Source organism: Shumkonia mesophila, assembly GCF_026163695.1.
In the GTDB taxonomy this organism is placed as follows: domain Bacteria; phylum Pseudomonadota; class Alphaproteobacteria; order Rhodospirillales; family Shumkoniaceae; genus Shumkonia; species Shumkonia mesophila.
In genome coordinates, this window is the sequence record NZ_JAOTID010000021.1 from 1 (window position 1) to 48,098 (window position 48,098).

The following is a 48,098-nucleotide window of genomic DNA, read 5'->3' on the forward strand; positions in this document are numbered from 1 at the left end:
ATGGCCGCGGCCGAGCCGGTGACGACGTTGAAGACGCCCTTGGGGAATCCCGCCTCCTCGGCCAGGGCGGCCAGGGCCAGCGCCGAATACGGGGTGGCGCTGGCCGGCTTGATGACCACCGGGCAGCCGACCGCCAGGGCGGGGGCGCATTTGCGGGTGATCATGGCGTTGGGGAAGTTCCACGGCGTGATGGCGGCCACCACGCCGACCGGTTCCTTGATCACCACCAGGCGCTTGTCGCGCTGCGGCTGTGGGATGGTGTCGCCATAGACGCGCCGGCCCTCCTCGGCGAACCATTCGATGAAGGAGGCCCCATAGACCACCTCGCCCTTGGCTTCCGTCAGCGGCTTGCCCTGCTCGGTGGTCATCAAGAGCGCCAGGTCGTCCTGGTTCTTCAGCACCAGCTCGTACCAGCGGCGCAACAGGAGCGAGCGTTCCTTGGCGGTGCGGGCCCGCCAGTCCGGCCACGCGGCGTTGGCCGCCTCGATGGCCCGCCGGGTTTCGGCGGCGCCCATCTTCGGCACCGTGCCGACGACCTTGCCGTCGGCCGGATTGGTGACCTCGATGGTGGCGCCGGAATCGGCGTCGACCCAGGCGCCATCAATGTAACACTGCTGGCGGAACAGCGCGGAGTTCTTCACTTTCATGGGAATGGCCTCGTGGCTGGCAAGGGGACGCGGACGAGACGGATGTAGGCAGGCGGGGGCGCCGCGTCGAGGGGGGTCGTCCAGGAATGTACCACCTGGACGGGCAGGCCCGCCTTGGCGCGCGGCCGCGCCGTCCCCACATGAACCTCCGAAGGGCGCGGCGCGCGGAGCCGAGCCGACGATCGGGAGAACGCCCCTTGACGAAACGCGGCATCCTCCTCCTCGTGGCCGTCGGGGCCGGCCTTTCGGCGGTAGCCGGCTATTCGCTTTTGTTCGGGCCCGGCACGTCGGGCGCCGACGCCGCCAACCCCAAGATGGTGGCCCTCGGCCGCACGGTTTATGCCGAGCATTGCGCCGAGTGCCACGGCAAAAGCCTGGAGGGCGAACCCAACTGGCGGACGCCCAAGGCCGACGGCACGCTGCCGGCGCCGCCGCATGATGACAACGGCCACACCTGGCACCACGGCGACGAACTGCTCTTCCGCTACACCAAGGGGGGGCGGCGCCGCCATCGCTCCCGCCGAATTCAAGAGCGGCATGCCGGCCTTCGGCGAGGCGCTTTCCGACGAACAGATCTGGGCCGTTCTCGCCTTCATCAAAAGTACGTGGCCGGAACCCGTCCGCCAGCGGCAGGACCTGATGAACCGTTAGGGCGTCACGGCTTGCCGCCGACGCAGGCGAGCATCGGCCCCAGCTGGCCCATCCGCCGCTGCAGGACCGCCGCCCGTTCGCGGATGTAGTCGCTCGGCCGGGCCGGCGACCACGCCCGCGGGTTGGGCAGCACGGCGGCCAGGCGGGCCGCCTGCGGACGGCTGAGCCGGGCCGCCGGAACGCGGAAGTAGTGCTGCGCGGCGGCCTCGGCACCATAGAGGCCGGGGCCCCATTCGGCGATGTTGAGGTACACTTCCATGATCCGGTGCTTCGGCCACAGCACCTCCAGCCACGCCGTCACATAGGCCTCCAAGGCCTTGCGCAGCGCGCTGCGGCCGGGCCACAGGAACAGGTTCTTGCTGGTCTGCATGGAGATGGTCGAGGCGCCGCGGGCCCGCCCGCCGTCCGTCCATTCCTCGAAGGCGTCGCGGATCGAGGCGACGTCGAAGCCGTGGTGCTGGCAGAACAGGTTGTCCTCGGCGGCGATCACCGCGGCCCGCAGATAGGGCGAGATGGCCTCAAGCTCCGCCCAGTCGCGGCTCAGGCCCTCTCCCTCGAAAAGCCGGATGACCATCAGGGGCGTGATCGGCGGCGGCAGCAGGCGATAAAGGACAAGCCCGACCGGCGGCCCGGCCAGCACCACCAGGATCACCGCGATCACCGCCTTGCGTATCCAGCGCCCCATTGCCCCGTCCGCGCTCCGTTTCCGAAAGTCCCATTGCCGCCGATGCCCGACGCGGGCGCGTTCCGCCATGATCGGCGATTGGCGCCGGCCTTCGCAACCGCTAAGGTTCGCCCGGCTTCCCACCGCCCCGAGGCATGACCATGATCGTTCGCCTGGCCCGACCCGAAGATGAAGAGGCCATCTGGGACATCCTCCGCCCGACGCTGCGCGCCGCCGAGACCTACGCGGTGTCGCCGGATCTCACCCGCGAGGAGGCGCTGGCCTACTGGTTTTCGCCCGCCCACGAGGTGTTCGTGGCCGAAGAGGACGGCCGGGTCCTCGGCACCTACTACATGCGCCCCAACCAACAGGGCGGCGGCCGGCACGTCGCCAACTGCGGCTACATGACGGCCCCGGCCGCGCAGGGCCGTGGCGTGGCGCGACGGATGGGCGAGCACTCCCTGGAACACGCCAAGTGGCGCGGCTTCAGGGCGATCCAGTTCAACTTCGTGGTCAGCACGAACGAGCGCGCCGTCGCCCTCTGGCAACGGCTGGGGTTTGCCATCGCCGGCACCCTGCCCGGCGCCTTCGAGCACCCGCGCCTGGGCTTCGTCGACGCCTTCGTGATGTTCCGCGCACTCTAGGCGCGGGCGCCCGCCCTATTCCACCGTCACGCTTTTGGCGAGGTTGCGCGGCTGGTCGACGTCGGTGCCCTTGAGCACGGCGACGTGGTAGGCCAGCAGTTGCACCGGGATGGAATAGAGGATGGGGGCGACGAAGGGGTCGACCTCGGGCAGCGCGATGCAGGTGGCGTCGATGTCGCCCAGGCCGCCGATGCCCTTGGCGTCGCCGAAGAAGACGACGCGCCCGCCCCGGGCCACCACCTCCTGGATGTTGGAGGCCGTCTTCTCGAACAGTTCGTCCGAAGGCGCGATGACGATGACCGGCACCGTCTCGTCGATCAAGGCGATGGGGCCGTGCTTCATCTCGCCGGCGGCATAGCCCTCGGCGTGGATGTAGGAGATTTCCTTGAGCTTGAGCGCGCCCTCGAGCGCGATCGGATAGCTGGTGCCGCGCCCCAGGTAAAGGACGTCGGTGGCCTCGATCATGCCCTGGGCGAGGTCGCGCAGCCGCCCGTCGTGGTTGAGCACGTCGGCGGCCCTGGCCGGCACCTCGATCAGCGCCGAGACCAGGCGCCCCTCGTCGGCGGCCGAAAGGGCGCCGCGGGCGCGCGCCACCGCCAGCGTCAGGCAGGCCAACACCGTCAGCTGGGTGGTGAAGGCCTTGGTCGAGGCCACCCCGATCTCGGGGCCGGCCAGCGTTTGCAGCACGGTGTCGGATTCGCGCGCGATGGTGGATTCCGGGCTGTTGACGACGGCGATGATGTGCTGGCCCTGGGCGCGGGCATAGCGCAGCGCCGCCAGGGTGTCGGCCGTCTCCCCCGATTGCGAGACCACCAGGGTGACGCCGCCCTTCGGCATGTCGGCGGCGCGGTAGCGGAATTCCGAGGCGATGTCGACCTCGACCGGCAGGCGGGCGATGCGTTCCAGCCAGTACTTGGCGACCATGCAGGCGTAGAAGGCGGTGCCGCAGGCGACCAACGTCATGCGGGGCGCCGTCACCAGGGCCTCGGGCAGGCTGGGCAGCGTGATGTCGCGCGACGTCGGGTTGACGTAGGAGCGCAGCGTGTCGCCGATCACCTGCGGCTGCTCGTAGATCTCCTTCAGCATGAAGTGGCGGTAGCCGCCCTTGCCGATCAGCGCGCCGGAAAGGGCGGTGGCCCGGATCTCGCGCTTGACCACATGGCCCTCGGCGTCGTGGATGGTGGCGCCTTGCTGGGTGATGACCGCCCAGTCGCCCTCGTCGAGATAGGTGATGCGCTGGGTGAGCGGGGCCAGCGCCAGGGCGTCGGAGCCGATGAACATCTCGCCGTCGCCATAGCCGATGGCCAGCGGGCTGCCGCGCCGGGCCCCGATCATCAGGTCGTGCTCGCCGGCGAAGACGATGCCCAACGCGAAGGCGCCCTGCAGGCGCTTCAGCGCCGCGTGGGTGGCCTCGGCGGGTTTCATGCCGTCCTTCAGGTAAAGGGTGATCAGGTGGGCGACCACCTCGGTGTCGGTCTCGGATTCAAGGGTGCAGCCGCGGGCCTTGAGCTCGGCCCGAAGCTCGACGAAGTTCTCGATGATGCCGTTGTGCACCACCGCCACCCGGTCGGTGGCGTGCGGATGGGCGTTGGTTTCGTTGGGGATGCCGTGGGTGGCCCAGCGGGTGTGGCCGATGCCGATGCGCCCCGGCAGCGGCTGTTCCTTGAGGCGGGCCTCGAGGTTGACCAGCTTGCCCTCGGCGCGGCGCCGCTCGATGCGGCCATTGACCAGCGTGGCGACGCCGGCCGAATCGTAGCCCCGGTACTCCAGGCGCCGGAGCCCGGCCACCAGAAGATCGGCGACGTCGCCCTTGCCGATGATGCCGACGATGCCGCACATGGCGGATTACCCCTTCTTGCTTTTCTGCCTGGCCTGCTTCTCGGCGGCGCGCCGCGCGCGGAACCGCCTGGCCCAACCCTCGATCGTCGTCAGCTCGGCCCGCGTCACGGCCAGCGCGTCGGCCGGCACGTCCCGGGTGATCACGCTGCCGGCGCCGACGGTAGCGCCGTCGCCGACCTTCACGGGCGCGACCAGGGCGGTGTTCGACCCGATGAAGGCGCCAGCCCCGATGTCGGTATGGTCCTTGAAGAAGCCGTCGTAGTTGCAGGTGATGGTGCCGGCCCCGATGTTGGCCTTGGCGCCGATGCGGGCGTCGCCGATGTAGGTCAGGTGGTTGACCTTGGCGCCGGCCTCGACCGAGGCGTTCTTGATCTCGACGAAGTTGCCGATGTGGGCGTCTTCGGCAATCCGGGCCCCCGGCCGCAGGCGGGCGAAGGGACCGACGCGGGCGCCGGCCGCGATGGTCGCCCCCTCGATGTGCGAGAAGGCGTGGATCTCGACCCCGTCGCCGACGGCGACGCCGGGCCCGAACACCACGTTGGGGCCGACCGTGACATCGCGGCCCAAGCGGGTGTCGGCAGAAAAGAAGACGCTGGCGGGGTCGATCAGCGTGGCGCCTTCGGCCATGGCCCGCGCGCGCAGTCTTTCCTGGACCACCGCCTCGGCGGCGGCGAGATCGGCCCGGGAATTGATGCCCAGCAGTTCCTCGGGCGGCGCCTCGACGAAGGCGCAGGCGGCCCCGTCGGCGCGGGCGAGGGCCACGATGTCGGTCAGGTAGTACTCGCCCTTGGCGTTGGCGTTGCCGATGCGATCCAGCCAGCCGAAGAGCCGCGCCCCGTCGATGGCCATGACGCCGGAATTGCAAAGCCCGATGGCGCGCTCGGCTGCCGTCGCCTCCTTGGCCTCGACGATGGCCTGAAGCGCGCCGTCGGCGGAAACGATCAGCCGCCCGTAGTCGGTGGGATCGGGCGGCCGGAAGCCCAGCACGACGACGGCCGGCTGCGGATCCAGGTGGCGGGCCGCCAGCATGGCCTCCAGCGTCTCGGGCTTGATCAGCGGCGTGTCGCCGTAAAGGATCAGCACGTCGCCGGCGAAGCCTTCCATGGCGGCGCGGGCCGCCAGCACGGCGTGCGCGGTGCCCAGGCGCGGCTCCTGGATGGCGCAGGGATGGGGAGCGACCGCCTCGGCCACCGCCTCCATGCCCTGGCCGACGACGACGACCGTCCGCTCGGGGGCGAAGCGGGCCAGCGTGTCCATCAGGTGCAGCACCATCGGCCGGCCGGCCAGGCGGTGCAGCACTTTCGGGCGGGCGGACTTCATGCGCGTGCCGAGGCCCGCGGCAAGGACGATGGCGGCGGTTTTTTGCTTGGTCATGGGGCGGCGGTTGTTTAAAAGACCGGGTTCTCGTGGACCGGGCGACCTTGCCACACGGGGCCGGCCCCGCCAAGTCACAAGTTGTTTCGGATTTTTTCAGATGAACCACCTTCCCGGCCCCGGGCCGCAAGCCATCGTTTTCGACCTCGACGGCACCCTGATCGACAGCGCCCCCGACCTCCAGGCGGCGATCAACCGCACGCTGGCCGCGGACGGGCGCCCCCCGCTTTCGGTCGAGGCCGTCAAGGCCATGGTGGGCGACGGCGTGCCCAAGCTGGTGGAAAGGGCGTTTGCCGCCACCGGCGGCCTGCCCGGCGGCGGCGCCGACGCCCTGGCCGCCTGGGTGGCCCGCTTCGGCGAGGATTACGAGAACTGCGGCTTTCCCCTCACCCGCCCCTTCGCCGGGACGCTTCCGGTGCTGGCCGCGCTCGGCGACGCCGGGTTCAAGCTCGCGCTGTGCACCAACAAGCCGCAGGCCGCCACGGTGGAGATCCTGGACCGCCTGGATCTCGCCCGCTTCTTCGACGCGGTGGTGGGCGGCGACGCGGTGCCCGGCGTGCGCAAGCCCCACCCCGGCCACCTGCTGGCGGCCCTTGCGGCGCTGGGCGTCGAGCCCGCCCGCGCGGCGATGGTGGGAGACCACCTGAACGACCTTTCCTGCGCGCGCGGCGCCGGCATGCCGGTCGTCCTTTGCGCCTATGGCTATTCGCGCACCCCGGTCGGGGAAATGGGGGCGGACGCCGTGATCGAGCGCATCGAGGACCTGCCGGCGGCGCTGGCGGCACTGGCGCCGGCGCGCCGCCCCTGATAATGACGAGTTTCCGGTTTCGCCGATTTCAGCTAATGCATTGAAGCGAAAAGGTAATTTTCGGTTCGCCAAAAGAAAACATCGTCATTTCTCGTCATTTTGCCTTTTTCTTCTTTGTTTTCAGAAGGCTAACCCCTTCCGACGCCCCCACCTCTTCGTCACTCCCGCGCCCGCCTGCGCGGGAATGATGTTGAAAAAAGGGGAAACACAGGAAACACGGAGAGTCTTAGAGAATCACAGAGGGTTGCGCCGGCGTGGGCAGCGCCGGTGCGGGAATTTTATGGACCGTCTCAAAGAGCCATAAGAATTATGACTATATACCTTTTATAGGAAAAAGTCAACCGGCATCGCGCCCTCCATGGCATCCGCCACCCGCACAAGGCCATCGCCGCCACGCCCCGGCCCCTACGCCGCCTTTTTCGGCTCCCAGGCGCCGCCGGTTTCCTCGAAGACGAGGCGCGTTTCGGGCCGCGCATCAAGCTGGCCGATGCGCTCGATCAGCTCGCCGATGCGGGCGTTGCCTTCGGCGTGCTCGCGATAGAGGGCGCGCACGAACCGCTCGGCCATCCGGGGGATGCGCCCGCCCTTCTCCCAGCGGGCGATGGATTGGGCGTCGTTGCCGAGCACCGAGGCCAGGGCCGCCTGCGAAAGGCCCAGCTCCTTGCGGATGAAGCGGAATTCCCCGCCGCTCAAACGCGGCTTGTGGTTGGCCAGCGAAAGCGCGATCGCCCGGTGCAACTCGTCGGCCCTCTCGATGGCGACGGACTTGCCATAGGGCGTCTTGAACGCCTTGTAGCCGTTGGCCAGCCAGACCCTGCTCAGGCCGCACTCGGTATAGTGATACATGCTCCGTTTCCCTATATCGCGGTGACGACGATAAGCAGCTCGCGGCTGTTGAAGGCGACCACGGCCTTGATGCTGTCGCCGGCCGTCAGCGTCTCGAACGCGCACCGCCAGTACCCGTGAATGTCCACATAAGGCCCTTCCGCCAGAACGCCGGCCCGCAGGCACCGGTACACCTGCGTGGCGTTGATCCCGCGCTTGCGCATCTGGCTCCTGGCATGAGACGAAAACGCCACGCGGCCGGTGTCGGAGGCGATTTCCCGGGCGATCTTCGTAGCCATGGCGGCCGTCAGCCGCAGCGGCAGAACCTCGGCGCTCATGATGAACCTATCATAATGATAGGTAGGGCGGCCGTCAATGAGGGCCTATCAAAATAATAGGTCTGGGGCGCCGGCCTATCCACCGCAATTCGGTTTCAATACCCACCGGGAGTTGTTGCCAAGATGCGCCGTTTGGCGGTAATTCTTATGCAGCACTGCCCATAAAAGTTGCAATGAAACAGGCAGGCGAGGGGGAACAATGTGGGAGACCGTGGCAGCGATCGCCTCTGCTTTTATCGCGGGGCTCGCCCTGTATTTTGGCTGGCGCAAGGAACGGCGAGAGGAACAGGTACTTGAACGCCAGCAGCGGCAAGATGAATTGAGACGGCAAAGCGAGGAGAAACAGGCTGTACTGAGAATTAACGACGTCCTGGCGTGGGCCAACCAAGCCATTGAGGCACTGCAAACGTTACGGCTCCTCTGTGCCGTGAAGGACCCTCTCCTGGATGAGCAGATGGTAAAACAAAAGGTGGCGGATCTGGTCTTTCGGACTTCGATTTTGGTGGAGCAAGGGCGCTTGTTCTTCAAAAATGAACTCGTGGATGACTATGGCACCGAAAAGCCTCTGCCGTATCGCGGCTATCGGTCTGCAATACTCGATCCTCTTGTCGTTGCCCACCAGCTTGCATGCGCTTGGCCTGTTGCCGACGAAGACACGCGGTTAGCCATGCAGATTGTCTCAGGAGACTGGCTGCAAAGGTTTATCTACATCGCTCAAAAGGAGGTTGGGAGAGAACAGACTGCATCGGACGAGGCCAGAAAAGGCGGTGTTAGGGTGGACCTCGAACGGTTGCTCAATGAGGCAAGGGGGATTCGAAATTTAAGGCCCTGAAGGCGCCGCGTCGGCCCTATGGGGGAGTGCTCCGCTGTTAGAGCATTTTCTTTCTGAATGAAGCTGTTGTTGTCAATCATCAGCGAATGGGAGGTGAGCAAATGGCCGCCGCCGTACGCTATTTGGACAAGGAAGCTCTAATCCGTGCAGAATTGATGAAATGCGCCCGCGCGGGCGAGACGCCGTCCTACCGGGAATTTGGCGCTCGCGTGGGGATTCCCCCGCAGGGCCCCTGGAAACCTGTACTCGATAAGATCAGCCGCGAGCAGACCGGACAGGGATTGCCGGACATTACCTTCCTGCTCATCAACAAGACCACGGGTTACCCGGGCCAGATTGGATTCTTGCGGGCCAGGAAGCCGACGCCTGAGCAGAAAGAGCTTGCGCGGCTAAAACTGCAAGAGGTTTTCGAGGCATTTTGCCCCACGGCTCGGCTACCGTTTTAGGCTGGATATCGCCGAGGTGTTGCGGCGAAACTAAGGGGCAATCGGCAGAAGGGGTACCAAAAATGTCTGAAAAAGTCGAAAAGCGGGATGAATCAGACGATCTGTCGCGAGCATGGGCAGTGTACGCGGTTAAAGCGGTGGCGTCGGAGGAAAATGGTATCAAGAATAATGTGCCGTGGCCAGAACTTAGCTCAAGTGACGTAGCCGCCTATCACGCGAATCTCGCGAAGAATATAGAGTCACATATATTGTTATGGCCGACTCCAATCCTTGTATCTCAGGAAGGGGTAGATGACATTTTGGTCTTCCGCGAGAACGGCAAACTGGTACGCATCTATCCTCCTTTTCCTGTGAACGAACGTACCGAGACGTCTGGCGCTTTTGAGGATGTCGCAGTTCCTGAAGGTCTGACTAAAGTGGCGAGAACGGTCGCACTCCCCCCGAGTGCAGTACGCGGAGTTCGAATGGAACACGGTGTCGGCAAGGGACTTCAGTGGTCTCGGGCATTCCGCATCGATGTGGAAAATGGTGCAAACGGTTTGCCTACGCTGACATTGTTACTGGACCATATAGCCCAATTCACCCATCAGTGGTGGATCAGATCATCTCACAATCCGATGCTTGGGCCGTTTAGAATGGGCGGGACGATCACAAAGGATTACAGGATCATTCCTGAACTCAAGTACAGAGGCGCAGGAACTGTTGAGTCTACTTGGTATGGCGCTGTCGAACACCAACCTATCCTTGGATTTGGAAGCCCCTTGGATCGGGGGAAGTGGCTGATTTCAGCCCACCACACCCAGGAGGGGAGAGACGCAGATCAAGGATTAGTCGCCTTTTATGATGGTATGGCTGCTTTCATGTCGGGGCACGATCAGCAAGCTATTCTGAATCTTTGTATTGCCACTGAAATCCTGCTTAGTAAGCATTCGCTAGCCGTCCTCGATCGATCCCCGCCGAAGTTGGAGAAAGCTGTAAGAGACACCAGGCTTGTAGACGAAGCCACGAAGAAAACGCTGAGTGATCTCGTCCGGGATCGCAACTGTGTAGCGCATGGGCGCGAACCTAAATTGGTTCGTGACGGCAAGACAACGGTCAAAGGTTACGTCCAGGCGGTCCGACGCTTGATCGGCGGGTATTTGGCTGCCTTGCCGCAGGGCGGCTGGCCAGAGGTTATGACCCTTAAGTTGGACAACGGGAAGATTTTTAGAAAAGTATAGTTTGAGCAGTCGGCATGTCTGCTGTCGCTTCGCTGTCAGATGGCTGGAGGAGTTGCGACTCATCTCCATCCCCCCCCCAAAAAATTCCGTGACGCGTGACGCGCATCGCCTCCGGCCCCGTCTCCTCGCGATCTGCTTCGATGAATGTCATCTGCCAATCACATCATACGCGCGAGCGCTTGACGAGATTTGATTTGGGCGCCCCCTGGGGCGCGCCGGCAAGTGGAGGCCGTCCATCCCATCACCGTAATTTTGAACGCATGAATTTCCCGGCGGGTCCGGGCTCCTCGGGTTCGGAGCGTTCACGCTTTTGGGGAAAAACTTCCAGGGATTGGCGGTTCTTCCGGCCACGGTCGGCCGGTCCCCGCGCCGCCACCGGGGCGGCGCGGGGCCGACGGACGGTCAGGCCGCCCGCACGTTGGCCAGGAACTTCTCGACCTCGTTCCGGAGGGTTTCCGATTGGCGCGACAGCTCGGCCGACGCGCCCTGGATCTGGGTGGCCGCCGCCCCGGTGTCGTTGGCCGCCGCACTCACGCCGCCGATGTTCGAGGACACCTCCTGCGTGCCCGACGCCGCCTGTTCGACGTTACGGGCGATCTCCTGCGTCGCCGCCCCCTGTTCCTCGACCGCCGAGGCGATGGAGGACGAGATCGAATCGATCTCCGAGATGGTCTTGACGATGACCTCGATGGCGGTCACCGCTTCGCGGGTCGCCGTCTGGATGCCGGCAATCTGGGCCCCGATCTCGTCTGTCGCCTTGGCCGTCTGGTTGGCGAGATTCTTGACCTCGGAAGCGACCACGGCGAAGCCCTTGCCGGCGTCCCCGGCCCGGGCCGCCTCGATGGTGGCGTTCAAGGCCAGCAGGTTGGTCTGCTCGGCGATGTCGGTGATGAGGGCCACCACCTCGCCGATCTTGTTGGCCGCCTGGGCCAGGCCCTGAACCTTGACGTTGGTCTGCTCGCCCTGACGCACGGCGCCCGAGGCGATCTGCGAGGCCTGGGACACCTGGCGGCTGATCTCGGAAATCGAGCTCGCCAGTTCCTCGGAGGCCGAGGCGACGGTCTGCACGTTGGCCGACGCCTGCTCGGAAGCCGCGGCCACCGCCGCCGCCTGACGCGTCGTTTCCTCGGCCGTGGCGCTCATCGCCTCGGACGATCCCTCCAATTGGGTGGCGGCGGAGGCCACCGATTTGACCGCCTCGCTCGAGGCGGCATCGAACTCCTTGCACAGGGCCTCGACCCGCCGGGCCCGCTCCGCCTGCGCCTCTTGGGCCTTGTGCTGCTCTTCCTCCATCTGCTTGTTGCGGATCATGTTTTCCTTGAAGACAAGGGTCGTCTTGGCGATATCGCCGATCTCGTCCTTACGGTCCGTGCCGAAAACGTCGATTTCAAGCTTTCCCTCCGCCAGGTGCGCCAGGCACGCGACGATCTTGCGAATGGGCGTGACGATGCCCTTGGTCGAGATCACAAGACCAAGGAGGAGGCCCGCCAGAATGCCGGCGACGGCGCTGCCGATCATCCAGAAACTGGCGGTATGGTAAGTTTCGGTCGCCTCTGCCGACCGGCTGTTGGAGACCTCGACGACATAGTCGACGTAATGCTTGGCCGAGGCATCGAACGCTTTGGCGGCCGGCTGGCTTCGCGTGACCTCTTCAAAAAGCACCTTCTGCTGGTCGCTCAGATTGACCGAGCCCGATAATTTTCTGGCCGTCGCCACCGTACCGTCCAGTTCCTTCCGGTAGCTCGCGTACTTCTCCTTCAGATCCTCCAGGAGCTTTTTTCGTTGTGCCCCGGCGGTTGCCATGCTTTCGGCGATGACCTGGTCCAGTCGGGTGATTTCCTCGTCGAGGTTGTTCATGGCTTCGGCTATGTTTTCCGCCGAGGGATTGGAGGCAATCCGGTACTCTGCGCGGTTCATGGCGACGACGCCCTGGCGCACGCGGGCACCCAGCACGGCCTCATGAGCGGAGACCTCCATTCTGTCCGTGGCATCATTCAATTGGCTGAGGGCGTTGATCCCCAGCGTTGCGATTCCGGCTGCAACCACACCGAGAAACAGAATGACGGCGAGGATTTTCGTGGAAATTTTGTAAGTGGCTAGATTCATTGGTGTTCCCTCAAGAGCGATGGAGTTGGATTTATGTGGTGATGCCCGAGGGACGGCGATCAGTGAGCATTTGCCGTACTTGGGGCGACAGCAATATGCTCCCGACGTGTTGCGGTTTGATTTCAGTTTTTTCGAGTCGTTTCAAGAAGTTATGCGATCGTGTGACGACATGTGACGTCGTATGACAGCCGTTAACAAATGACTCTCCATGAGATGACGGCCCTCGCCGATTGTTCAACAGATGGTTGCATGGCGGGGAAAGTGAAGCAGGCTGCGCCATCGTTCTCAGCGAGCCATGTCCCGATTCGCATCCGCTCCAGGTACGCGAAACGGCAGCTTGGGCGGGTATGCGGAGCGCACGGTCATGCCGATGGAGACAATGTCCGAAGGTGGCGCATAGCCATCCCGGCTTGCCGGACGCAGCCGCTTCCCGCCTCTTGCGGAGCTTAACCTGGCCGGGCGCCGCGCTTGCTTGACAGAGGCACCCTCGCGGCCTTATATGGCCGCCTTTCCCGGGCGCGTAGCTCAGCGGGAGAGCGCTCGCCTCACACGCGAGAAGTCGCTGGTTCAATCCCAGCCGCGCCCACCATTTCCCCCCATCGTCCCTTCCCATCGCCATGCGTCCCGCGGCCCCTCGGGTATTTCGGGGACACCATACTTAATTCAAACGTTGCCGCCTGCGTGGCGCGCGGCGAAATCGAATTAAGTATGGTGTCCCCGAAATACTCGAACGCCGTTCCGCCGAATGCCGGGCGGATGACGGCGACGGCCGCCCCTCTCGTTTGCCCGATGCGCTCGTCCGCCATAGGGCTTACTCCATTGAGGGAGAGCCGCCTCTTCTGAGCCGGCCGGTCCTCCGACTGGGGAATGGGGAACGGGAACCGGGGTTCCCATGTTTCCCTGATCATGACAGTCGAGACGAAACTTTTTCCGACCATCGAAAAGGAAGCCCTCGGCCTGGCCGTCGAGGCGCGGGATTTTCTGTGCCGTTCGCGGGGCAGGGATCTCGGCGACATCCAATTGCGATTCCGGGTGTGCGAGCGGATCGAGTGGGTGCTCGCCTGGGTTCTCTATCAGAAGGCCATCCTGGCCGGCGAGACCACGTGGTCGGCCGTGCGGAAAGAGCTGGCCGGCATGGCCGGGCGACCGCTGGCCCCCGACGCCGGAACGGACGAGGCGACCGATCCGCAATTGCGGGCGCTCGCCGAAAGAAGCGCCGCGCTTTTCGGCCGCGTGCGACGCCTTCTCGACGCCGTTCCCGCGGCGGCGGGCGACGGGCCCGGGATCGGACGGCCCTCCCCGGCGACCGCTCCTTCCGGCCACGCCCGTTCCCTGTCTCTTCGCCACTTCCATTGACACCCCCCGGCGCCGGCCCCATGTGCGCGGGGTCGCCACGACTTCGCGGGGCTTGACCGCGGACAAGGAGGAGCGACGGGCCGTCGGCTATGAATGTCCGACCGCAACCGTCGGAGATCGTCATGAGCGCACCGTCCAGCCCCGCCCCCAGCCCCTCCCCGCCCGGCGACCGGCCGGCGGGCGGCGTCGTCTTCTTCGCCCACGGCTTCCGGCCGTTCTTCCTGGCCGCCGCGGCGTGGGCGTTGGCGGCGCTTGTGCTGTGGCTGGCCGTGCTGACGGGGGCGGTGGTCCTGCCCAGCGCGTTCGACGCCGTCACCTGGCACGCCCACGAGATGTTGTTCGGCTTCGTCTTCGCCGCCGTCGCCGGCTTTCTTTTGACGGCGGTGCCGAGCTGGACCGGCCGGCCGCCGCTCAACGGCCTGCCGCTCGCCCTCCTCGCCCTGCTGTGGGTTGGGGGAAGGGTCGGCGTCGCCGTTTCCGCCGTCATCGGGCCGCTGGCCGCGGCGTTGATCGACCTTGCGCTGCCGGCGGCGCTGGTCGTCGTCATCGCCACCGCCATCGTCGGCTCGCGCAACTGGCGCAACCTGCCGATGGCGGCGGGGCTTATCATCCTTGCCGCCGCCAACGGGCTTTTCCACGCCGAGGCGCTGGGCTGGGCCGACACCGCCGCCATCGGCTGGCGGCTGGCCATCGCCATGGTGACGCTGATGATCGGGCTGATCGGCGGGCGCATCGTCCCCAGCTTCACCCGCAACTGGCTGACGAAGCGCGGGGAGAGCGCCCTGCCCGCCCCCTTCTCGATGTTCGATGGCGCCACCCTGGCCGCGACGGTGCTGTGGGCGGCACTGTGGACCGCGCTGCCCGACCATGCCGCCAGCGCCGTCGCCGCGCTGATCGCCGGCGTCCTGCATGGCGTCCGCCTGGCCCGCTGGCGCGGCTGGCGCACCGGGCCCGAGCCGCTGGTGTGGGTGCTGCACCTGGGCTACCTGTGGGTGCCGGTCGGCCTGCTGCTGGTCGGCGCCGCCGGGATGTGGCCGGCGATTCCGGCTTCGGCGGCCATCCACGCGCTGACGGCAGGCGCCATGGCGACCATGATCCTGGCGGTGATGACGCGCGCCACCCTGGGCCACACCGGCCGCGCGCTGACCGCCGGCCCGGCCACCGCCGTCCTTTATGCGATGGTCATCGCCGTGGCCCCGCTGCGCATCGCGGCGCCGCTGGCGCCCGATCTTTACTGGCCGCTGCTCGTCCTCTCCGGCCTGCTGTGGACGGGGGCCTTCGCCATTTTCCTCGCCGTCTATGGGCCGATGGCGTTTCGGCCGCGCGTCGACGGCACGGCCGGCTGAGCGGGCGGCGGGAAAGGCCCCTAAAAATCCTTGGCGGGCGGGCGGGCCGACGCTTAGAGTGGCGGCCTTTCCTCCGAACAGTCCGCGACCTTCCGCCATGATCCCGATCGCCATCTCCCAGGAATTCGCCCAAGCCGGCGTGCGCGTGGCCCTGGGCTGCGTCGCCTGCGCCGTTGCCGTCACGGAAAGCCATCCCGCCCTGGCGGCGGCGCTCGACGCCGAGGTGGCGAGACGCACCGCCGAGCTGGCCGGCCGCCCGGTTTCCGAGGTGCCGCAGATCGCCGCCGCCAGGCGCGCCTATCGCGCCTTCGGCAAGGACCCGGCCCGTTACCGGGTATCGTCCGAAGCCCTGATGCGCCGCCTGGTCAAGGGCCAGGGCCTCTATCGCATCAACACGGCGGTCGACACCAACACCCTGATCTCGCTTAGGACCGGCCATTCGGTCGGCATGTTCGACGCCGCCACGCTGGCCCCGCCGCTGACCTTCCGCCGCGCCGGGCCGGGCGAAACCTACGAGGGCATCGGACGCGGGCCGATGAACCTCGAAGCCCTGCCGGTGCTGGCCGACGCCCACGGCCCCTTCGGCAGCCCGACCAGCGACAGCGAGCGGTCCAAGGTGACGCTGGCCACGACCCGGCTTTTCATGACCGTCATCGCCTTTGACGGCGACGCCGGGCTGGAGGCCGCGCTGGCCTGGGCGGCCGGGGCGCTTGAAAGCTACTGCGCGGCCTCGGACGTCGAGACCGCCGTCGTCGCCAATCATGCCCGCTGACGCCATGACCGCCCGCCGCCGGCCCTTCCTGTTCGTCCGCCACGGCCAGACCGAATACAACGTGCGGGGAATTCTCGCCGGCTCGACCGACGTGGCGCTGACCGAGACGGGAATGCGCGAGGCGGCGGCCGCCGCCGAGATCCTGGCCGGCGAGCCGCTGCGCGCCGTCTGTTCGAGCCCCTTGAAGCGGGCCCGCGACACCGCCCGCCTGATCGCGGCGCCGCACCGCCTTCCCGTCACCGTCATCGAGGACCTGCGCGAGCGCGACTGGGGGGAATGGGAAGGCCAGATGTTTCCGGCCGACCTCGGCCACCCGCAGCCGCCGGGCGGCGAGGCGATGGCGGCCTATCTGGCGCGGGTGGAACGCGCGCTCGCGGCCTTCTTCGCGCTGACCGGCGACGGCCCGGCGGCGATGGTGGCGCACGGCGGCATCTTCCATGCGCTGAGCCGCCTGCTGGCGGTGGCGGGGGGCGACGCCGGCGTCATCGGCAACGCCGTCCCCGTCCGCTTCCGGCCCCCGGCAACGGCCGGCGGCTGGACGGCGGCGCCGCTGACGGCGATGCCGGCGGCTAGCCCAGGGCCGGCGGCGGGCCAAAGCGGCTGATCGCGCGGGCCAGCCCGTTCGGCAGCCACGACAGGGCCACCAGCCCGACGAAGGCGAGAACGCCCATTCCGATGACGAAGACGGCGCAGGCAAGGAGACAGACGGCCGTTTCCGCGTGACCGCAGAAATAGCCGCCGATGGCCAGCGCACCCACGCCGAGTCCGGTCCAGGGAACGAGCCCCTTGAGGACACGGCTTTTCATGACTTGACCCTCCTTTGGGGTCGCCGACGATTGACCCTAAACAGTATACGCCTTTTCGCCCGACCCGGCGAGGAAAGCCGGGGATTTTGCCTCTCAGTCGCGGGCGCTTCCGTGCTAGGCTCCGCCCATGCATCCCGACCTCACCCTCGATCCCGAGGTGGCCGAGGCGCTGGCCGCCGGGCGGCCGGTGGTGGCGCTCGAATCCACCCTCATCGCCCACGGCCTGCCGAAGCCGCTCAACCTGGAAACCGCCCGGGCCGCCGAGGCGGCAGTGCGCGCCGCCGGCGCCCTGCCGGCCACCATCGCCGTCATCGACGGGCGCCTGCGCGTCGGCCTCGATGGCCCCGCCATCGAGCGCCTGGCCGCGGACCCTTCCGTCGAGAAGGCCAGCCTCGCCGACCTCGGGGCGCTGATCGCCCGCGGCGGCAGCGGCGCCACCACGGTGGCGGCGACGATGTTCTGCGCGAGCCTGGCCGGCATCCGCGTCTTTTCCACCGGCGGCATCGGCGGCGTCCATCGCGGCGCCGGGACCAGCTTCGACATTTCGGCCGACCTCGACGCCCTGGCCCGCTTCCCGGTCGCCGTGGTGTGTTCGGGGGCCAAGGCGATATTGGACATCGGCGCCACGCTGGAGGTGCTGGAAACCCGGGGCGTGCCGGTGATCGGGCTGGCCACCGACCGGTTCCCCGCCTTCTGGGCGGCGGACAGCGGATTTGCCGCGCCGCGCCGGGCGGCGACGCCGCAAGATGCCGCCCGCATCGCCGAGGCCCACTGGCGGCTGGGCTTCGCGAGCGGGCTGGTCATCGCCAACCCGCCGCCGGCCGCCGTCGCGCTGCCGGCCGAGGTCATGGAAAAGGCGGTGACGGTGGCGCTGGCCGAGGCGAAGGCCGCCGGCGTTTCCGGCAAGCGGCTGACGCCCTGGCTGCTTTCCCGCATCGCCGGCATCACCGAGGGGCGAAGCCTCGCCGCCAACACCGCGCTGATCGCCGCCAACGCCAGGGCCGGCGGCGCCATGGCGGCGGCCTATGCCGCACTGGCCGCCGGGGCGGGAGGAAGCCGATGACGGAAAAGGCGGGAAACCTGTTCGCCGGCCTGCCCGGCCGCCTGCCCGAGGAAGTATTCGAGCGGCTGGCCGGGGGAGACGGGGTCACCGTCGAGCGCATTGTTTCGACCGGCCAGGCGACGCCGGAAGGCCAATGGCTGACCCAGGATCGCCACGAATGGGTGGCCCTGCTCGCCGGCGCCGCCGGGCTGCTGTTCGAGGGCGAGGCGACGGCCCGACCGCTGGCCCCCGGCGACTGGCTGACGATCCCGGCCGGCACCCGCCACCGCGTCGAATGGACGGCGGCGGATGAGCCCACCGTCTGGCTGGCCGTGCACTACCGCTGAGGCCGGATCACTTCGCCGCCAGGGCCGCCGCGAACGCTGCGCGGTCGCCCACGAGACCGACGGTCTCCAGCGCGCGGGAGAAATCGTCGAATTTCACGTTGGGATCGCAATACCAGAAGTCTATGGCCGTATCGAGGTTGCCGAAATCGTTGTCATAAACGGTGCGGCCTTTCAGGCGATAACCAACCCTCGCGAAAATGCACTTGTCCCGCACCGGATTCTTGACGTCGGCGATGGTCACGAAGCCGGCCGATTTTTTACTGCCGTGTTTGACTTCGCGAACCTCGTCAAAACCGGCCAAATCCCCTTTAACAAAATCGGACACGAACGTTTTGAACTTCTCGACATCGTTAAGCGATTTCTCCGTCTCCTCGCCATAAAGGGACGCGACGACATACTGTGTATAGATGCCTCCCTTTCCACCGTCGAGCTGCAACCTGTGGTGATTCATGTTGTTATCGCGGCATTGGTATTCCGCCTTGGTCACCTTGGGCGCGATCAGCAGGGGAAGTGTCAGGTCGACCTCGGCCACGTCGACGATCTTCCATTCCGTCAGCTGCATGCCGCGTCCGCCACTGTCGACCGGCCCGGTCTGGCAGGCCGAGACCAGCAGAAGACCGGCCGCGGCGACGGCCGCAAGGATGACGCCCGGACAGGCCGGGTTCTTCCCGTTTTTCATGGATTCCTCCCCCCAATGAACTCCCCCGAACGCGCATCCGCCGCAATCGACGTTCGACGGTTTGCGCGGCGGTATACTACTTAAAATTGAGGATGGGGAAAAGGCCCGTTCTCGGAAAGCGGTGGGGGGGGGCCGCCGGCTCAGGGCCTTCCGCTGTACTGGCTGGCCTCGCCCGCTCGCTTCTCGGCCAGGGCGGCCGCGAAGGCGGCGCGGTCGGCGACGACGTCGACGTTTGCCAGGGCCCGCGAAAAATCGGGAATGTTGCCGTCGACGTCGCAATAACCGAGCGTCACCACCGTATCGACGTTGCCCGGGCCGTTGCCATAGCCGGTGCGTTCCTTCAACCGGTAGGCGGCGATGGCGAAGAAGCACTTGCCGCGGCCGGGGTCGGTGATGGTGACGTCGGCGGCGAAACCGATGGCCTTGCGGCGGCTGTGCGTGATTTCGCGGATCTCGCCGAAGTTGGCGAAACTCCGCTCGAAGCGCCGGGCCAGCGCCGCCTTGAACACGGCGATGTCGCCCATGCGGCCTTCGGTGGCGTCGCTGTACCAGGCGGTGGAGAAGTGCTCGGTCACCAGGGTGCCCTTGCCGCCGTCGAGTTCCATGCGGTGGTGGTTGATCTGGTTGTCGCGGTTCTGGTATTGCACCGCCGTGACCCTGGCGGGAACGAGAAGGGGAAGGTCGAGGTCGACGTCGGCGACGTCGATGGCCTTCCATTCCGACAACTGGACGCGGCGTCCGCCCTTGTCGACCGGCCCGGCCTGGCACGCCGCAGCCAGCGCAAGGACCGCCGCCACCGCAAGTCTGGCAGCGGACGAAACGGCCGCTTTCCGGCCGATCATGGCGCGTCCCCGCATGATGGCGCGTTGCGTCCTCAAGAGCCTGCGGGGCCTATAACCGCCACACGCACTTTAGGTTCCACGGAATTTTGGGGACACCTTTGGAATTTTGGGGACACCTTACTAAATTCGGACGCCTCCGCCTCTTCCGTGGTTTCTGCCCGAATTTAGTAAGGTGTCCCCAAAATTCCCGTCTCAGCAGAGCTTGCGGATGTCGAGTTCCAGGATGCCTTCGGCGCCGTTGGCCCGAAGCTTGGGGATGAGTTCGCGCACCTCGTCGCGGTCGACCACCGTTTCCACGGCCACCCATTTCTCGTCGGTCAGGGGGTTGACGGTCGGCGAATTGAGGGCGGGCAGCACGGCGACGATCGCATCGAGTTTGGCGACCGGCGCGTTCATCTTGAGCAGCACCTTATGGCGGGCCGCCAGCGCGGCGGTAAGCAGCAGCGCCACCTGCTCGATCTTGTTCTTCTTGAAGGGGTCCTTCAGCGCCTCTTTGTTGGCGATCAGCACGGTGTGGGTGTGCAAAAGGTCGCAGACGATGCGCAGCCCGTGCGCGCGGATGGTGCTGCCGGTCTCGGTGATCTCGATGGCGGCGTCGGCCAGTCCCTGCACCACCTTGCCCTCGGTGGCGCCCCACGAGAAGTCGACCTTGGCCTCGATGCCGCGCTCGGCGAGATAGCGCTTGGTGAAGCCGACCAGCTCGGTCACCACCTTCTTGCCCTGAAGGTCCTCGACGCCCTTGATCGGCGACTCGCGATCGACGATCAGCACCCAGCGGGCCGGCTTGTCCGACGCCCGCGAATAGACGAGGTCGCAGACCGTCTCGACATCGGCTTCGGTTTCCATCACCCAGTCGAGCCCGGTCAGCCCGCAATCGAGCGCGCCGCTGGCCACCGTCGGCCCCATTTCCTGCGAGCGCACCAGGGCGCAGGTCATCTCGTCGTCGTCGATGGCCGGGAAATAGTTGCGCGAACGCCCGCTGATCTTCCAGCCGGCCTGGCCGAACAGGTCGATGGTCGCCTCTTCGAGGCTGCCCTTGGGAATTCCGAAACGAAGCTGTTGCATGGCCGGAGCCCTTTTGACATCAGGGGGTGCGCGAAAACCGCCGCTCAATAGCAAGGGCGGCAGGCCGGCGCAACCCCCGTCTGCGAAACGCTCTCAGAACCACCGGGACGCGCGATGCCGGAGTTGACCGCCCCCCACGCGAAATGATTAGGTCCGTCGATCCCGCCGAAAGAGCCCGCGCATGACCGCTTCTTCCACCCCGCCAGCGACCGCCGCCCCCCGCGCCTCGGGCGCCGCCGCCGCCGCGGTGCTGGCCATCGCGCTGGCCGCCGTCTCGCACGGCTCGATCTTCGTGCGCCTGGCCGACGCCCATCCCTTCGTCGTCTCGGCCTTCCGGGTGGGCACGGCGGCCCTCGTCGTGGTGCCGGTAGCCATCGCCCTGCGCCGACGGGAACTGGCCGCGTTGGATCGCCGCACGGTGCTGGCCAGCCTCGGCGCCGGCCTGTTCCTGGCGCTTCACTTCATCACCTGGATCGCCTCGCTCGGCCAGACCTCGATCGCCAACAGCACCGTGCTGGTGACGCTCAACCCGGTGTGGATCGCCATTGCCACCGCCCTGATCACCCGCCGGCGGCCGGGCGGATTGGTGGCCGCCAGCGTGACCCTGTCGGTCGCCGGCTGCGCCGTCATCGCCTGGGGCAGCGCCGGCGACGGCTCGGGCTCGCTGGTGGGCGACGGGCTGGCCGTGCTGGGCGGCATGTGCGCCGCCGGCTATCTGATGATGGGCCGCCTGGCCCGCCAGCGGGGCATCTCGCTCATCTCCTACGTCGCGCTGTGCTATGGCGGCGCGGCGGTGCTGTTGTGGGCGCTGGTCCTGGCGCTCGGCCTGCCGGTCGCCGGCCTCACCCCGGTCACCTACGGCGCCATGATCGGCATGGGGCTGATCTCGCAGGTGATCGGCCACAGCGGCTACAACTGGGCGCTCAAGCTGTTCAATCCGGCCTTCATCGCCGTCTGCCTGCTGGGCGAGCCGATCCTGGCCTCGGCACTCGGGTTGATCTATTTCGGCGAGGCCATTCCGCTGGCCACCCTGGCCGGCGCCCCGATCATCATGGCCGGCATCTACCTGGGGGCGCGGGCCGAGTTGCGCTGAGGCGCTGATATCCTTCGACTTGCGCCGCTTAAGCGACGCGGCTCAGCGATGAGGTTATTTATAGGTTTCCTCATCCTGAGCAGGACCGAAGGCCCGTGTCGAAGGACCGGCTCAGGAGATGAGCTGGCCGGCCTCGACGGCATATTCCCATACCGGGTAGTCGGCGGCGTGGCGCAGGCCGGCGCGTTCCATGGCGGCGCGGGACGGGGCGTTGGTGGCGTCGACGTAGCCGACGATGGGCAGGCCCCAGCGCTCGGCAACCAATTGGGTGACGTGGCGGCACATCAGGTCGACCGAGCCGGTGCCCCAGTGGCGGCGCAGGCTGGCAATTTCGCCGACCAGCACCTCCCTGCTCATCGGCGTGTAGTGCAGATAGCCGGTGATGGCGCCGTCCCTGACCGCCAGCAGGGCGCCGCCGACGGGGGCGGTGAGGCGCTCGCGCATCTGGGCCTCGTCCCGGGGGACGGCGCCGGGATGGTGGGCGAAGGCGCGGTTGTAGAGGTCGGCCAGGGCGGCGAACAGCGGCGGCTCGGCGGCGGCCATGGCCGGCGTCAGCTCGTGGATGGCGTAGCCGGCGGCCAGCGCCTTCTCCGCCCCCGGGAACTCGCCTTGGCGCGGCGGTCCCGGATCGCGCACATACTTGCAGCGCCCCGGCTTTTTCACGAAGCCGAGCGCGCCCAGTTCGGCCTCGGGCAGCGCCAGGTCGGGCGGCCCGGCCAGCTGGTAGCGCCGGACGGCGGGGCCGGTTTTCTCCTCGCCGTCCAGGAATTCGCCCAGGCAGGCCAGCAGCGGCCCGGCCCGCCCGCCCCGGGGCGTGATGGAGACCGAAACGAGGAGGCTGCCGTCCGCCCGCGGCGTGCGGCCGACGGTGAGGGAGGCCGCCGGCGCCCCGCCTTCCAGATAGAAACGATCCCGGCCGCGCTTGAGCACGAAGCCGCGCACGTCGACGGTGGCCATGTACTCACGGCCGTCAGCGTCGGATTCCTCGAACAGGAAGGCGACATAGGCCTCGACGTTGCCGGGGGTGACGGGAACCAGAACCATGGCGCCGTCATACCCCGGGATGGGGCGGGGCTTCAAGGCGCGTGGCTTGCGCGGGCGGGGGGCGGGCGCGTATGATCGGGCAACGACGTACGGTTGAAGCACGTGTTCAGCCACAACATGGCAAGGGACAAGAACATGCACATGATGGATACCGGGAGAAACGGCGACATGATGGCGGCGTGGCGGGCCACCGGCGGCGCCATCGAGGCGATGGGGCGGAGCGGCGATCGGGCCGTGGGCGACGACGGGCTCCAGGCGATGACGCCGACCGACTTTAACGTCTGCTATGTCGACGACGGACTGACGGCGACGGCGTTCAGCGGCCGCCCGTTCGGCTGCGCCGACGACGGGCTTCAGGCGACGGCGCCGACCAACTTTGCCCCCGGGTACGGTTGCGCTGACGACGGGCTGGCCGCCACGATGAGGTCGAGCGTTGCCGCATGTTTTGCCGACGACGGGCTGACGGCGACGGCGTTCAGCGGCCGCCCGTTCGGCTGCGCCGACGACGGGCTGGCCGCCTCGGTCAGCACCTTCCAGCGGCCGTGGTGCATCGCCGATTGACCTTCCGCCAACAGCGGACCCCAGTGATTCCGGCCCCCTCCGCGGGGCCGGAATTGTTTTGGGGGGTCCTTCGACACGCCGGCTTTGCCGGTTGCTCAGCGGCTGTGTTGTCTGTCAAGCGCATGGCCATGGTTTTTGGCCCCGAGCGATGGCGTTGAGGACGCGACATGGAAGTTGAACCTCACGCCGAGCCGGATCGCAGGTCCGAGTCGAAGCACGCTTCCGTTCGGCAGTCCGCCCTTGTCAGTCGTGCCGCGGCCGGCGAAGCACCAACGTCCGCCAGCCGCCAACGTCGACGTGACGGGCGAGCGCGAGCCCGGCCTGGCGGTGGGCGTCGAGCACGGCGCCCGCATCGCCGACGATGAAGCCGGCCAGCACCGCGAAGCCGCCGGGCCTCAAGTTGCGGGCGAGGTCGGGCGCCATGTGCCGCAGCGGCTTGGCCAGGATGTTGGCGACGATCAGGTCGTAGGGGCGGCGGTGGCCGATCTCGCGCGCCGCGTAGCCGTCGCTCAACACCACCCGCACCCGCGAGGCGACGCCGTTGGCCTGCGCGTTGGCGGCGGCCACGCGCACCGCCGCCGGGTCGACGTCGCTGGCCAGCACGCGGGCCGGCCAGGTGTGCGCGGCGGCGATGGCCAGGATGCCCGAGCCGCAGCCCATGTCCAGCACCCGGCGGATGGGCCTGTGCGCCAGGCCGTCCAGCGCCTTGAGGCAGCCGGCGGTGCTTTCGTGGCGGCCCGAGCCGAAGGCCAGCCCGGCGTCGACCTTGAGCGGGATGCACCCGGCCGGCAACGGTCCGGCGAAATCCGAGCCGTGCACGAAATAGCGGCCGACGGTGAAGGGTTCGAAGGCGCGGCGGTTCTCGTCCAGCCAGTCGCGCGGCGGCAGCCACACGATGTCGGGACGGGGCGGCGCCACGGCGCAGGCGGCGGCCGCCCCCTCGATGGCGGCGCGCACGGCCGCTTGGTCGGGCTCGTCGGCCAGGAAGGCGTCGAGACGGATCTCGGCGGTGGCCGGGTCCTCGATCATCGGCCAGATCACCGCCCCCGACAGGCTTTCGAGAGCCTCGGCGAACGCTTCGGCGGCATGGCGCGGCACGATCAGCGACAGGCGCCAGACGGCGGGTTGGAAGGTCATCGATGCGTCCCCGGTTGCGGCGGCCCCCGGCGTTAAACGGCCTCGACGAAGCTGTCAATCACCTTCTTGTCGCCGGCCTTCTCGAAGGCGATTTCGAGCTTGTTGCCGTCGATGGCGACGATGCGGCCATAGCCGAACTTCTGGTGGAAGACGCGCTGGCCGACAGCGAAGCGGCTGGCCGCCGCCGTCGCCGGCTGGATGCTCCAGGCGACGTCATCGAGCAGCGGCGCGGCGGCGCGGCGGCGCGGCCAGCCGCCGCCCGACCCGAAACGCCCGGCCTCGCCAAAGCCGCCGCGCCCGCCGGCCTCGCCCCCCCGATAGAGGCCGGGGGCGGCCCTGGCGGCGACGTGCTCGGCCGGCAGCTCGTCGACGAAGCGCGACGGGATGGCGCTCTGCCACTGGCCATAGACCCGCCGGTTGGCGGCGAAGCTGACGATGGCGCGCCGGCGCGCCCGGGTCAGGCCGACATAGGCCAGGCGCCGCTCCTCCTCCAGCCCGCCGGTGCCGCTTTCGTCCAGCGCCCGCTGATGGGGAAACAGGCCCTCCTCCCAGCCGGGCAGGAAGACGGTTTCGAACTCCAGCCCCTTGGCGCCGTGCAGCGTCATCAGGTTGACCTTGTCGTCGGCCGTCGACTCGTCGTTTTCCATGACCAGGCTGACGTGCTCGAGGAAGCCGGCCAAGTTCTCGAATTCGCCGATGGCGGCGACCATTTCCTTCAGGTTCTCCAGCCGCCCCGGGGCGTCGGGGGCGCGGCTTTGCTTCCACATCGTCGTGTAGCCCGATTCGTCCAGCACCTGGGCGGTCAGGTCGGCGGCGTCCATGGTGGAAAGCAGGCCGCGCCAGCGATCGAAGTCGGCCAGCAGCGCCGCCAGCGTGGCCCGCGCCTTGGGCTTCAGCTCGTCGGTGGCGACGATGTCCTCGACGGCGCGCGTCAGCGGCACGCCCTGCGCGCGGGCCAGCACATGGACGGCCTGGAGCGTCGAGGCGCCGATGCCGCGCTTGGGCACGTTGACGATGCGCTCGAAGGCCAAGTCGTCGGCCGGCTGGGCGATGACGCGCAGATAGGCGATGGCGTCGCGGATTTCCTGGCGCTCGTAGAAGCGCTGGCCGCCGATGACGCGATAGGGGATGCCCAGCGTGATCAGCCGCTCCTCGAACTCGCGGGTCTGGAAACCGGCCCTGACCAGGATGGCCATCCCGTTCAGCGGGTGTTTCTTGGCCTGGAGCGATTCGATCTCGTCGCCGACGAAGCGGGCCTCCTCCTCGCCGTCCCAGACCCCGTTGACGAGCACCTTGTCGCCCGCCTCGCCCTCGGTCCACAGCGTCTTGCCCAGGCGCCCCTCGTTGTGGGCGATCAGCCCGGAGGCGGCGCCCAGGATGTGCGGCGTCGAGCGGTAGTTGCGCTCCAGCCGGACCACGTGGGCACCGGGAAAGTCCTTCTCGAAGCGCAGGATGTTGCCGACCTCGGCGCCGCGCCAGCTATAGATCGACTGATCGTCATCTCCGACGCAGCACAGGTTGCCGTCGTTGCCGGCCAGCAGGCGCAGCCACAGGTACTGGGCGACGTTGGTGTCCTGGTACTCGTCGACCAGGATGTAGCGGAACTGCCGGCGATAGTGGGCCAACGCTTCCGGGTCGGCCAGGAACAGCGTCAGGCAATGCAAAAGCAGGTCGCCGAAGTCGCAGGCGTTCAGCGCCTTCAGCCGGTCCTGGTATTCGCCATAGAGGTCGAGGCCATGGCCGTCGCAGGCGTCCGAGCCTTCCGCCGCCGTCACCTTGGCAGGCGTGAGCCCGCGGTCCTTCCAGCGCTGGATGGCGGAGAGCACCAGGCGCCCCGGCGTCTTCTTCTCGTCGATGCCGCGGGCTTCCAGCAGCTGACGGATCAGGCGCAGCTGGTCGTCCTCGTCGAGGATGGTGAAGGCGGGGGTGAGGCCGAGGACCTCGGCGTGGCGGCGCACGATGCGCGCGCCCAGGGCGTGGAAGGTGCCGACCCACCAGCCCTCGACCTCGCGCCCCAGCAGGTCGGCCACCCGTTCGCGCATCTCGCGCGCCGCCTTGTTGGTGAAGGTGACGGCCATGATCTCCCACGGCCGGGCCTTGCCCTGAAGCAGGATGTGGGCAAGGCGCGTGGTCAGCACGCGGGTCTTGCCGGTGCCCGCCCCGGCCAGCACCAGAAGCGCGCCCTCGGTGGTTTCCACGGCCTGGCGCTGGGTGTCGTTGAGCCCCGCCAGATAGGGCGACGGCGCGGCGACGGCGGGGCCGGGGGAATCGGTGAACTCGAAGGGATCGGACATGGACGGATATATAGCCACAGGCCGACGCGCTGTCTGCGGCGAAGTGTCGGCGGCCGGGGTCTTTTCACCACCCCCCGTCATCCCCACCTGATTCCCTGAGCCATCCCTTTGGAGGGACCGCCGATGCAGATTTCCGCCCCCATCCGCCGGGCGGCGCGGTTCTTGGGAATCCTCGTTGGAGGAACGATCGCCGGCCTCGCCTTTCCGGCCGCCGCCGACAGCCTCGCCCAGGAAGACGTCCAGCGCATCATCGAAGCCGTGGTCGGCATCGAGGCCCAGGTCCCGGCCGACGCCCGCAGCGTCGAATCGCTGGGCCGCCAGCGAACCGGCACCGGCATGGTCATCGACGGCAACGGCCTGGTGCTGACCGTCGGCTATCTGATCCTGGAAGCCGCCGAAGTGTCGGTCTACGGACCCGACGGCCGGCCGGTGCCGGCCGCCGTCGTCGGCTACGACCACGAGACCGGCTTCGGCCTGGTGCGCACGGCGCTGCCGCTCAAGGTCAAGCCGCTGGCGCTGGGCCGCTCGGCCGAACTCGAGGTCGGCGACAGCGTGCTGGCGATCGCCCGCCTGGGACCGGCCCCGGTGATGCCGCAGATGGTGGTCAACCGGCGCGATTTCGCCGGCAACTGGGAATACCTGCTGGAAAACGCGCTGTTCACCTCGCCGCCGCTTCCCGGCTTCGGCGGCGCCGCCCTGATCGGCGTCGACGGCACGCTGCTGGGCGTCGGCTCGCTGTTCGTCCAGGACGCCATCGCCGGTCACGACCCCCTACCCGGCAACATGTTCATCCCCATCGACCTCCTGAAGCCCATCCTGGCCGACCTTTTGACCGACGGCCGGCGATCCGGCCCGGCGCAACCGTGGCTCGGCCTTTACACCGGCGAAACGGGCGGCCGGGTGGTGATCGCGCGCGTCGTGGCCGGCGGCCCGGCGGAGGCGGCCGGGCTGAAACCCGGCGACATCATCATGGGCGTCGGCGGCAAGAGCGTGCAGGACATGGTCGATTTCATGCGCAAGGTGCGCACGCAGGGCAAGGCCGGCGACGACATTCCGATCGACGTCATGTCCGGGGCCACCGCCGACATGACGATCGGCCGGCGCGTCATCCATTCCCGCGACCGCCACGACTGGCTGCGCCTGAAGCGCGACCTGTAGGCCAATTTCGGGGACACCATCCTTCCAATTTCAGGGACACCATACTTAATTCACCTTGAATTAAGTATGGTGTCCCTGAAATTACCGAAATTACCCTACTCGTGCTCCTCGCGGCGGCTGTCGACCAGGGCGCGGTTGTAGGCGGCGATGACGTCGCGCTCGTGGACGCAGCCGCGCAGCACCCCGGTGTCCGTCGAATCGACCACCGCGATGTGTTCCTCGCCGGCATCGCGCATGGCCGTGAGTGCGCTCCCAAGATCGGCGTTGACGGGCAGCATCGGCGGATGCAGGCGGGCGACGTCGCTGGCGGTGAGCAGGTCGTCGCAATCGGCGTCGAAGGCCATCTCGCTCAGGTCCTGCAGCGTGATGGTGCCCAAGAGGGTGCCGTCGCCGCGCACGACGAACACCTCGCCGACCCGCGACTGCAGAAGCCGGGCGCGGATTTCCGGCAGGCGGACCCCCTCGGTCACGGTGACGCACACGTCATCCATGACGTCGCGCACCCGGATGCCACGCAGCAGCGCCGCCTCGAAGCCGGCCTTGAGGTCGATGCCGCGCCTGGCCAGCTGGAAGGTGAAGTGGGAATGGCCGGTGACCTGCTTGGTGATGACCGAGGACACCACCACCGCCACCATCACCGCCAGGGTCACGGCGTAATCGCCGGTCATCTCGAAAATGATCAGCGTGGTCGAGATGGGCGCGCCCAGCACGGCGGCGGCGACCGCGCCCATGCCGACGATGGTATAGGAATCGGCCCCCGACGACAGGCCGGGGACGAGCTGGGTGACCACGGTACCGTAAGCGCCGCCGAGCATGGCGCCGATGACCAGGGACGGGCTGAACACGCCTCCGGCAAAGCCGAAGCCGATGCTGAGGATGGTGGCCAGCAGCTTGCCGAGGAAGGCGGCGGCCAGCACGGCCAGCGGCAGCGCGCCCCGCATCGCGTCGTCGGTCACCCCGTAGCCGAGGCCCAGGACCTGGGGCACCGCCAGCGCGATGGCGCCGACCAGGAGGCCGCCGGCCATCGGGCGCAGCCACACCGGCCCCGGCAGGCGGCCCACCCCGTCCTGGAGCGCCGCGGTGCCGCGGATGAAGGCGATGGCGGCCACCGCCGAAAGGACGCCCAGCACCAGGAAGGCCGGGATCTCGCCCAGCGAGACGCCGGGGTGCTGGGCGATGATGAAGGCCGGGTAGTCGCCGAAATAGGCGCGCGACGCCATGGTCCCCACCACGCTGGCCAGCACGATGGGGGCGAACGAGCTGAGCCCGTAGGAACCGATGACCACTTCGTTGGCGAAGAGGGCCCCGGCGATTGGCGCGTTGAAGGAGGCCGCCACCGCCGCCGCCACCCCGCAGCCCATCACGGTACGGGCCAGCATGCGCGTCAGGCGCAGCGTCTTGGCCAGCCAGCCGCCGAGCGCCGCGCCCAGGTGGACGGCCGGCCCCTCGCGCCCGACCGAGGCCCCGACACCGATGGAAACGGCGTCGACGAGCGCCGTCTTGAGGCCGCGGCGCAGCGACATGCGGCCGCTGCGAAAGGCGTTGGCGGCGATGACGTCGGCCACGTTCGACGGCCGCCGGCGCCGGATCACGAAGCGGAACAGCAGGCCGACCAGCAGCCCGCCCGCCGTCGGCGCCGCCAGCACCCACCACCACGGAAGGGTCATCACGTGCTCGACCAGGCGCGGGCTGGTGGTGCCGTAGAAGACGCCCTGCACCAGGGCGATGGCCTCGCGGAACAGGATGATCGCCCCGGCCGACAGGGCGCCGACGGCGATCGCCAGGATGGCCAGGATCAACTGGTCGTTGCGGATCGTCCGCCGGGCCCGCATGAGGACCCGGCTGATGGTCAGTCGGCTGGTCGGCAGGCGCTTCTTCATGGATTCCCCGTTCGGCGCTCCGTCCCTGTCAATACGGGCTTTCTGGCCCTCTCGTCAAAGGATTGGCGCATGAGAAGGGCCATCCCCCCGCGGGGGCGCCCGGGCGAAGGGCGTTGCCGCGCCCGGCGGCCTATGCCATAAGCGGGACGCGAAAAGGCCGCCGCGGCAGCGACGGCAGGGTGGAAATGCGCGCGGACGATGAGCGGAACGAGCCTGAAAGAGCCGATGGACGGTGGCGACGCGCCAAGGATGGCGGGGCCGGAGCTTTCGGTCGTGGTGCCGGTCCACAATGAATCCGAGAACGTCGTTCCGCTGATCCTGGAAGTGCTGGCGGCGCTGGACGGGCAGTTCGACTTCGAGCTCATCTACGTCGACGATTGCAGCGACGACGCGACGCCGGACCTGTTGGCCGACGCCCTCGGCCGCTTCCCACGCCTGAGGGTGCTCCGCCACCGCGCGCGGACCGGCCAGAGCGCCGCGCTGGCCACCGGCATCGAGGCCGCCCGCGGGCGGACCATCGCCACGCTGGACGGCGACGGCCAGAACGACCCCGCCGACATCGCCGCCCTGGTGAAGCAGTTGCAGGAATCGCCCGATCCCGACCGCCTGCTGGTCGCCGGCCATCGCGCCCGCCGCCGCGACACCTGGGTCAAGCGCCTGTCCTCGCGCGTCGCCAACGGCGTGCGCCGCGCCCTGCTTGGCGACGGCACGCCGGACACCGGCTGCGGGCTCAAGGTGTTCACGCGAACGGCGTTCCTGGCGATGCCGCGCTTCGATCACATGCACCGCTTCCTGCCGGCCCTGATGCTCCGGGCCGGCGGCACGGTGGTGTCGGTGCCCGTCAACCACCGGCACCGTACCAAGGGGCGCACCAAGTACGGCGTCTTCGACCGCCTGTGGGTCGGGCTGTTCGATCTGATCGGCGTCATGTGGCTGCAGCGGCGGCGCATCGTCCCGACGGCGGACGAGATCGCGGCCAAGCGGGATTGAGGAAGCGGCCCGTGCCTCAAAAAGCCGTTCCGACACGCACAACCCTTTTGGTCCGCGGCTTTTTCATGATCGCCGCCTTCGTCGCCGCCGGCCTTTTCGTGCGCGCGCTGGAAGAGGGCCAATTCCTCAATGCCGAATGGGTCGACGCCGTCGTCCGCGACCACGGACTGACCGGGCAGGTCGTCTTCCTGGCCGTCGGCGCGCTGTTCACCGCTTTCGGGCTGCCCCGCCAGGTGGTGTGTTTCCTTGGCGGTTATGGCTTCGGATTCATGCTGGGCACGGCGCTGGCGCTGACCGCCACGGTGATGGGCTGCACCATCGCCTTCCTGTTCGCCCGGCTGGCCGCCCGCGACCTTTTGGCCCATCGCTTCTCCGGGCGCCTGCGCCGGGCTGACGCCGTTCTCGGCAAGACCCCGTTCTCGGTGATCCTGACCATCCGCCTGCTGCCGGTCGGCAGCAACCTCGCCACCAACCTGGTGGCCGGGGTGTCGAGCGCCGCGCTGTGGCCGTTCGTCGCCGCCTCGGCCCTCGGCCACCTGCCGCAGACGGTGGTGTTCGCCCTGGTCGGCAGCGGCATCAACGTCGACCCCGAGATCCGCCTGACCCTGGGCATCGTCCTCTTTGTCCTTTCCATGCTGCTGGGCACACACCTCTATTTCCGGCTGCGCAAGGATGCTACCCTTTGGGGCGTCATCGAAATGGCCGGCGGCGCCACCGGTGCCGAAGGCGCGCCCGCCGCCGCCAGCCCGCGCATTCCCGATTGAGGCTCCGGACCTTGGCTCGCCGCACGTCCGACGACATTCTCTCGCAACCGCTGCTGTGGACCGGCCTGTGGCTGGCGCTGGTCGCCGTCACCCTGTTCAGCCGGCCGCTGATGCCCGTCGACGAGACCCGCTACCTGTCGGTGGCCTGGGACATGTGGCAGCGTGGCGACTTCCTGGTCCCCCACATCAATGGCGAGCCCTACAGCCACAAGCCGCCGCTGCTGTTCTGGCTGATGCACGCCGGATGGGCGGTAACGGGCGTCAACGAGTGGTGGCCGCGGCTGGTGGCGCCGCTGTTCGGCCTGGGCTGCCTGTTCCTGACCCGCAGCCTGGCCCGGCGCCTGTGGCCGGATCGGCCCGAGGTCGCCCTCCTGGCGCCGGTGATCGTGCTGGGCAGCCTGTTCTGGACGCTGTTTTCCACCCTTACCTTCTTCGATCCGCTTCTCGCCTTCTTCGCGCTGCTCGGCATCGGCGGCCTAATCACCGCCCGGCAGCGGGCGGGTTGGCGGGGGTTCATCGTCACCGGCGTCGCCATCGGCCTGGGCGTGCTGGCCAAGGGGCCGGCCATCCTCGTCCACGTGCTGCCGGCCGCCCTGCTGGCGCCGCTGTGGGCGCCGCGCCTGATCGGGCCCTCGGGCGCCGCCGCGCCGGGGCCGGGCTGGCCGCGCTGGTATGCCGGCGTGCTGGTTTCGGTGCTCCTCGGCGCCGCCATCGGGCTGGCCTGGGCGGTGCCGGCCGCCATGTCCGGCGGTCCCGAATACGCCAACGCCATCTTCTGGGGCCAATCGGCCGGCCGCATGGTGGAATCCTTCGCCCACGGGCGGCCGTGGTGGTGGTTCGCGGCGCTCCTGCCGGTGATGCTTCTGCCCTGGCCGGCCTGGCCGGGGGCCTGGCGGGCCGTGGCCGGCGGAAGATTTGCCCTTTCCGAGGGCGGTGTCCGCCTCTGTTTGGCGTGGTTCGTGCCGGCCCTGCTGGTGTTTTCGGCGATCAGCGGCAAGCAGCCCCACTACCTGCTGCCCGAGTTCCCGGCACTGGCCTTGATCCTGGGCCGCCTGCTTGCCGATGCCGACCCGGCCCGGGCCACCGGCCGGCGCGCCCTGCTGTTGCCCGGGCTGATCTTCGCCGCCATCGGCATCGCGCTGGCCGCGGCGCCGGTCACCTTCGCCGGCCGCATCGTCGCCGTGCACCTGTTGCAGCCGGCCTGGGCCGTCCTTCTGTTCCTGGCCATCGCCGCCGCCGTCCGGCTGGTTCGCGGCGGCCGGCTGTCGGCCGCCGTCTTTGCCCTTACCCTGATGAGCGCCGCCGCCGTCGGCGCCGTCCACCTGGCGGCCCGCCCGCTGCTGGCCGAGGCCTTCGACCAGGCGCCGCTGGCCCGCCAGTTGGGCGACTGGCAGCGGGCCGGCAGCCCGCTGGCCCATTTCGGAAAGTATCACGCCCAGTTCAACTTCCTGGGCCGGCTGACCGCCCCCGTCGACATCATCGACAACATGGCGGAGGCGGCGGCGTGGACGACCAGAAACCCCACGGGCCGCATCATTTCCTACGAAAGCCGGCGCTCGGCCTCCGGGCCGGTGCTGGTCCTTCCCTTCCGCGGCAAATGGGTCGAGGTGTGGGAGGCCGCCGTGGTCGCCCGCGACCCCTCCGTCCTCCATCGCAACTAGCCTTTTTTGCACCGCCCGCCCTTGACACGGGGAACAAACCCTCATAGATCGTTGGCACTCACTCAGGGAGAGTGCTAACGACATCGTTTGTCGATTTATCGTCAGTGATTTCTACGGAGGACACATCATGAAATTCAGGCCGCTGCACGATCGCGTGCTGCTTCGCCGCGTCGAGCAGAATGAAAAGACGGCGGGTGGGATCATCATTCCCGACACCGCCAAGGAAAAGCCGATGGAAGGCGAGATTCTCGCCGTCGGAAGCGGAAGCCGTAACGAAGACGGCAAGATCGTTCCGCTCGACGTCAAGGCCGGCGACCGCGTGCTGTTCGGAAAGTGGTCCGGCACCGAGGTCAAGATCGACGGTGAGGACCTGTTGATCATGAAGGAATCCGACCTTCTCGGCATCATCGAGAAGACCAGCAAGAAGAAATAGGGGATAACTACAATGGCTGCGAAAGACGTAAGATTCGGCGGCGACGCCCGGGCTAAACTGCTGGCCGGCGTCGACGTGCTGGCCAATGCCGTCAAGGTGACTCTGGGCCCGAAGGGCCGCAACGTGGTGCTCGAGAAGTCGTTCGGCGCGCCGCGCATCACCAAGGACGGCGTGACGGTCGCCAAGGACATCGAACTGGCCGACAAGTTCGAGAACATGGGCGCCCAGATGGTGCGCGAAGTCGCCAACCGGACCTCGGACGAGGCCGGTGACGGCACCACCACGGCGACGGTTCTGGCCCAGGCCATCGTGCGCGAAGGCTCCAAGGCTGTGGCCGCCGGCATGAACCCGATGGACCTGAAGCGCGGCATCGACCTGGCGGTCGAGTCCGTCATGGCCGACCTCAAGAAGCGCTCCAGCAAGGTTTCGACCAGCGGCGAAGTCGCCCAGGTCGGCACCATCTCGGCCAACGGCGAAGTCGAAATCGGCAAGATGATCGCCGAAGCGATGGAAAAGGTCGGCAACGAGGGCGTGATCACCGTCGAGGAAGCCAAGAGCCTGCATTCCGAGCTCGAAGTCGTCGAGGGCATGCAGTTCGACCGTGGCTACACTTCGCCCTACTTCATCACGAACGCCGAAAAGATGACGTGCGAGATGGAGAGCCCCTACATCCTGATCCACGAGAAGAAGCTGTCCAGCCTGCAGCCGCTGCTGCCGGTCCTGGAAGCCGTGGTCCAGTCGAGCCGTCCGCTGCTGATCATCGCCGAGGACATCGAGGGCGAGGCCCTGGCCACCCTGGTGGTCAACAAGCTGCGCGGCGGGCTGAAGGTCGCCGCTGTCAAGGCCCCCGGCTTCGGCGACCGCCGCAAGGCCATGATGGAAGATCTCGCCATCCTGACCTCCGGCCAGGTCATCTCCGAAGACCTCGGCATCAAGCTCGAGAACGTCAACCTCACCATGCTGGGCCGCGCCAAGCGGATCATCATCACGAAGGATGACACCACCATCGTCGAAGGCGTTGGCGGCAAGAAGGACATCGAAGGGCGCTGCAACCAGATCCGCGCCCAGATCGAGGACAGCACCTCCGAATACGACAAGGAGAAGCTGATGGAGCGGCTGGCCAAGCTGGCCGGCGGCGTGGCGGTGATCCGCGTCGGCGGGGCCACCGAGACCGAGGTGAAGGAGCGCAAGGATCGCGTCGACGACGCCCTGCACGCCACCCGCGCCGCGGTCGAGGAAGGCATCGTCGCCGGTGGCGGCACGGCCCTGCTCTACTCCTCGCGCATCCTCGACAAGGTCAAGGGCGCCAATCCGGACCAGCAGGTCGGCATCGACATCGTGCGCCGCGCCCTGCAGGCCCCGTTGCGCCAGATTGCCGAGAACGCCGGCCATGACGGCGCGGTGGTCGCCGGCAAGCTGCTCGACCAGAAGGACACCACCTATGGCTTCGACGCCCAGTCCGGCACGTACCGGAACCTGGTGGAAGCCGGCATCGTCGACCCGACCAAGGTCGTCCGTACCGCTCTGCAGGGCGCCGCTTCGGTGGCCAGCCTGCTGATCACCACGGAAGCCATGGTCGCCGACCGGCCGGAGAAGAAGGAGCCCATGGGTGGCGCCCCCGACATGGGCGGCATGGGCGGCATGGGCGGCATGGGCGGCTTCTAAGCCTGCCTCGTCCCAGCCTTTAGAAAAGGGAGCCGCGCCTTCGGGCGCGGCTCTTTTTTATGGCCGGAACCGCCTTACCGGACTTCCAGATCGGCCGGTTGCAGGCGGGCAAAGCGGGCGCGGGCGCCGCGCTCGATGCCGGCGGCGATCAGGCGGTCGACCTCGAGATGGTGGCGGGCCATTTCGAGGAAACGCAGTTCCTCCTGATGGACTTCGCCGTCCGCCGCCACCACGTCGCAGGCAAGCGCATAGGCGGTTTCCCGCAGTTTTTTCGGCAGCAACGCCATGATTCGCTCGAAAGCCCTGTCCAGGCCGTCCTCGTCCTGAAGAAGATCGATGCAAGCTGCCGCCGTCTGGCCGAGATCGTCGATCTCGAAGCCGGCGAAGACCGGCAGGTTGGAAATCATGTGGCTGATTCGCCGCATTTCGGCATCGGTGATGTCGGTGTCGGCAGCCGATGCGAGAACCATGATGTAAATCAAAGCCGTGTGGTGGCCGATCATGAACCGATCCGTCCGGATGGACGCTCCCTGCCCGGTGTTCCGCGAATTCTACCCTCGCGGCGGCCCGCGTCGTCAAGATTTCGTGAGCCGGAGATCGGCCCGCCATTGCCACCCATAAGTGGTATGTCGGCGATGGAAATGCGATTTCATTGAAAAATATCGGACAACCCCATATTTTCGTTGCCACGGCCCTCCCGGGTCCGGACGGAGGGGCAAATAGGATCTCGGCAGCAGGGCACGGGTGCATGCGTACGGCGCACTCGAGGGGAGATCTGCACAATTGGGGTGTGCGATCCGCTGTTGGCAAACGGCGAATCGCCATGTATGGGATATCGGGGCGTCCGACTCGTTGAGACATCGGCGGCAAGCTTCGGCTCGCGGCGTCGGCGTTTTTCCGATCCGGACATAGGGGTACGGCCGGTGGCATGACCACAGCGTCAAACATCCATACGGCGAATCATCCCGAACTCTCGCGCGCTATCATCGAGGGTTCGCTCGACGCCATCCTCACCTTCGGCGAGGATGGGAACATTGCCACGTTCAATCCAGCGGCCGAACGGATGTTCGGTTATCCGGCCGCGGAGATTGTCGGACAGCCCATCGAGACGCTGCTGCAGGGTGAACGGCGAACGGGCGTGCGCGATCACGCCAAGATGGATTCCCTGTGGGACAAGCTGGCCGCCGACGGCAAGAACCACGAGTGCATGGGCCGCACCCGCGAGGAAGAGGCCCTTCACCTGGAAATCAGCGTCAGCCGGACGACGGTGGCCGACGTCGCCGTCTTCATCCTGATGGCGCGCGACGTTTCGCTGCGCAAGCGCGAGGACGCCCACACCCGCTTCCTGGCCCATTTCGACAGCCTGACCGGCCTTCCCAACCGCACGCTGTTCGAGGAACGGGCCAGCCAGGCCATCACCCAGGCGCGCCGCACCGGCGTGGTGCTGGCCTTGATGATGCTCGACCTCGACCGCTTCAAGGAGGTCAACGACTCGCTCGGCCATCAGGTCGGCGATCGCCTGCTGGTGGCGGCGGCCAAGCGGATTCGGGAAAGCGTGCGCGAAACCGACACGGTGACCCGGCTGGGCGGCGACGAGTTCGCCGTTCTCGTCACCAATCTCGCCGACCCCACCGGCGCCGCCACTGTCGGGGAAACCATCGTGTCGGCGCTGAACAGCCCCTTCGACCTGGACGGCGAACGCGTCATCACCAGCGCCAGCCTGGGCATCACCACCTTCCCGGCCGACGGCGCCGGGGTCGACGTCCTGCTGCGCAACGCCGACCGCGCGCTCTACCGGGCCAAGGCCAAGGGCCGCAACACCTATCAGTTCTACGTGCCGGAAATGGACGCCATGATCCAATCCCGCAAAGCCCTGGAAAGGGATTTGCGCCGCGCACTGGACGTCGGCGAACTGTGCCTCGAATACCAGCCCGCCGTCGACGCCGTCACCGGCGAGATCACCAGCGTCGAAGTCCTGGTCCGCTGGAACAATCCCGAACGCGGCCGCCTGCCGGCCCGCGAGTTCATCCCGGCGGTCGAGCGGACCGACCTGATCCTGCGTCTCGGCCGCTGGGTCATGCGCGAGGCCTGCGCGCAGGTCAAGGCCTGGCGGGACGTCGGCCTGCCGACGCCTCGGCTGTCGATCAACCTGTCGCCGGCCGAGCTGCACCACCGCGACCTGGTGGCCGAGATCGTCAAGATTCTGGACGAGATCGGCCTGGCCGCGTCGCTGCTGCAACTGGAGTTCTCGGAAGAGGCCTTCCTGCTGGCGGTCCAGAAAAACCCCCAGAGCCTGGCCCGGCTGCGCGAGATGGGGGTCGGCATTTCGCTCGACAATTTCGGCAGCGGCGTCTCTTCCATCGAGGCGCTCAAGCGCCACCCGGTGAGCCGGCTCAAGGTCGATCGCTCGTTCCTCGACCGCCTGGACGAGGCCGACGAGGGCGAAACCCTGCTCGGCCCGCTGGTCGAACTGGCGCGCGGCCTGGGCGCCCAGGTGACCGTCGAATCGGTCGAAACCCGCGACCAGATGAAGGAGGCCCAACGGCGCGGCGCCACCGAGCTTCAGGGCTATTTCCTGTGCCGGCCGGTCGACCCGGAGGTCCTCTCCGGCCTGCTCAGGGCCGGCAACCTCTATCTCGACGACGCCGTCACCGGCTTCGTCGGCTGCAACACCCCCGGCACCTGAATTTCGAATTTCGGCGACAGGGGTATTTTGGGGACACCATACTTAATTCGCGAAAAGACGTTGCACCTTGAGCGCAACGAGCGGTGAAATCGAATTAAGTATGGTGTCCCCGAAATACGGCGCTTAGGCGCCGGCGGCGCCTTCTTCCGATCCCAGGAACGTGCGCGTCAGCGCGATGGCCTCGGCGAGGCCCAGGCGCTGGAGGACGACGCCGGCCGGAAAGGCGGAGGCGAAGCGCGATGGCATGGCCCGATCCAGCAGCACGAAGACGCCGCGGTCGGTGGCCCGCCTTATCAGCCGCCCATAGGCTTGCTTGAGGCGCAGGCGGGCCAGCATACCGTCGTAGTCGGCGCCGCCGAAGGCCTCCTTGCGGGCGCGGTGCAGAAGGGTCGGCCGCGGCCACGGCATGCGGTCGAAGACGATCAGCCGGAGCGAGCGCCCCGGCACGTCGACGCCGTCGCGAACCGCGTCCGTGCCCAAGAGGCAGCTGTTCTCCTCGGCGCGGAAGATGTCGATCAGGGTGCCGGTATCCATGGCGTCGACGTGCTGGGCGAGCAGGCCGAGCCCGGCGGCGTCCAGCGCCGGGCCGATCCGGCGATGCACCTCGCGCAGCCGGCTGATGGCGGTGAACAGGCCAAGCCCGCCGCCCCCCGCCGCCAGGAACAGTTCGCGATAGGCCGCCGCCACCTGCTCGGCGCTGTTGCGCTCGACGTCGGTGACGACCAGCACGCGGGTCTGGGCCGGATAGTCGAAGGGCGACTCGATGGCGGCGCGGTGCTCGCGGGCGGCCACGTGGCGGATGCCGACCCGAAGATCGGCCGCCGCCCAGTCGAGCGCGGCATCGCCGCTGCCGTCCCGGAGCGACGCCGAGGTGACGAGCAGGCCATGGGCCGGTTCGGCGACGGCGGCGGCAAACGGGCGCATGGGGTCGATCCAGTGACGGTGCATGCCGACGTCGATCTCGCGGCCGCCCTCGCGGTCGAGGGCCAGCCAGTCGACGAAATCGGGGGGCGTCTCGCCGCTCAGCGCCGCCAGCATGTCGCGCCAGCCGTCGAGGGCCATGACGCCGCGGCGCTCCAGGCTGCGGCAGACCGACTCGATGCGCGATCGCGAGGCCGTTTCCAGGGTATCGGATTCGTCGTCGAGCAGGCCGGCCAGGGCGGCGATCAAGGCTGCCGTCGGGCCGCGTATGGCGGCCAGCGCGGCATCCAGCGCCCGGGCGGCCTCGATGAGGCCGGGAACCGGCGGCCGGGGATGGGCCTCCAGGCCGTAGGGCGAGCGGCTGTCGGGATCGCGCGCCAGCACCTGCTGGCGGACGCGGGCCAGGAAGGCCTCGGTCGGCCCCACCGGGTTGCCCCCCGCCATGCGTTCCCGCCAGCCCGGGGCCGGCAGGGCGCGTGCGGCGTTGAGCAGGGCGTCCAGCGCCTCGGCCGCCTTGTCGGCGCCGTCGGTCAGCAGGTCCTCGACGCGGGCCCTGAGGCCGCGGCTGCGCGAGCGGCCGCGCGCCTCGGCGCCCAGCAGCCAGCGCCGAAGTTCGGCGGTCTCGAAACCCGACAGGTGGGCCGAGAAGGCGGCGTCCGCGGCGTCGAACAGGTGGTGGCCCTCGTCGAACACGTAGCGCACCGGCATCGCCGTTTCCTCGCCGCCGCCCAGCGCCGCCTGGATCATCACCAGGGCGTGGTTGGCGACCACGATTTCGGCCCGCCGGGCGCGGCGGATCGAGCGCTCGACGAAGCACTTGCGGTAGTGCGGGCAGGCCGAATAGATGCATTCGCCCCGCGTGTCGGTCAGATCGAGCGTCAGGTTGCGCCCGACCAGGCCGGCCAGCCAGGCCGGGAAATCGCCGCCCACCATGTCGCCGTCGCGGGAAGCCAGCGCCCAGCGCGCCATCAGGCCCAGCGGCACCGCCCCCGGGGCGCCGTGGACCGGCAGCCGGGCCACCGCCTCGTCCATGTTCAAGAGGCAGAAATAGTTCTCGCGGCCCTTGCGGATGACCACCTTCTCGGCCTTGCGGTCGGGATCGGGATAGACGCGATCCAGTTCGGCGTCGAGCTGGCGCTGCAGGTTGCGCGTGAAGGTGCTGATCCACACGCCGGAGCCGTTCTTCTCGGCCCACACACTGGCCGGGGCCAGGTAGCCCAAGGTCTTGCCGACGCCGGTGCCGGCCTCGGCGATGACGAAGTGCGGCTCGCCGGCGACATCGCGCGGCTGGAAGGCCGCCGACACCTGCGAGGCGTATTCGGCCTGCTGCGGACGCTCCTCGGCCGCCTCGCCCAGCAGCCGGACCAGGCGGGCCCGCGCCTCGATGGGCTCGACCGGCCAGTCGCCGGTGGGCGGTTCGAGCGGCCGCTCGGTCCATTCCTTGAGGCGCAGCCAGACGCGCAGGCCGTTGGCCAGCCCGCGCGAATGCGGCGTCTCGCCGGCCCCCAGGGCGGCCAGCACGGCGCCGCCCCACGGCCAGCCGCCGCTGGCCATCGCCCAGGCGATGGGCGCCGCCGTCGGATCGGCGCCGGCCAGTTCGGCCAGCAAGGCCCGCGTCGCCGCCAGCAGCGTCGCCGCCGCCTGCTCCAGCGTCGAGGGCAGCGGCAGGTCGAGGGCCTCGGCGAGGCCGCGCGGCGTCGGCAGGCAGAAGCGGGCCGGCCGCACGAAGGCGAACAACTCCAGCAGGTCCAGCGCCTCGAAGCGGGCGGTGCCCAGCCGCTGGGCGGTTTCGGGGGCGTGGCAGACCAGGGGCGCCACACCCTCTCCCAAGCGGCGCGCTGCCTCGGGAAGCGCCAAGGTCTCCACCTCGCCGTCGGGGGTTACCCAGGCGGCGGCGCGAAGCCCGGCGACGACGGCGGGGGCTTGCGGCACAAGCACGCGGGCGGAGGGGGGAACGCTGGGCTTCATGGTGCGGAGTATAGTGGGCGGCGCCCTCTCCGCCACCTGCGAAACCGCCCGGAGGGGTTCCTATTTCCCGCACATGCGGCGGACCGACCGCCACTGCTCGGGGTCGATCGGGCGGATCTCGGCCGGCGGGACATCGAAGGCCGCCGCCCGCTCGTCCGACGGGGGATGGGTGGAAAAGAAGGCGAGCAGGCGCTCCTGGTCCTTGTACTGGGCGCTCAACCGCTCGAAGAAACGGGCCAGAGCACGGGGGTCGAGGCCGTTGCGGCCGAGGATGTCGGCGCCGAGTTCGTCGGCCGCCCGTTCCATGTCCCGCGAATAGGCATTGCCCAGCAGCAGCGTGCCGACCCCGCCCAGCACCGTGCCCCCGGCGACATCGCCGAAGAAGAGGCCGAAGAAGGCGGAAACCGTGGCCCTTTCGATGGCCATGCGGGTGGGATGGCGCAGCATGACGTGGCCGATCTCGTGGGCCAGCACGCCGGCCAGCTCGTCGCCCGACTCGGCGAACCCGAGCAGGCCGGAGAACACCACGATGTGACCGCCCGGCAGCGCCACGGCGTTGACGAGGGGCGAACGCACGACCCACACGCGCAGGGGAACGATGTCGTCCGCCGGCGGCCGCACCCGGTCGACCAGCGCCGTCAGCCGGGCGTCGCCGTCGGAATCGCCGCAGACGGCCGTCCCCTCGCCGGTCCGGCGGCCGACGGCGTCGGCGATGCCGGGGACCAGACGGGCCCCGAAGCGGCGTTCGAGATCGCTGGGAATGGCCTCGGCGATGAAACCGGCCAGGGCCGGCAGCACCAGCCAGAAGAACAGCCCGACGACGGCGACGGCGGCGCCGCCCCACAGCAGGACGGGCCGCCACACCGCGCGGCCGCCGCCCTCGCCCTTCGCCAGGTCGGGGCACGCCGCGCGGATCGCCGCCGCGGCCTCGGCATCGTCGACGCTGAGCCGCTCGTCGCTGCCCAGCCGGCGCAGGCGCAGGGTGGGCCGCACCGCCTCGGGCGGGTCGGCGTCGCGCACCTCGGCGGCCGGCCAGCGCATCGGACGGCCGCCCTCCACCTCGATGACGAGAAACGCCCCGTCGGCGACCACGAAGGCCGGCCGGCCCTCGGCCGATACGCCGTCGCGGTAGGTGGCGGCGAAACGCATGGCCTAGATGGCCCCGACGTCCAGCGCGTCGGCCAGCCCCTCGCCGAAGCGCGGTTCTCCGGCGGGCGCCTGAACGACACGGTCGAGGGCGCCGATGTCGTGGATGGAAAGGGTGGTCCAGACGTGGCGCACGGTTTGGAAGACGGCGATGGGGTAGGTAACGAGGGGAGAGAGCACCAGCATCAGGCCGGCGACGGCGATACCTGTCACCATGCCGACAACCGGCACCTCGGGGGAAGCCATTCCTGTCTTCATGAAAACGGCAAAAATGCCAATGAAAATAACACCAAAGATGATGGCGAAAAAAAGTGCCAGCACAATCGCCCAGGCCAACACGAAGGCCGGCAGAATCGAGCGGGCCCGCAACTGGCTTTCCAGACGGACGGTACCCACGGCCGTGCAGTCAATGAAATAGCGGGCCTCGAAGATCCGGTAAAATGCGAACGCCAGGATCGCCGAAAGTAAAGCGACGCCAATCGACACCACGCCGACGCCCTTTAGAAGTGGATCATCTTCGAAGAAACTCGTTGGTGGTGAAAGTCCGAAGGCGCCAAATTCCATCGCTACCCACGTAACGACAAGGATAAGACTCCAGGCGGCAAAAGGGGTTGCCCACACACCCAGCCAGCCCAGAACCAACGGCCGCGCCGGGCCGTTCAGGGCAAATGCCTGGTCGCCCAGGCGCATGCGGTCGACGCGGTATTTGGCGAGGTCGAGACGCATCCATGGCGTGATCAAGCCGAGGCTGAGGACCTGGCCTATCCGCCACAGGAAGGCGCGGCCGGCGTACTTGAGCGCGCCGTTTTCCATGCCGAAGCGGATGCCCCGCCAGCGGGTGCGGGTCAGCCGGTAGCGCCACATGCGGTAGGTGGCGAAATCGATGAGGAAAACGAGCACGAAGGCGTAAGTGAAGTTCAGGACGAGGCCAATCCACGCGGGACCGCCCTCGGCCATGACGCGCAGTACCGAGGAGGCCACCGACAGCGGCACCAGCACGGCGACGACGATGAGGAAACCGACCAGCAGCTCGCTCGCCTTGCCAGTGTATTCCAGCGGCTCGCCGGCGATCACCACGTTGCCCCAGAAATAGCGGCGCAGGCGGGTCTTGGCCCAGAAGCGGTAGATGCCCAGCGTCAGCAGGGTGAGCCCCATGGTCTTCAAGACCAGCGCGAACAGGGCACCGCGCCGTCCCAGGAATTGCGGCACCACCGGGCCTGCCGGCGGCGGCGCCGCGGCGGTCGGCGCTTCCCGATGATCGTCCATCGCACATCCCCCCAAAGCCGGTCGAACGACGGCTTGCCACCACTTTTGCGGGCATCTTGGCACAACTGCCGGTATGGGAAAAGTCTCAGTCGCGGATGAGGCTCCCTGCATCAAAAGAGGAATAATTCTAAACAATCATGCAATATACCGTCGTTTATTAATAAAACTAAAAAGTGAAAAAACGGCAATCCCCTTGAACAGATGCAAACAACGGGATTACAGTTTTGCACCGCGTCGGTCTTAACGTCGTCTTCAACAAGAAACGGCATGTCCGATGACATTGGGGAATCTGAACGCGAAGCCTGAAACATCGGCCGTATTTCCAATGCGCTGGCGGAAAATCCGTCGGCGCCCGTGTTTTTGATCGCATGACAAGGGGTAGACGCCCCGTGTCCGCTGGATACGGGGCATCGTCGTTAACAAGCGAGGTGGGAGGAAGCAAACCATGTGGAAGAGTTGGTCGAGTATCAAACTGTGGAAGCGGATCGCCGCGGGACTGGTCCTCGGCATCATCGTCGGCATCCTGCTGAGCGGAGCGCCCAACGTCGTCGAAACCTGGATCAGGCCGTTCGGCACGCTGTTCCTCAACTTCATCAAGATGCTCATCGTGCCTTTGGTGTTCCTGTCGCTGGTCGTCGGCGTGACCTCGCTCAAGGACCCGGCCCGGATGGGACGGATCGGCATCAAGACGATCGCCTGGTACCTGGTGACCACGGCCGTCGCCGTCGTCATCGGCCTCGTCTTCGGCCTGGTGTTCCAGCCGGGCGCCGGCGTCGAGAAGGTCGCCGCCGCCGCGACCAAGGCCGCCGCCCTGCCGTCGGTGGTCGACACCTTCCTCAACCTGATCCCGGCCAATCCGGTGGGCGCGCTGGCCAGCGGGAACATCCTGCAGATCATCGTCTTCGCCATCGTCGTCGGCATCGCCATCAACTTCGTCGGCCAGAAGGCCGAGCCGCTGGAGCGCGTCATCGCGGCCGGCGCCGAGGTCATGTACAAGATGACCGCCGGCGTCATGGAACTGGCCCCGCTCGGCGTCTTCGCCCTGATGGCCTGGGTGGCCGCCAAATACGGCCTCAGCATCCTGCTGCCGTTGGCCAAGATCATCTTCTGCGTCTATGTGGCCTGCATCCTGCACGCCGTGATCACCTATGGCTTCATTCTCAAGATGCATGGGCTCAGCCCCATGCAGTTCTTCAGGGGCATCGTCGACGCCCAGATGGTGGCCTTCACCACCACCAGCAGCGCCGGCACGCTGCCGGTGACCATGCGCTGCACGCAGGACAACCTGGGCGTTTCCGTCGGCGTCTCCAGCTTCGTGCTGCCGCTGGGCGCCACCATCAACATGGACGGCACGGCCATCTATGAGGCCATCGCCGCCCTGTTCGTCGCCCAGGTCTTCGGCGTCACCCTGGGGGGCGGCGACTACCTCATGATCGTCATCGTCGCCACGCTGGCCTCGATCGGCGCCGCCGGCGTTCCCGGCGCCGGGCTGATCATGCTGACCATGGTGCTGACCACCATCGGCCTGCCGCTCGAGGGACTGGCCATCGTCGCCGGCATCGACCGCGTTCTCGACATGGCGCGCACCACCATCAACGTCACCGGCGATGCGTTCGTTTCCTGCCTCGTCGCCAAGAGCGAGCGCGAACTGAACCAAACGGTCTACGACGCCGCACCGGTCGCCTGAACCGGCGCCGAAACTTCGGCCTGCACATCTCGGGGCTGCCGGCGCCATGCCGGCGGCCCCTTCCTTTTCAAAGGTCCGTGACCCTCCTTCCCGCCCGTTGCATGGCGCGGCGCCGTTCTTACATAGAAGGCGTCCAAACCGAGGGAATCCCATGACCACGCAACAAGCGACCTTCGCGGCCGGATGCTTCTGGGGCGTCGAGGCCGCCTTTCGCGAGGTGAAGGGCGTCGTCGACGTCGAGTCGGGCTACACCGGCGGCACCACCCGCGATCCCACCTACCAAGACGTCTGCGGCGGCCGCACCGGCCACGCCGAGGCGGTGCGCGTGACCTACGACCCCGCCGTGACGAGCTTCGAGGACCTGCTCGACGTCTTCTGGCAGATCCACGATCCGACGACGCCGAACCGCCAGGGCCCCGACGTCGGCACCCAGTACCGCTCGGCGGTGTTCTTCCACGACGCCGGCCAGGAACAGGCGGCCCGCGCCGCCAAGGAGCGCCTCGGCCGATCAGGGCGCCTGCCCCGCCCCGTCGTCACCGAGATCGCGCCGGCCGGCCCGTTCTGGCGGGCCGAGGAATACCACCAGCGCTATCACGAGAAGCACGGCGGCGGCTGCGCGATCTAGGCGCCGTCGGTTTTGGGGACACCATAGTTTTGGGGACACCATACTTCATAGTTTTGGGGACACCATACTTAATTCGAAATGAATTAAGTATGGTGTCCCCAAAACTAATCTGGTGTCCCCAAAACTAATCCGCGATGGCGGCGAACCGGGGGCTGGCGAGGCGCACGTAGTCGTCGACGTCCATGAAGATGGAGCGGTCCAGCCGGCCGGCGTTGAAGCACACCTCGCGGTTGTCGCGAATGGCCGGATCGGCGATCAGGGGCAGTTCCGCCCAGAAGGTGAAGGGCGGCACGGCGCCCATCACGCAGCCGGTGATGGCACTCGCCACCTCGGGCGGCGCGAAGCCCCCTTTCTGGGCCCCTGCCGCCTGGCAAAGGGCCTTCATGTCGAGCCGCCGGCTGCCCGGCACCACCGCCATGACCGTGCGCTTGCCGGCGCCGCCGCCCTTCAGGGTGACGACGATGGCCTTCAGGGACTGCGACGGGTCGTTGCCGCGGATCTTGGCGATCTCCTCGGTGCGCCCCTCGGCCGGATGCTCGACGATGCGATAGCGGGCGCCGCCGCCGTCGAGCAGCCGGACGACGCGCTCGTGGGTGGTGGGGAGGTTTTCCTGGAGTTCGCTCACCTGATCGTCTCCTAGCCGTTTCGCCGCCGGAACGCCGCGTCTTTTGAATTGCGCGGCGCCCGCGCGGCTTCTAAAGTGGCTGGGCCACTTTGCCCATGTCAAAACATTTATCCTTTTCAGGCGGTCCCGCGATGTCCATGTGGACGCGCGCCGGCTGTGTGCCGCCGTCCGGCAGGAGCAGGTTTTCGGCCTCGCCGTGCGGCAACAACCATAAGACGGGAACGCAACGATGATCCACCCCACTCCGGCCGTCATCGGCCTTCGGAAATCCTTTGGTTTCGGCGACCGTCTCGGCCTCGCCACCCCCGGCCACGTCGCCGCCTGCCGCAAGACCGACTTCATCCCCATCTTCGCCCAGCAGTCCATCCGCGAGATGGTGCGCACCAAGCGCAGCCCCGAGGACGTCATGGCCGACGCCCAGCGGGCGGTCATGCGCACCGCCTACAAGGCCGACTGGGGCGCCGACGCCGACCACCTGAAGACCGAAGACGACGTCAGGGCCACGGCGGCCGCCGGCTTCACCTTCTTCACCTTCGATCCCTCCGATCACGTGGTGAACGAGGCCGACACCATGGGGCCCGAGGAACTGGCCCGCGGCGAGACGGCGCTGATCGCCGAGGGGGTGTTCGAGGGATCGAGCCTGCGCGACCTTTATCTCGGCAAGCGCTTCGAGATCGACAACGGTTTCGCGCTGACCTTCGACGAGCCCGCGCTGCTGCGCGCCGCCGTGAAATACGGCCGCGCCGTGCGCCACTGCGCCAGGCTGGCCGCCGCGCTCAAGGAAGCCGCCGGCGGCAGGCCCTACGAGATCGAGATGTCGGTCGACGAATCCGAGGTGCCGACGACGCCCTTGGAACACCTGTTCGTCGCCCGCGAGCTCAAGCGCCGGGGCGTCGAGTTCATCAGCCTGGCGCCGCGCTTCATCGGCGACTTCGAGAAGGCGGTGGACTATCGCGGCGACCTCGCGGCCTTCGAGGCCTCGATCGGCCAGCACGTCGCCATCGCCAAGTTCTGCGGCCCCTACAAGTTGAGCCTGCATTCGGGGTCGGACAAGTTCTCGGTCTATCCCATCTTCGGGCGGCTGTGCGGCGAGATGCTGCACGTCAAGACCGCCGGCACCAGCTATCTCGAGGCGCTGCGCGTCGTGGTGCGCGTCGACAGGCCGTTCTTCCGCGAACTGGTCGAGTACTGTCGGGGCCGCTTCGCCACCGACCGCGCCAGCTATCACCTCTCCACCACCGAGGCCGACGTCGAGCGGCTGGGCGGCGTCGCCGACGGCGACCTGGAGCGGATGTTCCTGGACCTCAACGAGGGCCGACAGCTCATGCACGTCACCTACGGCTCGGTGCTGACCCTGGGCCAGGACGCCAGGGGCCGGCCGTTCCGCGAGCGGTTGATGGCGATTTTGGAAAAGCACGCCGAGATGCACCTCGATTTCGTCGAGCGGCACTTCGACAAGCACCTGGGCCTGCTGCTGGCGGAGTAAGGCGGGCCGGGCCCGACGAGGGGGAACCGGGGCGACCCGCGCTTTAAGCACGGCCCGCGGCATGAGGGGCGTCGGGCGCGCCCCGTTCCGCGCGGCGCCGCGATGGGCCCGCCATAGGCTTGTCATCCTTTGTCGTCCCCCGTCGTCATGTGTCGTCATTTCCGGCCGCGGGCGACGGCCCCGTTCATCGGCCCGCCGGCATCGGCCGCCGCGCCGGGCATCGCGACGGGCGCGCGGTAGGTTTGTCATCCTTTGTCGTCTTCTGTCGTCATGCGTCACCATTTCTTGGCGCCGGTCAGCCACGGCGCGATGTCGGAGATGTCCTCCTCGGGCAGGGAAGCCGGCGGCGGGACGGGCGG

The 48,098-nt window shown here is 67.9% G+C and carries 44 protein-coding genes and 1 tRNA gene; 25 read left to right on the plus strand and 20 right to left on the minus strand.

Features of this window, described 5'->3' with window-relative positions; all coding sequences use genetic code 11:
- On the minus strand, window positions 1-647 hold a 647-nt coding region (locus ODR01_RS22800; protein ID WP_316980018.1), incomplete at its 3' end, for an aldehyde dehydrogenase family protein.
- A 435-nt stretch (window positions 648-1,082) separates the two neighbouring features.
- Between ODR01_RS22800 and ODR01_RS22805 the strand changes: the two genes are divergently transcribed.
- Entirely contained in the window at window positions 1,083-1,298 is a 216-nt protein-coding gene (locus ODR01_RS22805; RefSeq protein ID WP_316980019.1) for a c-type cytochrome, read from the plus strand.
- 4 nt (window positions 1,299-1,302) lie between these two features.
- On the opposite strand, the gene mtgA is transcribed toward ODR01_RS22805, so the two are convergent.
- The gene (mtgA, locus tag ODR01_RS22810) at window positions 1,303-1,983 is read right to left on the minus strand and encodes a monofunctional biosynthetic peptidoglycan transglycosylase (RefSeq protein WP_316980020.1); all 681 of its coding nucleotides are present in this window, start codon (window positions 1,981-1,983) and stop codon (window positions 1,303-1,305) included.
- Between the two features lie 140 nt (window positions 1,984-2,123).
- On the opposite strand from mtgA, the gene ODR01_RS22815 reads away from it, so the two are divergent.
- Window positions 2,124-2,606: a GNAT family N-acetyltransferase gene (locus ODR01_RS22815; RefSeq protein ID WP_316980021.1), complete on the plus strand. Its 483-nt coding sequence runs from the start codon at window positions 2,124-2,126 to the stop codon at window positions 2,604-2,606.
- A 15-nt stretch (window positions 2,607-2,621) separates the two neighbouring features.
- Here ODR01_RS22815 and glmS read toward each other — a convergent pair whose 3' ends face one another.
- Window positions 2,622-4,445, minus strand: a complete 1,824-nt coding sequence (gene glmS / locus ODR01_RS22820) for a glutamine--fructose-6-phosphate transaminase (isomerizing) (RefSeq protein WP_316980022.1) — start codon at window positions 4,443-4,445, stop codon at window positions 2,622-2,624.
- A 6-nt stretch (window positions 4,446-4,451) separates the two neighbouring features.
- Entirely contained in the window at window positions 4,452-5,819 is a 1,368-nt protein-coding gene (glmU, locus tag ODR01_RS22825; protein ID WP_316980023.1) for a bifunctional UDP-N-acetylglucosamine diphosphorylase/glucosamine-1-phosphate N-acetyltransferase GlmU, read from the minus strand.
- Between the two features lie 100 nt (window positions 5,820-5,919).
- Here glmU and gph point away from each other — a divergent pair, with 100 nt between their 5' ends.
- Window positions 5,920-6,627: a phosphoglycolate phosphatase gene (gene gph, locus ODR01_RS22830; RefSeq protein ID WP_316980024.1), complete on the plus strand. Its 708-nt coding sequence runs from the start codon at window positions 5,920-5,922 to the stop codon at window positions 6,625-6,627.
- Between the two features lie 405 nt (window positions 6,628-7,032).
- Here gph and ODR01_RS22835 read toward each other — a convergent pair whose 3' ends face one another.
- Together ODR01_RS22835 and ODR01_RS22840 are read right to left on the minus strand one after the other, a co-directional pair.
- Window positions 7,033-7,473, minus strand: a complete 441-nt coding sequence (locus tag ODR01_RS22835) for a helix-turn-helix domain-containing protein (RefSeq protein WP_316980025.1) — start codon at window positions 7,471-7,473, stop codon at window positions 7,033-7,035.
- 11 nt (window positions 7,474-7,484) lie between these two features.
- Window positions 7,485-7,790: a DUF4258 domain-containing protein gene (locus tag ODR01_RS22840; RefSeq protein WP_316980026.1), complete on the minus strand. Its 306-nt coding sequence runs from the start codon at window positions 7,788-7,790 to the stop codon at window positions 7,485-7,487.
- Between the two features lie 211 nt (window positions 7,791-8,001).
- On the opposite strand from ODR01_RS22840, the gene ODR01_RS22845 reads away from it, so the two are divergent.
- The 3 genes from ODR01_RS22845 (at window position 8,002) to ODR01_RS22855 (ending at window position 10,288) form a co-directional block, all read left to right on the plus strand.
- Window positions 8,002-8,622: a hypothetical protein gene (locus ODR01_RS22845; protein WP_316980027.1), complete on the plus strand. Its 621-nt coding sequence runs from the start codon at window positions 8,002-8,004 to the stop codon at window positions 8,620-8,622.
- A 101-nt stretch (window positions 8,623-8,723) separates the two neighbouring features.
- Window positions 8,724-9,068 (plus strand): hypothetical protein, encoded by a 345-nt coding sequence (locus ODR01_RS22850; protein ID WP_316980028.1) that lies wholly within the window; start codon window positions 8,724-8,726, stop codon window positions 9,066-9,068.
- Window positions 9,069-9,130: 62 nt separating this feature from the next.
- The gene (locus ODR01_RS22855; RefSeq protein ID WP_316980029.1) at window positions 9,131-10,288 is read left to right on the plus strand and encodes a hypothetical protein; all 1,158 of its coding nucleotides are present in this window, start codon (window positions 9,131-9,133) and stop codon (window positions 10,286-10,288) included.
- 402 nt (window positions 10,289-10,690) lie between these two features.
- Here the strand turns inward: ODR01_RS22855 and ODR01_RS22860 are convergent, their stop codons facing one another.
- Complete coding sequence (locus ODR01_RS22860; protein WP_316980030.1) at window positions 10,691-12,394, minus strand: methyl-accepting chemotaxis protein; 1,704 nt, start codon at window positions 12,392-12,394, stop codon at window positions 10,691-10,693.
- 514 nt (window positions 12,395-12,908) lie between these two features.
- On the opposite strand from ODR01_RS22860, the gene ODR01_RS22865 reads away from it, so the two are divergent.
- From ODR01_RS22865 to ODR01_RS22885, 5 genes are all read left to right on the plus strand, one after another.
- Window positions 12,909-12,983, plus strand: a tRNA-Val gene (locus ODR01_RS22865).
- A 317-nt stretch (window positions 12,984-13,300) separates the two neighbouring features.
- Complete coding sequence (locus ODR01_RS22870) at window positions 13,301-13,750, plus strand: DUF1465 family protein (protein ID WP_316980031.1); 450 nt, start codon at window positions 13,301-13,303, stop codon at window positions 13,748-13,750.
- 122 nt (window positions 13,751-13,872) lie between these two features.
- A complete protein-coding gene (locus tag ODR01_RS22875) occupies window positions 13,873-15,096 on the plus strand; it encodes an NnrS family protein (RefSeq protein WP_316980032.1) in 1,224 nt (407 codons plus the stop codon).
- A gap of 97 nt (window positions 15,097-15,193) precedes the next feature.
- A complete protein-coding gene (locus ODR01_RS22880) occupies window positions 15,194-15,868 on the plus strand; it encodes a B3/B4 domain-containing protein (protein WP_316980033.1) in 675 nt (224 codons plus the stop codon).
- Window positions 15,858-16,472: a histidine phosphatase family protein gene (locus tag ODR01_RS22885; protein WP_316980034.1), complete on the plus strand. Its 615-nt coding sequence runs from the start codon at window positions 15,858-15,860 to the stop codon at window positions 16,470-16,472. The genes ODR01_RS22880 and ODR01_RS22885 overlap by 11 nt, the downstream gene beginning before the upstream one ends.
- Here the strand turns inward: ODR01_RS22885 and ODR01_RS22890 are convergent.
- Window positions 16,438-16,674: a hypothetical protein gene (locus ODR01_RS22890; RefSeq protein WP_316980035.1), complete on the minus strand. Its 237-nt coding sequence runs from the start codon at window positions 16,672-16,674 to the stop codon at window positions 16,438-16,440. The two genes, ODR01_RS22885 and ODR01_RS22890, sit on opposite strands and share 35 nt — an antisense overlap.
- A gap of 127 nt (window positions 16,675-16,801) precedes the next feature.
- On the opposite strand from ODR01_RS22890, the gene ODR01_RS22895 reads away from it, so the two are divergent.
- Window positions 16,802-17,737, plus strand: coding sequence for a pseudouridine-5'-phosphate glycosidase (locus tag ODR01_RS22895; protein WP_316980036.1), 936 nt, complete (start codon window positions 16,802-16,804; stop codon window positions 17,735-17,737).
- Window positions 17,734-18,063, plus strand: coding sequence for a cupin domain-containing protein (locus ODR01_RS22900; protein WP_316980037.1), 330 nt, complete (start codon window positions 17,734-17,736; stop codon window positions 18,061-18,063). Before ODR01_RS22895 ends, ODR01_RS22900 begins: the two co-directional genes overlap by 4 nt.
- 7 nt (window positions 18,064-18,070) lie before the next feature.
- On the opposite strand, the gene ODR01_RS22905 is transcribed toward ODR01_RS22900, so the two are convergent.
- From ODR01_RS22905 to hisG, 3 genes are all read right to left on the minus strand, one after another.
- A complete protein-coding gene (locus tag ODR01_RS22905; RefSeq protein ID WP_316980038.1) occupies window positions 18,071-18,742 on the minus strand; it encodes a hypothetical protein in 672 nt (223 codons plus the stop codon).
- A 140-nt stretch (window positions 18,743-18,882) separates the two neighbouring features.
- Complete coding sequence (locus tag ODR01_RS22910) at window positions 18,883-19,584, minus strand: hypothetical protein (protein ID WP_316980039.1); 702 nt, start codon at window positions 19,582-19,584, stop codon at window positions 18,883-18,885.
- Between the two features lie 192 nt (window positions 19,585-19,776).
- Complete coding sequence (hisG, locus tag ODR01_RS22915) at window positions 19,777-20,649, minus strand: ATP phosphoribosyltransferase (protein WP_316980040.1); 873 nt, start codon at window positions 20,647-20,649, stop codon at window positions 19,777-19,779.
- 181 nt (window positions 20,650-20,830) lie between these two features.
- Here hisG and ODR01_RS22920 point away from each other — a divergent pair, with 181 nt between their 5' ends.
- Entirely contained in the window at window positions 20,831-21,742 is a 912-nt protein-coding gene (locus ODR01_RS22920; protein WP_316980041.1) for a DMT family transporter, read from the plus strand.
- Between the two features lie 111 nt (window positions 21,743-21,853).
- On the opposite strand, the gene ODR01_RS22925 is transcribed toward ODR01_RS22920, so the two are convergent.
- The gene (locus tag ODR01_RS22925) at window positions 21,854-22,786 is read right to left on the minus strand and encodes a GNAT family N-acetyltransferase (protein WP_316980042.1); all 933 of its coding nucleotides are present in this window, start codon (window positions 22,784-22,786) and stop codon (window positions 21,854-21,856) included.
- A gap of 93 nt (window positions 22,787-22,879) precedes the next feature.
- Between ODR01_RS22925 and ODR01_RS22930 the strand changes: the two genes are divergently transcribed.
- Entirely contained in the window at window positions 22,880-23,347 is a 468-nt protein-coding gene (locus ODR01_RS22930; RefSeq protein WP_316980043.1) for a hypothetical protein, read from the plus strand.
- 243 nt (window positions 23,348-23,590) lie between these two features.
- On the opposite strand, the gene ODR01_RS22935 is transcribed toward ODR01_RS22930, so the two are convergent.
- Together ODR01_RS22935 and ODR01_RS22940 are read right to left on the minus strand one after the other, a co-directional pair.
- Window positions 23,591-24,484 carry a 50S ribosomal protein L11 methyltransferase gene (locus ODR01_RS22935; protein ID WP_316980044.1) on the minus strand — a complete coding sequence of 298 codons (894 nt, stop codon included), beginning with the start codon at window positions 24,482-24,484 and terminating at the stop codon, window positions 23,591-23,593.
- A 32-nt stretch (window positions 24,485-24,516) separates the two neighbouring features.
- On the minus strand, window positions 24,517-26,778 hold the full coding sequence (locus ODR01_RS22940) for an ATP-dependent helicase (RefSeq protein ID WP_316980045.1): 2,262 nt from the start codon (window positions 26,776-26,778) through the stop codon (window positions 24,517-24,519).
- Window positions 26,779-26,901: 123 nt separating this feature from the next.
- On the opposite strand from ODR01_RS22940, the gene ODR01_RS22945 reads away from it, so the two are divergent.
- Window positions 26,902-27,936 carry a S1C family serine protease gene (locus ODR01_RS22945; protein WP_316980046.1) on the plus strand — a complete coding sequence of 345 codons (1,035 nt, stop codon included), beginning with the start codon at window positions 26,902-26,904 and terminating at the stop codon, window positions 27,934-27,936.
- Window positions 27,937-28,031: 95 nt separating this feature from the next.
- Here the strand turns inward: ODR01_RS22945 and ODR01_RS22950 are convergent, their stop codons facing one another.
- Window positions 28,032-29,816: a chloride channel protein gene (locus ODR01_RS22950; RefSeq protein WP_316980047.1), complete on the minus strand. Its 1,785-nt coding sequence runs from the start codon at window positions 29,814-29,816 to the stop codon at window positions 28,032-28,034.
- 198 nt (window positions 29,817-30,014) lie between these two features.
- Here ODR01_RS22950 and ODR01_RS22955 point away from each other — a divergent pair, with 198 nt between their 5' ends.
- From ODR01_RS22955 to groL, 5 genes are all read left to right on the plus strand, one after another.
- Entirely contained in the window at window positions 30,015-30,806 is a 792-nt protein-coding gene (locus tag ODR01_RS22955; RefSeq protein ID WP_316980048.1) for a glycosyltransferase family 2 protein, read from the plus strand.
- Window positions 30,807-30,817: 11 nt separating this feature from the next.
- A complete protein-coding gene (locus ODR01_RS22960) occupies window positions 30,818-31,570 on the plus strand; it encodes a TVP38/TMEM64 family protein (RefSeq protein WP_316980049.1) in 753 nt (250 codons plus the stop codon).
- An 11-nt stretch (window positions 31,571-31,581) separates the two neighbouring features.
- A complete protein-coding gene (locus ODR01_RS22965) occupies window positions 31,582-33,231 on the plus strand; it encodes an ArnT family glycosyltransferase (protein WP_316980050.1) in 1,650 nt (549 codons plus the stop codon).
- Between the two features lie 127 nt (window positions 33,232-33,358).
- A complete protein-coding gene (gene groES, locus ODR01_RS22970) occupies window positions 33,359-33,664 on the plus strand; it encodes a co-chaperone GroES (RefSeq protein ID WP_316980051.1) in 306 nt (101 codons plus the stop codon).
- Window positions 33,665-33,676: 12 nt separating this feature from the next.
- Window positions 33,677-35,329: a chaperonin GroEL gene (groL, locus tag ODR01_RS22975; protein WP_316980052.1), complete on the plus strand. Its 1,653-nt coding sequence runs from the start codon at window positions 33,677-33,679 to the stop codon at window positions 35,327-35,329.
- Window positions 35,330-35,403: 74 nt separating this feature from the next.
- Here the strand turns inward: groL and ODR01_RS22980 are convergent, their stop codons facing one another.
- Window positions 35,404-35,832 carry a tellurite resistance TerB family protein gene (locus ODR01_RS22980; RefSeq protein ID WP_316980053.1) on the minus strand — a complete coding sequence of 143 codons (429 nt, stop codon included), beginning with the start codon at window positions 35,830-35,832 and terminating at the stop codon, window positions 35,404-35,406.
- A gap of 425 nt (window positions 35,833-36,257) precedes the next feature.
- On the opposite strand from ODR01_RS22980, the gene ODR01_RS22985 reads away from it, so the two are divergent.
- A complete protein-coding gene (locus ODR01_RS22985; protein WP_316980054.1) occupies window positions 36,258-38,015 on the plus strand; it encodes a putative bifunctional diguanylate cyclase/phosphodiesterase in 1,758 nt (585 codons plus the stop codon).
- A gap of 123 nt (window positions 38,016-38,138) precedes the next feature.
- Here the strand turns inward: ODR01_RS22985 and ODR01_RS22990 are convergent, their stop codons facing one another.
- From ODR01_RS22990 to ODR01_RS23000, 3 genes are read right to left on the minus strand one after another with little or no spacing between them, the layout of a single operon-like run.
- Window positions 38,139-40,904, minus strand: coding sequence for an ATP-dependent DNA helicase (locus ODR01_RS22990; RefSeq protein ID WP_316980055.1), 2,766 nt, complete (start codon window positions 40,902-40,904; stop codon window positions 38,139-38,141).
- A gap of 60 nt (window positions 40,905-40,964) precedes the next feature.
- On the minus strand, window positions 40,965-42,053 hold the full coding sequence (locus ODR01_RS22995; protein WP_316980056.1) for a M48 family metallopeptidase: 1,089 nt from the start codon (window positions 42,051-42,053) through the stop codon (window positions 40,965-40,967).
- A gap of 3 nt (window positions 42,054-42,056) precedes the next feature.
- Complete coding sequence (locus ODR01_RS23000) at window positions 42,057-43,316, minus strand: YjgN family protein (RefSeq protein ID WP_316980057.1); 1,260 nt, start codon at window positions 43,314-43,316, stop codon at window positions 42,057-42,059.
- Between the two features lie 445 nt (window positions 43,317-43,761).
- Between ODR01_RS23000 and ODR01_RS23005 the strand changes: the two genes are divergently transcribed.
- On the plus strand, window positions 43,762-45,003 hold the full coding sequence (locus ODR01_RS23005; protein WP_316980058.1) for a dicarboxylate/amino acid:cation symporter: 1,242 nt from the start codon (window positions 43,762-43,764) through the stop codon (window positions 45,001-45,003).
- 151 nt (window positions 45,004-45,154) lie between these two features.
- Entirely contained in the window at window positions 45,155-45,628 is a 474-nt protein-coding gene (msrA, locus tag ODR01_RS23010; protein WP_316980059.1) for a peptide-methionine (S)-S-oxide reductase MsrA, read from the plus strand.
- Between the two features lie 124 nt (window positions 45,629-45,752).
- Here the strand turns inward: msrA and ODR01_RS23015 are convergent, their stop codons facing one another.
- On the minus strand, window positions 45,753-46,253 hold the full coding sequence (locus ODR01_RS23015) for a YbaK/EbsC family protein (protein WP_316980060.1): 501 nt from the start codon (window positions 46,251-46,253) through the stop codon (window positions 45,753-45,755).
- A gap of 229 nt (window positions 46,254-46,482) precedes the next feature.
- On the opposite strand from ODR01_RS23015, the gene ODR01_RS23020 reads away from it, so the two are divergent.
- The gene (locus ODR01_RS23020; protein WP_316980061.1) at window positions 46,483-47,739 is read left to right on the plus strand and encodes a tagaturonate epimerase family protein; all 1,257 of its coding nucleotides are present in this window, start codon (window positions 46,483-46,485) and stop codon (window positions 47,737-47,739) included.
- The last annotated feature ends 359 nt before the right edge of the window (window positions 47,740-48,098 follow it).

Excerpts from the sequence above, each read along its gene's own strand:
- ODR01_RS22935 (WP_316980044.1), bottom strand. The coding sequence starts at position 24,484 with ATGACCTTCCAACCCGCCGTCTGGCGCCTGTCGCTGATCGTGCCGCGC.
- hisG (WP_316980040.1), bottom strand. The coding sequence starts at position 20,649 with ATGCAACAGCTTCGTTTCGGAATTCCCAAGGGCAGCCTCGAAGAGGCG.
- mtgA (WP_316980020.1), bottom strand. The coding sequence starts at position 1,983 with ATGGGGCGCTGGATACGCAAGGCGGTGATCGCGGTGATCCTGGTGGTG.
- groES (WP_316980051.1), top strand. The coding sequence starts at position 33,359 with ATGAAATTCAGGCCGCTGCACGATCGCGTGCTGCTTCGCCGCGTCGAG.
- ODR01_RS22850 (WP_316980028.1), top strand. The coding sequence starts at position 8,724 with ATGGCCGCCGCCGTACGCTATTTGGACAAGGAAGCTCTAATCCGTGCA.
- glmS (WP_316980022.1), bottom strand. The coding sequence starts at position 4,445 with ATGTGCGGCATCGTCGGCATCATCGGCAAGGGCGACGTCGCCGATCTT.
- groL (WP_316980052.1), top strand. The coding sequence starts at position 33,677 with ATGGCTGCGAAAGACGTAAGATTCGGCGGCGACGCCCGGGCTAAACTG.
- glmU (WP_316980023.1), bottom strand. The coding sequence starts at position 5,819 with ATGACCAAGCAAAAAACCGCCGCCATCGTCCTTGCCGCGGGCCTCGGC.
- msrA (WP_316980059.1), top strand. The coding sequence starts at position 45,155 with ATGACCACGCAACAAGCGACCTTCGCGGCCGGATGCTTCTGGGGCGTC.
- ODR01_RS22875 (WP_316980032.1), top strand. The coding sequence starts at position 13,873 with ATGAGCGCACCGTCCAGCCCCGCCCCCAGCCCCTCCCCGCCCGGCGAC.
- ODR01_RS22855 (WP_316980029.1), top strand. The coding sequence starts at position 9,131 with ATGTCTGAAAAAGTCGAAAAGCGGGATGAATCAGACGATCTGTCGCGA.
- gph (WP_316980024.1), top strand. The coding sequence starts at position 5,920 with ATGAACCACCTTCCCGGCCCCGGGCCGCAAGCCATCGTTTTCGACCTC.
- ODR01_RS22920 (WP_316980041.1), top strand. The coding sequence starts at position 20,831 with ATGACCGCTTCTTCCACCCCGCCAGCGACCGCCGCCCCCCGCGCCTCG.
- ODR01_RS22870 (WP_316980031.1), top strand. The coding sequence starts at position 13,301 with ATGACAGTCGAGACGAAACTTTTTCCGACCATCGAAAAGGAAGCCCTC.
- ODR01_RS22890 (WP_316980035.1), bottom strand. The coding sequence starts at position 16,674 with ATGAAAAGCCGTGTCCTCAAGGGGCTCGTTCCCTGGACCGGACTCGGC.
- ODR01_RS23005 (WP_316980058.1), top strand. The coding sequence starts at position 43,762 with ATGTGGAAGAGTTGGTCGAGTATCAAACTGTGGAAGCGGATCGCCGCG.
- ODR01_RS22940 (WP_316980045.1), bottom strand. The coding sequence starts at position 26,778 with ATGTCCGATCCCTTCGAGTTCACCGATTCCCCCGGCCCCGCCGTCGCC.
- ODR01_RS22990 (WP_316980055.1), bottom strand. The coding sequence starts at position 40,904 with ATGAAGCCCAGCGTTCCCCCCTCCGCCCGCGTGCTTGTGCCGCAAGCC.
- ODR01_RS22860 (WP_316980030.1), bottom strand. The coding sequence starts at position 12,394 with ATGAATCTAGCCACTTACAAAATTTCCACGAAAATCCTCGCCGTCATT.
- ODR01_RS22895 (WP_316980036.1), top strand. The coding sequence starts at position 16,802 with ATGCATCCCGACCTCACCCTCGATCCCGAGGTGGCCGAGGCGCTGGCC.
- ODR01_RS22805 (WP_316980019.1), top strand. The coding sequence starts at position 1,083 with ATGATGACAACGGCCACACCTGGCACCACGGCGACGAACTGCTCTTCC.
- ODR01_RS22945 (WP_316980046.1), top strand. The coding sequence starts at position 26,902 with ATGCAGATTTCCGCCCCCATCCGCCGGGCGGCGCGGTTCTTGGGAATC.
- ODR01_RS22885 (WP_316980034.1), top strand. The coding sequence starts at position 15,858 with ATGCCCGCTGACGCCATGACCGCCCGCCGCCGGCCCTTCCTGTTCGTC.
- ODR01_RS22840 (WP_316980026.1), bottom strand. The coding sequence starts at position 7,790 with ATGAGCGCCGAGGTTCTGCCGCTGCGGCTGACGGCCGCCATGGCTACG.
- ODR01_RS22815 (WP_316980021.1), top strand. The coding sequence starts at position 2,124 with ATGATCGTTCGCCTGGCCCGACCCGAAGATGAAGAGGCCATCTGGGAC.
- ODR01_RS23020 (WP_316980061.1), top strand. The coding sequence starts at position 46,483 with ATGATCCACCCCACTCCGGCCGTCATCGGCCTTCGGAAATCCTTTGGT.
- ODR01_RS23000 (WP_316980057.1), bottom strand. The coding sequence starts at position 43,316 with ATGGACGATCATCGGGAAGCGCCGACCGCCGCGGCGCCGCCGCCGGCA.
- ODR01_RS22905 (WP_316980038.1), bottom strand. The coding sequence starts at position 18,742 with ATGAAAAACGGGAAGAACCCGGCCTGTCCGGGCGTCATCCTTGCGGCC.
- ODR01_RS22950 (WP_316980047.1), bottom strand. The coding sequence starts at position 29,816 with ATGAAGAAGCGCCTGCCGACCAGCCGACTGACCATCAGCCGGGTCCTC.
- ODR01_RS22910 (WP_316980039.1), bottom strand. The coding sequence starts at position 19,584 with ATGATCGGCCGGAAAGCGGCCGTTTCGTCCGCTGCCAGACTTGCGGTG.
- ODR01_RS22835 (WP_316980025.1), bottom strand. The coding sequence starts at position 7,473 with ATGTATCACTATACCGAGTGCGGCCTGAGCAGGGTCTGGCTGGCCAAC.
- ODR01_RS22980 (WP_316980053.1), bottom strand. The coding sequence starts at position 35,832 with ATGATCGGCCACCACACGGCTTTGATTTACATCATGGTTCTCGCATCG.
- ODR01_RS22925 (WP_316980042.1), bottom strand. The coding sequence starts at position 22,786 with ATGGTTCTGGTTCCCGTCACCCCCGGCAACGTCGAGGCCTATGTCGCC.
- ODR01_RS22985 (WP_316980054.1), top strand. The coding sequence starts at position 36,258 with ATGACCACAGCGTCAAACATCCATACGGCGAATCATCCCGAACTCTCG.
- ODR01_RS22995 (WP_316980056.1), bottom strand. The coding sequence starts at position 42,053 with ATGCGTTTCGCCGCCACCTACCGCGACGGCGTATCGGCCGAGGGCCGG.
- ODR01_RS22880 (WP_316980033.1), top strand. The coding sequence starts at position 15,194 with ATGATCCCGATCGCCATCTCCCAGGAATTCGCCCAAGCCGGCGTGCGC.
- ODR01_RS22900 (WP_316980037.1), top strand. The coding sequence starts at position 17,734 with ATGACGGAAAAGGCGGGAAACCTGTTCGCCGGCCTGCCCGGCCGCCTG.
- ODR01_RS22955 (WP_316980048.1), top strand. The coding sequence starts at position 30,015 with ATGAGCGGAACGAGCCTGAAAGAGCCGATGGACGGTGGCGACGCGCCA.